Origin of the sequence: Weizmannia sp. WK01 (genome assembly GCF_025905465.1) — a bacterium.
GTDB lineage: Bacteria > Bacillota > Bacilli > Bacillales > Bacillaceae_C > Weizmannia > Weizmannia faecalis.
Window position 1 is genome coordinate 3396536 of sequence record NZ_CP109616.1, and the last position, 57671, is coordinate 3454206.

A 57671-nucleotide genomic window follows, 5' to 3' on the forward strand; every position below is an offset into this window, starting at 1 on the left:
GAAAATAGTTTTGCTTTTTCCTGGACATTAAAAATTTTTCCGAGATTGTCAATATCTTTATATATTGAGTCATAGGTCCCGCCCGGAATGGATGATTCAAGAATATAGGTATGAATCCCCATATCATTCAGAGAATCAACCGTTCCGACACCCCAGTCGGCATTATCGAATAAGCCGCCGCGACTGACAATTAAGTCCGGGTTTGTCCCAAGCGCCGCTTCTTTTCCGACATACGAATTACTGAGTATCTTTAATGAAGCATAGTCTTTTTCAACCGATTTGTCCGGGGCGCCAAAATTCCCGCCTACCCCGACAATCTTATCTTTCAGGCCAAGATGAAGGAGCAGTTCCGCCGCCGTTCTTGTCGTAACCATCACCCGTTTCGGGGCTTCCTTGAATACCTGATCCTTTTTCTTATATGTAGTGCCGCCCTCTGCTTTTGTATAATTATGAATCGTCAGCGGATAATTCGACTTGCTTTTCATATTTTTTTCCGACCCGGTCGTTTCCCTGTTCCCGCAACCCGCAAGGACAAGCAGTGCGATGAGGCAACCGGCAAAGATTCCTTTTTTCATGTCTGTCCATCCTCCTTAAAGTTCGTATGCAAATCCAAGCCGGTTGGTCACAGGATTCACATAAGTTTGACATTTGATTTCATACAATTCCTCAATTAATTCCGAGGTCAGCACTTCTTCCGGTTTTCCATGTGCATATACTTCTCCGCCTTTCACGGCATATAAATAATCGCAATAGGCGACAGCCAGATCCAAATCATGGAGAGCCGCCAGCACACTAATGCCAAACTGCTTGACACAGGAAAGAATTTCGATTTGATGGCGAATATCCAAATGGTTGGTCGGTTCATCGAGAATCATTAAGTCCGGCTGTTGGGCTATGGCACGGGCAAGAATCACCCGTTGCTTTTCCCCGCCTGATAATGACAAATAGCTGCGTGTTTTATATTCAAGCAATTGCGTTTTCCTTAATGCCTCTTCAACAATTTTGTAATCGTCCGGCTGGTCCGATTCCAGTAACTTCTTGTGCGGTGTCCGCCCCAACAGCACCATTTGCTCGACTGTTAAATCAAAATTCATTTCATTGAACTGCCCTACTACGCCTAAATGCCTTGAAACTTTTTTTGCCGAGCTTTTCAGTACATTAAGGTCATCTAAAAAAACGCTCCCATTTTGCGGCACAAGACTTTTATAGATACTTTTGAGCAAAGTTGACTTCCCGCATCCATTCGGGCCTACTAAACCGACAAACTGTTTATCTTTGACAAACACGGACATGTTTTTGATGATCTCTTTCCTGCCTCTTTTTACTTGCAGCTTTTCCGCCGTTAAATCCACTTCCCTCAACCTCCAAATTGATAGCCTTTTTTCACAATCATATAGATAAAGAGTGGGGAGCCGATCACTGATGTAATGATGCCGATGGGCAATTCTACATTTTGGATTAGAATTCGGGACAAAATGTCCGCCCATATTAAAAAGAGCCCCCCTGAAAGGATTGTTGCCGGAAGCAGCTGTTTGTGATCTGCGCCGAAAATACCCCGGCAAATATGCGGAATGATCAGACCAACAAATCCGATTGTGCCGGCATAAGCAACCATCGTACCCGTTATCAATGCTGTGACCACCATGTAGAGCTTGCGGAATAAACTTAAATGAATGCCCAATGTGACGGCAGACTCATCACCGAGTAGCATCGTATTTAACACACGGTGCTGAAAAAGAAAAATCAAAGAGCCGATCAGGACCACAACAGACAAAACCGGCACCTTTTCCCAGCTCGCCGATGCAAGGCTTCCCATTGTCCAGAACGTAACGTCTTTAATCCCTTCTGCATTGTTGGCAAAGTAAATCACAAGGCTGGAAAAAGAACTGCACAATGCTCCGACAACGACGCCTGACAATACCAGTTTTACAGATGTTGCTTTTCCGCCAACACTTGACAAAAGCAATACTGCTACGGATGTTGCCATCGCACCCATAAAAGCGCCAAATGCAATGCTAAATGTGCCAAACAAGGCATTGCTTCCAAACCCGATCAAAATGACAATGGTCGCACCAAGCGTTCCTCCTGAAGAAATCCCGATAATATATGGATCAGCGAGCGGGTTTTGCACAACTGCTTGCATCACAATCCCGCACAAAGAAAGGCCCATCCCAATCAATAAAGCAAAAATAACTCTGGGCATTCTGATTTGATAAATGATATTAAAATAGGAGGAGTTTTCCATCCCTTTAATGTGCCCCATTTTGCCATTTGTCAGGACGTGCAGCAAAACATTCATTGATTTTTCAATTGGTATGTGGACCGTTCCAATTGAAACCGAATAAATGGCGGAAAACGCAATCATACAGATAAGGAGAAAGATAACAGGATAATAAATTTTCCCGATTACACCGTTGCTCGTCCCTTTCAAAAAAACACCTCCTTTTTGCTTCTAATGATAATGAAAATCATTATCATTTATACATCCATTTATCATTATAAATGCTTCCTTGTAAACGTCAAGCAGATTTTTGTGTATTCATAAAACTTTTTAGGTGCCTAAATTGCAACATTAAATGCAATACTTAATGAAATACCCGTAAACCTGAGATATAATAAACTGTGTTATGAAGCAATAAAACTAAATAGGTAGGGGATATAATGAAAAAGCAAATTATTCATGTCACAGTTGCGAGTTCTATTTTGTTTAGTGTGTCTGTTCCTTTTACAACTCATATAAAAGCAGCAGAAGTATCTAATCAGCAAGAAAATGTTCATTTAACAAATACTGAAACTCAAAACTTATTAAAGTTACAAAATGAATTGCAAGCTCATGGAATTGCTGAGACAGACATTGTAAATGGGATTCAATCAAGTTTATCTGGAGAAGACACTGAAAACCATGTTGTTACAACATTTGGCGTGAAATCGAAAGCAGCTAAAGTAGCGGCAAAGTCCATGATAAAAAAACTCAAAAAAATTGGTAGAATCTCATGGGATAGAACTGTAAGGAATTATGTTAATAAACTGCCTATTTCAAAAGGCTCGAAAAGTACCCTGAAAAAATATTTAAGTTACGAATTTGTAATGAAGACCCTTAATATTGTGGTAGACTTTGAGGGCACAATAACGAATGCACTAACAACTCAATTAAAAAATATGGGTGTACCTAGTTGGTTAGCTGGAACAGCTGCAAGAGCATTGGTAACCTTATTACTTTGAGAGAATAAGGATATAGGAGTGGGTATTCTATGGAGTGGTTCTTAAAATCATTGATAATCATAACAGGAGTATATGTTATTGCCAATATCCTTTTTGATTTAAATTTCAATCCTGAAATACATATTGTAACAAAAATCATTCAAGCTTTGTTCTTTCTATTGTTATTAATCTATGTTGTTTTTTTTAAGACCGGATCAAAAAATAAATAATTGGAGCTTGCTGAACGAATCAGATACAAGCCCAGTTTTAAAATATAAAATAGTAAAGTGCAAATATTTCAAAAATAGCCCTGAGGTTTCCCTCCAGATTCATTTTGAGAAACTGAAGGGCTACTACTGTTTCACTGGTCTCCTGAAAGCATGTTCGAATAAGGCTTAACCCGCACCTGTGCTTACCTTCGCAAAAATCTTCCTTCAGCGGCGCTACGTTCAGAGGTATCCTGTCCTGCAACACGTTCTAAGGTTTTTCTTCCGTTTTGTATGGACGCCCCAACTTTGGCCCCCCAAAGAAACAAAAACAGGTGAACCGCACCCTCAGTGGGTTAAAATAGTTTTAGGATTAACATCTCACACTGGGAGGTTCACCTATACATAGCATAATTAAATATAAAGAAAATTTATTTTATTTCGTTGGTTGAAAGTCGCTTTGCATTCTTTCGTACAAAAGCGCATGCTATACAAGCCAAAGCAATAGCAGCCATCGGCAATAATAAACTTTCACGCAATGCTGTTAAATAACCACTTAAATGGCCGCCAAATTTTGTTGAAATATCAAAGACCGATTCAAATTCCGAACCATGATTCATGGCAGAAATTCTATTTTGTAATAAAGCCCCAACAGCCGCACTGCCTCCAACTGTTCCCAATTGGCGGACAGTATTCATCACCCCGGATGCTGCACCTGCAACTTCATCCTTCACTTCTTTCACGGCAACTGCTGCCGTCGGTGAAATTAATAACCCGTTTCCAAACCCAGTAATCACCATCGACAACATAAATTGCACCCAATAGTTATGGCCATTCATGATAAAAATAACCCATATCATCCCGATCAGGGTCAGCGCTAATCCTGCAAGCACAAGGTATTTCCCACCTATTTTATTTGAAAATTTTCCGGCAAATGGAGATACACACATGGAAATAAGTGATGCAGGAACTAACGTAAGTCCCGCCCTAAATGCATCATATCCCAAAATGGACTGAAAATATATCGAGAGAAGCAGCATTAACCCAAGGACGCCAATAGAAAAAAAGACTCCTACCACATTCATTAACGTGTAATTACGATCTTCAAACAAAGCAAATGGAATTAACGGATCCCGCTTATGACGCAATTTTTGTTGAACATAGAATATGATAAAGATAACTACGGAAATAATAAGAATGCCGACAATGTACATGGACCATTTAAAGTGTTGGCCTTCAATTAATCCATAGGTTAAAAATAAACACGATAAAGAAACCAAGAGAACCCCCATCAAGTCAAGCTGTTGTTTTGCTGAATTTCGGATTTCCGGGACAAATAGATAAGTGAATATAAAGATCAATACTCCGATTGGAACATTTATATAAAAAATCCAGCGCCAGCCTAACACACTGACTATGAATCCGCCTAAACTCGGACCTGCAACAGCAGCAACTCCACCTACCATTCCCCATATTCCAAGGGCCGTTCCACGACGCTCGGAAGGAAATAATCGTATAATAAATGTCATTGTCTGCGGTAAAAGCAGAGCTGCACCAAGTCCTTCTATAGCCCTAAATACAATGAGTTCCAAAGGGCTTGTGGAAAGTCCGCATAACAAACTAGAGATGGTAAAAAGGACAATTCCAATTGAAAACAATTGTCGTATACCAAATAGATCGCCAAAACGGCCGGCCGTAATTAAAAAAACGGCAAGCACCAATATGGTATATATTTAGAACCCATAGCGCCTCATTAATGGATGCATGTAATGTTTCCATTAAATTCGGAATCGCAATGTTAACAATTTGTAAATCCAATTGAGTCATAAAAAAACCAAACGAAAGAATCGTCAACACTAACCAGGGATTTCCCTTCCATTTTTGAATATCAAGCATTTTTTCACCTCAAATCTATTAATTGTTCAAGAACTGCAATGGGCAGACCATCCTCTCAGCAGAGTAACAATGGCTAATACAGAACCAGTAGCATTAATTACGTTTACAACCCATCTCGGTGCAATCATCTCTGCACGATGCAGAATTTCAATTACATCCATCTTTTAAAAATTAGAATGGCTAAAGTAACAGCTGTAGCGGCAACTAAAACCATAACTGCCTTTGAACTTTATGATTTAAGAAGTTGACCTTTCAACAATAATTGCATCTGTATCCCTCCCTTCATTTTTATTACTGTATGGCCACCAATCCCCCTAGCAATCTCTATATTATATTTTCATATCCGAAAAATAAATAATATTTAATAAAATGTAAATTAAGATGCTTTAGAAATTATTGTGTAAAAAATATTTGACATTTTGTTTGTAAGGGGATACAATAATGCCAGCACAGATGTAAAAAATTTTTTACACTAATTGGTGATTATATGCAAAATAACATTAAAAAATACAGGAAAAAGAAGCAGATGTCACAGGAAGAGTTGGCAAAAAAATGTAATGTCACACGACAAACCATAAATGCTATTGAGAATAGCAAATATGACCCTTCTCTTCGTTTAGCGGTACTCATCTCACAAATTTTAGAAGTAAGGATAGATGAATTGTTTATTTTTGATTGGATAAATAAAACTATTAAAAGGAAAGATGAAAATGAGAAAAATGGATGAAATGGAAAAGGATCATTCCGGAAAAGCAGCAAGACTAGCATTTAGCTACTATACTTTGGTTTTACTCATATGGTCCCTTGTGGATTGGTTTAAAACCAAAAGCACTGGAATAGAATTTCCAATTCTTATGATTGGTTGTGCCATTTATGCTGGAGTACAAGTATATTTGCTTCGAAAAACAAAATAAATCATTTATTACAAATTTCAGGAAGAATAATGTACCGTTATAAATTTGTTAAGATAAAAATCAATCGGTGGAAAGGACAACCGGAAGTCGACTACAGACAAATTATAAAGGAAAATGCATCGGAAGGTTGGGGGTTGGTTCAAATATTTGCCCCTCCTATTTCCGGGTTTGGGGCAGCAGACCATTTTGAATTAATTTTTGAGAAATATATTGAAAACCCCAACTGAAAAAGTATAGTGAAATAACTGGTGGTGAAATCAAGTTAAAAGAATGCTTTCGCTATTTAATTGAGCTGACATAGAAAAAAAACAGCGATCCCTTAATATTCCTAGGATCGCCGTTTTCCTGTTCCTACTCCCACTCAATCGTAGCGGGCGGTTTGCTTGTAATATCATACACGACGCGGTTGACGTGCGGGACTTCGTTGACGATGCGGGTGGAAATTTTTTCGAGCACTTCCCACGGAATGCGCGCCCAGTCAGAAGTCATGCCGTCGATGGATGTGACAGCACGGATGCCGATGGTGTAATCATACGTGCGCGCATCGCCCATGACACCAACGCTGCGGATGTTCGGCAATACCGTAAAATACTGCCAGATATCGCGGTCGAGGCCGGCTTTTTTGATTTCTTCGCGCAAAATAAAATCAGATTCGCGCACCATCTCGAGTTTTTCTTCCGTAATCTCGCCCAGCACGCGGATGCCGAGACCCGGGCCCGGGAACGGCTGGCGCCAGACAATTTCGTCCGGAATGCCGAGTTCAGTGCCGACTGCGCGCACTTCGTCTTTAAATAATGTATTCAGCGGTTCAATTAACGTAAACTGCATGTCTTCCGGCAGACCGCCGACATTGTGGTGCGACTTGATTGTCTGGGCAGTCGTTGTCCCGCTTTCGATGACATCGGTATACAACGTTCCCTGGGCAAGAAAATCAATCCCTTCGAGTTTTGCCGCTTCATCATCAAAGACATAAATAAATTCATTTCCGATGATTTTCCGCTTTTGTTCCGGGTCGGAAACACCTTTCAATTTTTTCAGGAACCGTTCTTTCGCGTCGACTTTAATGACGTTCATATTAAAGCCTTCTGAGAAAGTTTTCATCACACTCTCTGCTTCGCCTTTACGCAAAAGACCGTGGTCCACAAAAATACACGTGAGCTGGTCGCCGATCGCTTTATGGATCAATACCGCGACAACGGAAGAGTCAACCCCGCCGCTTAAGGCGCACAGCACTTTCTTGTTCCCTACCGTTTGCCGGATTTTTTCAATTTCCATCTCGATGTAGTTTTCCATTGACCAAGTTCCGCTGCATCCGCAAATTTTAAAAGCAAAATTGCGCAAAAGTTCATTGCCGTAAACAGAATGGCGTACTTCCGGATGGAACTGGACGGCATACAAATGTTTGTCCGTGTTGCTCATTGCAGAAATCGGGCAGTGGTCACTGCTTGCATCTACCGTAAATCCGGCCGGTACTTCCGTCACAAGATCCCCGTGGCTCATCCAAACCACCTGATCTTCCGGAAGCCCGTCAAATAACCGGCCCCCGTTTTCGACATGAATCGTTGCTTTTCCGTATTCACGCTGACTGGCGGGTTCAACTTTGCCGCCATATTTTTTTGCCATAAGCTGCATGCCGTAGCATATTCCCAGAATCGGCACGCCAAGATTAAAAATGTCTTCATCAACATGGAATGCGTTTTGGTCATAGACGCTGTTCGGGCCGCCCGAGAAAATAATGCCTTTCGGGTTCATGGCCTTGATCTCTGCCGCTGTCAAAGTGTGCGGATGGAGTTCGCTGAATACGCCAAATTCGCGGATCCGGCGTGTAATCAGCTGGTTATACTGGCTGCCAAAATCCAAAACCACAATTTTTTCTATATCTTTCACATCGAATGTTTTTACCATTGATTTTCCCCCATGTACTTTTATCTAGAAACGAAATCTGATCTTTAAAGCAGGATTCCGGCTCGGCTTTTTTAAAAATGTGAAACTGCCTGCGTCGGTTATCCTCAGTATACAGCATTTATATTTTGGCAGATTTCCGCCGGGTTTGTGCCTTAAAAGCCACACCATGTTCACTTTCCGGCTGATGTTTGCCGGGATTCTTTACTTACAGCTGTAGTACGTTCACTTTTCATCGGAATTTTGGTTCGTTCCTTAACGTAGAAGCGTTCTATGTGAACTTTGCATCGGAATTTTGCGCGCTTCCTTAACATAGAGGCGCTCTAGGTGAATTTATCACCGGATTTTTGCCTCGTTCCTTAACGTAGAAGCACTCTACGTGAACTTTGCATCGGCATTTTGCACGCTTCCTTAACATAGAGGCGCTCTAGGTGCACTTTTCATCGGAGTTTTGCGTGCTTCCTTAATGTAGAAACCTTCTACGCAAACCTAGGGCCTAATTTTAGCTCGTTCTACGCACATAGAGCCAACCGCCCTTGTGAACTTGCGGCCAAAATTTTGCCGGGTTCCTCCGCGCTGGGAGCCCGGCTTTATCATTATTTCCAAAAATCATCAAAAATCGTAATCGGCATATGGCGTTTGTGTTGTCCTTTTAAATACCAGGACTCGATGGTGGCTTTTGCTTTCGGGGAAATTTCTTTGCCTTCCAGGTAATCATCAATGTCATCATAGGTTACCCCTAATGCCACTTCATCGGCAAGCTGCGGACGATCGTCTTCAAGATCAGCTGTCGGCGTTTTTAAATAGAGCCGTTCCGGACAGCCGAGTTCTTTCAAAAGCATTTTGCCTTGACGCTTGTTTAACCTGAAAATCGGAACAAGGTCCGAGCCGCCGTCGCCATATTTTGTATAAAATCCGGTCACATTTTCAGCTGAATGGTCGGTACCGAGCACGACACAATTTTCCATCGCAGCAATGCTATACTGGACTTTCATTCTTTCACGCGCTTTTTCATTTCCTTTCGCATAGTCGGAAAGGACGATGCCCGCTTTTTCCAGGGACGCTTCGCTGGCATCAACGGCCGGCTTGATGTTCACGGTGATGTCCTTGTCCGGCTGGATAAACTGGGCGGCCAGTTCCACATCATCCGCATCTTTCTGTTCGCCGTAAGGAAGGCGTACTGCAATAAACTTGTATTCCTGGTTGCCGGTTTCTTCTTTCATTTCGTTGATGGCGATCTGCGCAAGCTTCCCTGTCAAAGTGGAATCCTGGCCGCCCGATAAACCAAGCACGAATCCTTTCAGGAACGGGTATTTTTTTAAATAACTTTTTAAAAAATCAACACTTTTACGGATTTCTTCTTTCGGGTCAATGACCGGTTTTACTTTCATTTCTTCCACGATTCTTTTTTGCATTGCGTCCATTTTTTTATCCTCCTTATCCGCATCTATATAAAATGAACGTAAGGATTTACATCAAGCCCGGTCGCCATTTGCATAATGGTTACTTTTTACAGCAGGCAACAGAGCCGCGATATTTTGTTCATTTTATATATTGTTCTTTTGACACAAAACAGATGGAAAAAACCACCATCATCATTTAATCTTCTTCAAGCCGAATCACTTTTTGCCGCACTTCTTCTATATTGCGCATTTTGTTGTCCCAGCATTTTTGGCTCAAATCGACCGGGTATTCTTCAGGATTGAGAATGCGTTTATATTCGTCCCACAACAGGTCCAAATTATCTCTCGCATATTGTTTGATCGCATCCAGCGGCGGAAGTTCGTATACGAGCCGCCCCTTTTCATAGATGGTTTCATGGATATTGATGGCTTCAAAGTTTGTGACATATTTGCTGATAAAGGTATGGACAGGATGAAACATCTTCAGCCGCTTTTCCGCTGCCGGATTTTCGTCCTGCATGGAAATATAGTCGCCCTCCAGCTTGTTTGTCCGTTTGTTTAAAATACGGAATACTTTTTTCAGCCCCGGTGTTGTCACTTTTTCGGCATTGCTTGAAATTTTAATCGTATCCTGCATTTCCCCGTTCCCGTCTTCGATGGATACCATTTTATATACCGCACCGAGCGCCGGCTGGTCAAATGCCGTAATCAGTTTCGTCCCAACGCCCCATGCATCAATTTTCGCACCCTGGGCTTTTAAATGGAAAATCGTATATTCATCCAAATCACTGGATGCAAAAATTTTCGCATCCGTAAATCCGGCTTCGTCGAGCATTTCCCGTGCCTTTTTCGATAAAAAAGCCATGTCGCCGCTGTCCAGGCGGATACCAAGAAAATTGATTTTATCGCCAAATTCTTTTGCCACTTTGATGGCGTTCGGCACGCCCGAACCCAGTGTATCATATGTATCGACAAGAAAAATGCAGTTCTTATACGTTTCCGCGTATTTTTTAAAAGCGGTGTAATCATCCCGGTATGCCTGCACCATCGCATGGGCGTGCGTGCCACTCGTCGGCATGCCGAACACTTTCCCGGCCCGGACATTACTTGTTCCGTCAAATCCGCCGATGTAAGCCGCTCGCGTTCCCCACACGGAAGCATCCAGTTCATGGGCGCGCCTTGAACCAAATTCGAACAAGGCAGCATCATCACCGGCGACTGACCGGATTCTCGCAGCCTTTGTCGCAATCAGCGTCTGGTAATTGATGATATTTAAAATGGCGGTTTCGATGATTTGTGCTTCAGCCAAAGACGTTTCCACCTGGATCAGCGGTTCGTTGCCAAAAACGAGTTCCCCTTCGCGGACGGAGCGCAACGTTCCGGTGAAGCGCATTTCTGACAAGTACTGCAAAAAATCCTCGCTGTAATGGCCGGTGCTGCGCAAATAGGCAATATCTTCTTCAGTGAAGTGAAAGTGGTTCAAATAATCCACAATTCGCTCAAGCCCCGCAAAGATGGCGTAGCCATTTCCGAACGGTATTTTTCTGAAAAATGCTTCGAACACCGCTTTCCGGTTGTGGATACCGTCTTTCCAATAGGCCTGCGCCATGTTGATTTGGTATAAGTCTGTGTGAAGCGCTAAACTGTCATCTTTAAAACGCATGCTCTCGAATCACTCCTACCTAATGGGTTTACCGCACTTCCGCTCCGAGCGAACCTTTAAAATGGCTTAATGCCCATTTGTGCCCGTCCGGATTAAAACTTGCCACCGCGTTTTCGTGGACCACCAGCTTGAATCCTTTATTGTAAGCATCCACTGCCGTATGCAGCACGCAAATGTCTGTGCATACCCCGCATAAATGGATTTCTTCTATGCCCCGTTCCCGCAGCCGCAGCTCCAGATCCGTCCCGCAAAAAGCGCTGTAGCGGGTTTTATCGATCACATGAACGTTTTTCTTCCCTTTCCACGCTGTAAAAAGCGGCTGCAGTTTCCCGTACAGGTCGCGCCCGGGTGTGCCTTTGAGATTATGGGGAGGGAACAATTTCGTTTCCGGATGATAAGGATCATCTTGTTCATGGCAGTCGATCGCGAAGACCACGTAATCGCCGTTTTCAAGGAATGACTTCGTAAGCGCCACGATGTTTTCTTCAATCTGCTGCCCCGGTTTGCCGCATGTCAACCGGCCGTCGTCAGCTACGAAGTCATTGGTATAATCAATATTGATTAACGCTTTTCGGGCACCCATATGGATCCTCCGTTCATTTTAAATTATCCTTATTGTACACGAAAGTTGGCTTCCGGCAAAATGTTTCATGCAGGAAGTTTATGGATAACCTACACAGGCTGGACGATGCCGATACCAGGCTGATCAGAGAGCAGGACGTCCTCGCCGTCATAGGTTAAATGATCCGGTTCTTCAGACAACCAGAGTGGCGCGTCCAGATCCATATAGACAACATTCGGATGGGCGGCCGCAAAGTGGGCAGCTGCCGCCACGGAAAGTGATGGCTCCATCATGCTGCCAACCATGCATTTCACACCGTTTGCTTCTGCAATGTCGGCAATTTTCCACGCTTCAGAAATTCCGCCGCATTTCATCAGCTTAATATTGATAAGGTCGGCAAATCGGCCCGCGATCAATTTCAGCGCGTCTTTTGCCGAAAACAGGCTTTCATCTGCCATGACCGGCAGCTTTGTTCTTTCCGTTACAAACTTTAACCCTTCCCAATCATCGGCACGTACCGGCTGTTCGACAAACTCAATCCCGAAATCCTTTTTTTCCAGCTCTTGTAAAATTTGCACCGCTTGCTTCGGTTCCCACGCCTGATTGGCATCAAGGCGCAGTTTGACATCAGGCGAAACAGCGCGCCGGACCGCTTCAATCCGTTCGAGATCGATTTCCGGATATGTGCCGACCTTGATTTTCAACAGATGAAACCCGGCCTCCACGCTTTTTTCCGCATCCCATGCCATTTTTTCGGGCGTATCCACTCCGATTGTCATGGAAGTCCGGAGATTTTTCTGCCCGCCAAGATAGGCATACAGTGGAATGTTTAACCATTTGCTGTATGCATCGTAAAGGGCAATGTCGGCAGCAGCTTTTGCACTTGTGTTGCCCGTACAGCACCGCTGCACTTTTTTCAGGGCTTCCTGGAAATCACGCAAATCATGCCCGGAGAGCGCCTCCTTGATAGGCCCTGCCGCAACAGACATGATGCTTTCGGTTGAATCGCCTGTAATGACAACAGTTGGCGCAGCTGCCCCTGTACCTTTTATGCCATTGTCCAGTGTGATTTCCACTTCAATGCTGTCAATTTCATTGGCTTGCCGCAATGCTGTTTTAAACGGAACGAGCAGCGGAATGTTCCGGTAATGCACTTGCACATCTTTTATGATCATGGCAGCTTCTTCCCTTCATCCTGGCATTTTAAAGCCAATTTATGCTGGTTTTATTATATCATTAATAACGGGCCGGTGATTTAAACCCCGCATCATTTTTGCCTGTATTTTTTTGTGTGAACTTTTCCCTGGTTGCCCGCGTCTATTCAAACGTGCTTATGGAGAGAAGGGACCATACATCCAAAAATAGAAACGGGATGGTGTCAGACCGGAATGAAAATCAGTAATCATGAAAAAAATGCTTTATGGCTGGCCGTATGGATGCTGGCCGTCTACCTTTCGCCAATGTTTATTCTTGGCGGCAATATGCATATCCGGGTCCACGACAACCTGGATTCGAATATCGCCTGGTACCGGGTGCTCGACCGCAGCGGAGAACTGTTTGGCCCTCTGAATGCAACGATTCCGCAAATCATGAACGGGTTGCCGCGAAATGCGTTCGGGACGGAATTCAGCGGAATCCAGTGGCTTTACGCCCTGTTCCCTCCGGTCATCGCTTATACATTTAGCCAGACGATTACAAGAGTCTTTGCTTTTTTAGGAATGTACCTGTTGCTAAAACGGCATTTCGTGCAAGGGCAGGACGGTTACTTTATCAGGGTATGGGTATCTCTTGCTTTTGCGATGACCCCGTTTTGGCCGTCCGGCATGTTAAGCACATTGGGGATGCCGCTTGCGCTTTGGGCTTTTTTAAACATCAGGAACCGGCAGGCCACATGGAAAGAGTGGCTGGCGCTGACCCTTTTGCCTTTTTACTCCAGCTTTGTGCTCGGGTTCTTCTTTTTTCTGGCGGCGATGGGACTTTTGTGGATACGGGATGTGCTTGTGAAACGGGAGCGCAACTGGCCGTTCTTTTTTGCAATCGGCTGGATGCTGGTGCTGTATTTAGGGATTGAATACCGGCTTGTGTATTCCCTTGTCTTTTCCCATGAGCCGACAAGCCGGAATGATTTTGTTAGCTCGAAACTCGGCTTTTGGCACACGCTCCGGCTTGCGCTAAAAAATTATGTGTTCGGGCATACACATGATATGACCGTGCACACGTTTGTCATTCTGCCGTTCTCTTTTATCGCCATGTGGCTGATTTATAAAACAAAAGCATGGAAAAAGGAAAAACGGTATGTGCAGCTTTTTATGCTGAATGCCGTTTTATCGCTCTGGTATGCTTTCTGGTTCAACAAGGCATGGGAACCGTTAAAAGAAAAGATCAGCCTGCTGAATACGTTTAACTTTGCACGGTTTCATTTTTTGCGGCCGCTTATCATTTATACGATGTTTGCAGTGGGGGCATGGTTTCTTTGGAAACGCGGCAGAAAGTGGAAGGCATTCGTAAAATTTTGCCTCATCGCCCAGGTGGTTGTCCTGTTTGCGTTTAATCCTGAAATTTATTATCGTGTTGCCGGGAAACCTTCGTTCAACCAGTTTTACGCGACGGGCCAGTTTCACGAAATCGGCCGCTATATCGGCAAACCGAAAAGCGCTTACCGCGTCGCCAGCATCGGGATCCATCCGGCCATTGCCCAGTACAACGGTTTCTACACCTTAGATTCTTACAATAATTATTATCCGTTGTCTTATAAAAGGAAATTCCGAAAAATCATTGCCGGGGAACTGGAGAAAAGCCCGCAATTAAAAACGTATTTTGACCAGTGGGGGAACCGCTGTTATATTTTTGTCAGCGAACTGGGCAAGCATTATGAATTCCGGAAAAACAGCGGCGTCAAAATCCATCATCTTGCCATCGATACAAAAGCGTTTGAAAAGCTTGGCGGGCGGTATATTTTCTCGGCTGTCCCGATCCAAAACGCAGAAGAAGAGCATTTGCGGTTTTTAAAAACTTTCCGCAATGCCGACTCGGCGTGGACCATTTATTTATACGAAGTAAAGTAAGCATCATGCTGGTAAAGGAGATGCTGTAGAATGAGTCAATATCCGAAATTAACGATTGTTGTTCCTTGTTATAATGAAGAAGCCGTATTGCATGAAACGATGAAGCAGCTGTCAGAGGTGCTCGAATCTCTGATCCAGTCCAAACTGATTGCAAAAGACAGCACGCTCTTGTTTGTCGATGACGGGAGCCGCGACAAAACCTGGCAGATCATTGAATCCGCTTCGGCCCGCCATCCGTTTGTAAAAGGCATTAAACTGTCGCGCAATGCCGGGCACCAGAATGCGCTGCTTGCAGGGCTTACGGTCGCCAGTGAGCATTCCGACTGCGTCATCTCCATTGATGCCGATTTGCAGGACGATATCCGGGCGATTCGGGATTTTATGGAAAAATATTGGCAAGGCTACGATATTGTATACGGCGTCCGCGACAGCCGGGAAACGGACACTTGGTTTAAACGGACAAGTGCGCAAGGGTTCTACTGGCTGATGGGAAAAATGGGGATTCAGCTCGTGCCGAACCATGCTGATTTCCGGCTGATGAGCAAGAGAACATTGGAGGAACTTTTAAAATATAAAGAAGCAAATCTGTTTTTGCGCGGGATTATCCCTTTGCTCGGGTTTCCTTCTACGAAAGTGTATTACGACCGAAAAGAGCGGATGGCCGGGGAATCAAAATATCCGTTAAAGAAAATGCTCGCTTTTGCCCTGGATGGCATTACGTCTTTCAGCATAACCCCGGTCCGCTTTGTGACGGCCCTCGGGTTTGTCACGTTTATTTTAAGTGCGTTTGTCGGCCTTTATGCCCTTATAGAGGAGCTTGCCGGCCATACCGTCTCCGGTTGGGCTTCCCTGATCATCTCTATTTGGCTCCTTGGCGGCCTAGAGTTGATGGCGGTGGGGCTGATCGGGGAATACATCGGCAAAATTTTTAAAGAAGTCAAAAGGCGCCCGCGCTATACCATTGAAACGAATTTATATAAAAACGAGAAATCTTCTTTCGTCTTAAGCCAAAACAGTGATACAATGAAAACTTGAAAACACAACTTACGAAAGGTTTGCTGGACCCATGCTCAAACAATATGCCGCTTTTCTTAAGTTTTGCATTGTCGGCGCCGGAAATACGCTTGTTGATTTTCTCGTATTTTTTCTGCTCACCTCCGTCCATGTGCCTTATCTGGTTGCACAGGCATGTTCTTATACGGCCGGCATGGCAAACAGCTATTTGCTGAACCGGTTTTGGACGTTTCAAGTAAGAAAAAAAGCAACATGGGCTGAAGCTTCACGGTTTATCGCCGTCAATTTAATTGTCTATGCGCTGACTTCCCTTCTGCTTTTCCTCTTTCACGAGCAGTGGGGCTGGCCGCTTTTATACGCGAAGATCATTGCCACACTGGCAGGGATGGCTGTCAATTTTCTTGGCACAAGGCTCTGGGTATTCCGTGAACACGCGGAATAACCGGGCCGGCATCCCTAAAAAAACCGGCTTGCCTTCTTTCTGTCACCTGTTCAGGCCCTTCATTTCGCGCCCACCACGCTTACGTTTGCCGCTTGCCTCACCCGCCATCATTAGCGGCTTATGGGCATAGCCTTCATTCCGCAATCACTTTTCTCAAACACTTCCCTCTATTTTGCAACCATCTTACTTACGGTTTATACGCTTCCCTTCATTTCGCAATCACCCCGTACAGGACTCATGCCGCTTCCCTTCTTTTCGGCTTTTGCCATTTCAACACCCCTGTTCATTTGTAAGCATACACAAAGCGTGTATGAGAAACAGAAAAAAGAGGCTCCCGGTCACTTCCCGGGAGCCTCATTAAAAATGTAACGATCTAAAACATGAACCGAAACATGGAATGGTACAGTTTTGAACGTCTGTAAAAGCCGTTATCCCAGCATTTTCAGGCGCTTATTACATCATGCCGCCCATGCCCATGTCAGGGGCGCCGCCGCCTGCAGGTGCCGGCGGTTCAGGTTTGTCGGCAACAACTGCTTCTGTTGTAAGCAGCATTGCAGCAACAGATGCAGCATTTTGAAGTGCGGAACGGGTTACTTTCGTCGGGTCCACGATACCCGCTTCAATCATGTTGACCCATTCTCCATTGGCGGCATTGTAACCAATGCCGACATCTTCTTTTTTCAGGCGTTCGACAATGACTGAACCTTCAAGGCCGGCATTTTCCGCGATTTGGCGTACAGGTTCTTCTAAAGCGCGTGCAACGATATTGATGCCTGTTTGAACATCGCCTTCTGCTTGAATGGAAGCAACTTTCTTGATGACATTGATCAGCGCCGTGCCACCACCAGCTACAATGCCTTCTTCAACAGCAGCGCGCGTAGAGTTCAAAGCATCTTCAATGCGCAGTTTGCGTTCTTTTAATTCGGTTTCTGTCGCAGCACCGACTTTGATGACCGCTACGCCGCCGGCCAGTTTTGCAAGGCGTTCTTGTAATTTTTCACGGTCAAATTCGGAAGTCGTTTCTTCCAATTGCATGCGGATTTGGTTTACACGTGCGGAAATTGCAGCAGAGTCGCCTGCCCCTTCAACGATTGTCGTTGTTTCTTTTGTAACAACCACTTTTCCGGCACGGCCGAGTTGGTCAATGGTTGCAGATTTCAAATCAAGGCCGAGTTCTTCTGTGATCACTTCGCCGCCTGTCAGGGTTGCAATATCTTCGAGCATCGCTTTGCGGCGGTCACCGAAGCCAGGCGCTTTTACCGCAACGGCATTGAATGTGCCGCGCAGTTTGTTGACAACGAGTGTTGCAAGAGCTTCCCCTTCAACATCTTCCGCAATCAGCAACAACGGTTTGCCTTGTTGGACAACTTGTTCCAGAACAGGCAGGATTTCCTGGATATTGGAAATCTTCTTGTCTGTAATTAAGATGTAAGGGTTATCCAGAACAGCTTCCATTTTGTCGGAATCCGTTACCATGTAAGGCGATGCATAGCCACGGTCGAACTGCATTCCTTCCACAACGTCCAATTCCGTTGAGAAGCCTTTTGATTCTTCAATGGTAATAACGCCATCGTTGCCCACGCGTTCCATTGCTTCAGCGATCAATTCGCCGACTTCTTCGTCAGCAGAGGAAATTGCAGCAACTTGGGCGATGGAAGCTTTGCCTTCGATTGGTTTCGAAATGGCTTTTAATTCTTCGACAGCAGCCGCAACTGCTTTTTCAATCCCTTTGCGGATGCCAACCGGGTTTGCACCTGCTGTTACGTTTTTCAGGCCTTCACGGATCATTGCCTGTGCCAGAACAGTTGCAGTGGTTGTACCGTCACCAGCTACATCGTTCGTTTTGCTGGCCACTTCGGAGACAAGTTTGGCACCCATGTTTTCAAACGCGTCTTCGAGTTCAATTTCTTTTGCGATCGTGACACCGTCATTTGTGATCAGCGGAGAACCGAATTTCTTTTCCAGAACGACGTTACGTCCTTTCGGGCCCAATGTCACTTTTACAGCATCTGCCAGTTTATCCACACCACGAAGCATACCGCGGCGGGCTTCTTCGCCGAATTTAATTTCTTTTGCCATTTATAAAACCTCCTCATGTCATATCGTTATTTCTATGTTTCAACAAGCCAGGCTTATTCCACAACCGCCAGAATATCGCTTTCACGAAGGATTAAGTATTCTTTTCCGTCATATTTCACTTCAGTGCCGGCATATTTCGAGAAGATGATGCGGTCGCCTACTGCTACATCGATGGCAACACGTTCACCGTTATCAAGGGTACGCCCGGAACCGACAGCCACAACTTTGCCTTCCTGTGGCTTTTCTTTTGCCGTGTCAGGCAGGACAATACCGCTTGCTGTTTTTTCTTCCGATTCAACTAATTCAATGACAACGCGATCACCCAGTGGTTTTAACACGTGAAACAACCTCCTTAATTCGTATTATGTAAAATTTTGTCCATTATTAGCACTCGCATAAGTTGAGTGCTAACACATTTATTATAATAAATAATTCCTTGCTTTTTTGCAAGTCTCTCATCCAACTTTTTTTATTTTTTTCGGGCCCTGCATCCTTTAAAGAGCCCCGTCAAAGGATGCCGGTTGCGCGCCTCCATTTCAGCCGCTTGCCCTTTTATAAGTATGCTTGATCACCATCCGGATATGCAACTGAAAAGGCTGGCTCTGCGCACGGCATTTGAACCCCGCCCGGTTCAATAGTACAATGAACATATTGGACGAATTTGCGATCCTTTAAACTTTGAACTGGCAAGAAAGGAAAAGAACGCGTGAAAAAAGAGTATGTGTATATTCTCGTGACGTACATCCTTATGCTGCTGTCCGGCGCCGTCGGGTATCCGTTGCTCTACTATGCCGGGGTGAACGTTTTCCACGAACCGGCAGACAGCATGCGGACATTGACGCCCCCGCTTTGGACCGTCATCAGCTTTATCATCGGGCTGATCATCGTCCTGTACTTTTTAAGAAAAGCCGCAAAGAAAGAAACAGACCGGACTGAACCGCTTCCGGCCGCGCCATCCGCCATATGGGCAATAGGCGGCGTCTTTCTTTGTTTCTTTGCCCAGACTGCAGCCGCGATCATTGAATCATTATTCGGTGCCCCGGCTGCCTCCAACAATACGCAGCAAATCATGGCGCTGATTGAAAGATTTCCGCTCGTCATCCTCATCAGCTCGATCGCAGGGCCGATTCTCGAGGAAATCGTTTTTCGGAAAATCATTTTCGGCACGCTGCGCAGGCGCTTTTCATTCCTTTTATCCGGTATTGTCAGCTCGGTTATTTTCGGACTCGCGCATACCGAACCGAGCCACTTGTTTTTATATTCCCTTTTAGGGCTGACGCTCGCTTATTTATACGAGAAAACAAACCGGATCACCGTTTCCATGTTTGCGCATGTTTCCATGAACACGATTGTGGTCGTGAGGCTGCTTTTGCACCCGTCCGTTCTGCAGACATCCGTACATGAAATTTACAGCTCAATTGGAGGACTTCTATAATGAGACCACTTTTTTCAGGGATTGTAAACTGCCTGCTCGGGGCTTTGTTCACTTATTTTGCCATTCAGCAGGTACAAGTGGGCGGCTGGGGCTTTTTTTCTTATTTACTGCTGTTGATTGCAACATTGGATCTGGGTTCCGGCATCAGGCTGATCTTTCTCCATTTCAAGCTGAAAAACTCAGTGAAAAAATAAAAGCCGTTTTCCGGCTCCGTCCGGAAAACGGCTTTCTTATTCAGAAGCAATCGTCTGTTCATCCATTGGCATTTCTTTTGCCGCTTTTTTGGCATTGCGGTACGCCATTTTCGAAATCAGTGTGCTTGCTTCATACAGCAAAACGAGTGGAACAAAGGTAATCAGCTGCGAAAACACGTCCGGCGGGGTGATGATGCCGGCAGCTGCAATCAAAGCAAGATACGCATATTTTCTTACCTTTTTCAACAGTCTCGGCGTAATGATGCCAAGCCGGGTCAGAAACAGGACCACGACCGGCATTTGGAACACAAAGCCAAACGGAAGCGTGATCTCTAGCAGAAACTGAATATACTCCCGGATCCCGATCACCGCACGAATGCCCATTTCATTTGACAAGCCCATCATAAACTTCACCATCAGCGGACAAAGCACGAAATAGGAAAAAGAAACGCCGGCTATAAAAAGCAAGATGGAAACAGGAATGTAACTTAATGTCAGTTTCTTTTCTTTCTCATACAGCCCCGGGCTTATAAACGCCCAAAGCTGGTACAAAATCACCGGCAGGGTCAATAGGCATGCGATCACAACCGAAACTTCCATAAAAACCTTAATAGGATCGGTTACCCTGAAGGCATTCATCGTGAACATGCCGGCATTTTTGGCATGCTGCAAATAACGTATAACAGGTTTTGCGGTAAAAAAGCCAACAACCAGGGCAAACAGAAAGAAAATGAGAACGGTAATTAACCGCTTTCTCAATTCCTGGATGTGTCCGGTAACCGGCATTTTTTTCGTATTCATCGCCGTTCCCCTTTAAGTGCCGGCGTTGAATCCGCCCTTTTCCCTTTGCACGCCACAGCCAAATCCGGCCATTGCCATTTGCGCCTGCATTCCGTTTTCAATCGGGCCACCCCCTGTACCCACTATGATAACGGAAAAAAAGCTTTTTGGCTATGGCTTCGCAACCGGCTCTTTTGTTTCTTTCAAATTTTCTTCATCATTTGAATAATGTTTTAAAAAGTAGATCAGTGCCTGCAGTTCCACGGCCAGGTCAATATGATGGACGCGGATATCCGGCGGCACGTTCAGCCGGGCAGGTGTAAAGTTTAAAACGCCTTTTACATTTGTACTGGCAAGCTCGTCTGTCACTGCCTGGGCACTGGAAGCGGGGACCGTCAAAATCACAACCGTCACATCTTCCGCGCAAAGCCGTTCTCTTAATTCGTCCATGCTGTAAACAGGCACATTGCCAACATGGCTCCCCACCTTCCCGGGGTCATTGTCAAATGCCATCACAATCCGTGCGCTGTTATTCTTCGAAAAATTGTAATTCAAAAGGGCTGTACCGAGGTTCCCAACGCCAACCAGCGCTACATCTGTGATCTCATCCTGGTTCAGCGTCTTGCCGAAAAAAGACAATAAATATTTTACATTATAACCATAACCTTTTTTTCCAAGTGCCCCGAAGTAGGAAAAATCCCTGCGTATCGTAGCGGAGTCGACTTTCACCGCTTCACTCAGTTCCGCCGAGGATACCCTTTGCTTGCCAAGTGTATATAAATTTCTCAGGTACCGGTAATATAATGGAAGCCGTTTTGCAGTGGCTTGCGGTATTTTTACTGATTCATCCTTCATGTGAAATCCCCCAAGTTGAAAGCTTAAGTTTTTTGTGCTGTTGGTTCCAATCGTGCGTCCATTCCAGAATGGCAGCGCTGCCATTCTTCATTATAATATTACTCCTATCTGAGCAAAGAAAAAATATGTTTTAAAAAAATGCCTGCATGCGTCTTTTTCTCTCTCCAACTATGTTAAATATATCACAAGTAAGCATTTTTTTCATGGGTTTTTACGAATTTATGTGAAAAGTTTTTTGACAAATTCCGATCACGCCGGTTGAGTTGCAGTTCGCCTTCCTGTACACTTACAATGGTATAGAGGTGAACATAAAGATGATGTTGCTGCAAGTTCAACAAGTCACAAAATATTATGGCGCTGAACTTATTTTATCGGATATAAAATTAGAAATTCAAACAAAAGACCGGATTGCCTTGGTCGGGAGAAACGGGGCCGGCAAATCGACCCTCCTGAAAATCATCGCCGGCCAGCTTTCTTATGATGAAGGTTCCATCATTATGCCGAATGGTGTCGAAATCGGTTATCTCGCCCAAAATACCGGACTCGAATCGGATCTGTCCATTTGGGACGAAATGATGTCGGTTTTTAAAAATTTGCTGGATATGGAAAAACAGCTTCGCGAATACGAACAAAAAATGGCCGACCCTAAGATTTATAACCGCCCGGCGGAGTATGAAAAAGTGCTGCATGCTTATGATACTTTGCAGACACGTTTTAAAGATGAAGGCGGATATCAGATCGAAGCGGATATCCGGTCCGTTCTGCATGGCTTCCGTTTTGACCAGTACGACTACAACACCCCGATCCGGACATTAAGCGGCGGGCAAAAAACACGCCTTGCATTGGCGAAATTGCTGCTCACAAAGCCGGACATCCTCATTTTGGATGAGCCGACAAACCATCTCGATATCGAAACGCTCACCTGGCTGGAGCAATATTTACAAGGCTATGAAGGCGCCATTCTGATCGTGTCCCATGACCGTTATTTTCTGGATAAAGTCGTCAACCAGGTCTATGAAATTTCAAGGCATTCCATTAAAAAATACCACGGCAACTACAGCCGGTATCTGGAACAAAAGGCCGCCCAGTACGAGCGAGAGGTCAAACAATATGAAAAGCAGCAGGAAGAAGTTGCGAAATTGCAGGCATTCATCCAAAAAAACATTGCCCGTGCCACCACGACAAAGCGGGCGCAAAGTAGGAGGAAACAACTGGAAAAAATGGAATTGATGGACAAGCCGCTTGGCGATGAAAAATCTGCCCGGTTTTCGTTTGAAATTGCCAAACAAAGCGGGAACGAAGTCCTTCATGTCCGGGATGCTGCCATCGGCTACGACGGGGAGCCGGTTGCCAAAAACATCCATCTTTCAGTCAAAAAACAAGACAGTGTTGCCCTTGTCGGCCCGAACGGCATCGGCAAGTCAACGCTTTTGAAATCGATTATCCGGAGAATCCCGCTGATATCCGGCACGATCGAATATGGCTCCAACGTTATGACCGGCTATTACGATCAAGAACTGGCCGACTTATCTTCCAATAAAACGGTCCTCCGGGAATTATGGGATGCATACCCGCTGAAAACAGAAAAAGAAATCCGCACGGCACTCGGGAATTTTCTTTTTTCCGGCGATGACGTTTTAAAAACCGTCTCATCCTTAAGCGGCGGCGAAAAAGCCCGGCTTGCCCTCGCCAAATTGATGCTGGAAAAGGCGAACTTTCTAATTTTAGATGAACCGACAAACCACCTTGATTTGGACAGTAAAGAAGTACTGGAAAATGCGCTCATCGATTACCCGGGAACGATTTTGTTCATTTCCCACGACCGCTATTTCATTAACCGGATTGCCACAAAAGTGGTGGAGCTCTCGCCGGAGGGAACCCGTGAATTTCTCGGCGACTATGATTATTATGTGCAAAAAAAAGAAGAAATGCTGGAAATTGCACGCCTGGAAAACACGAAACAAGAAAAGGTTAAAGCGGAACAGCCGGCGAAAAACAACTACCGGCAGGATAAAGAAGCAAAAAAACGCGAGCGGCAAAAAAAGCGGAGGATTGAAGAAATTGAAACAAGAATTGAAACGTTGGAAACAGAAATTCATGACCGGGAAGAAAAAATGGCCGACCCGGAAATCTTTCAGGACCATATTAAAATCCGCGAGCTGACAGAAGAACTGGAGCAACGGAAATTGGAGCTGGACGCGCTGATGGAAGAATGGGCAGAACTGGCGGAGTAATGTTTGGACCTGTGTGGAAATTTTCTGCACAGGTTTTTATTTTGGCATCTCGCGCCATGCACAGATTTATGCACAGGCGGTATATTGATTTCTTGCTTTCCAAAACGTTTTTCCACAAAATCCACAATTATCAACAGATTTATCCACAATACCCACAGCCTGTCCGGAAAAAATTTTAAAAGTTTTACACAAGTCCAATCATTTATCAACAACTTTTCCACAGATTGCGCACAATTCCCCTGCATATCTCCAAAAAAAACCGGTGTATGGACGATTCCCATACACCGGTTTTTCACAACCCTGTTTAAAAGTTTTCAATGTCCAGCCCGGGATAAGCATTTAAGTCAAGGGAGCTTCTTTTTCCCTTTTCAAAAAGCACCGTCCCGCATGCGGCAATCATCGCCGCATTGTCTGTGCATAACTGGATCGGCGGGATGCGCAACGCCACTTCAGGGAGATCCCGGAATGCTTCTGAAAGGGCAGCGCGCAATCCTTTGTTCGCGGCAACACCGCCGGCGACCAGCACTTCTTTGACGCCAAACGCTTTTACCGCCTCCACGGTTTTACCGACCAATACATCAATCACACTTTGCTGGAAGCTTGCGGCCATATCTTCAGGCCGGATGCTTTCCCCGCGCTGCGCGGCATTATGGAGGGTGTTAATGACGGCTGATTTGAGCCCGCTGAAACTGAAATCATAAGTCCCTTCCAGCCAGGATCGCGGCAAATCAACATTTGGCTTTCCTTCATGGGCAAGCCGGTCAATCTGCGGACCGCCCGGATAAGGAAGGTTCAACGTTCGTGCTACTTTGTCATAAGCTTCCCCTGCCGCATCATCTCTCGTTTCGCCGATTACTTCAAACTCGGCATGGCCCTTCATCAGCACAAGCTCCGTATGACCTCCTGAAACGACAAGCGCAAGCAGCGGAAACTTCATTTCATGCCCGATCCGGTTCGCATAAATATGGCCGGCAATATGATGGACACCGACAAGTGGAATCTGATGCGCGAAACTGAGCGCCTTTGCGGCATTGACGCCAACAAGCAACGCGCCCACAAGCCCGGGCCCTTCTGTCACGGCGATCGCATCCAGGTCTTTAAAAGCCGCGTCTGCCTGCTGCATCGCTTCCTCAATGACAATGGTAATTTGCTCGACATGGTGGCGGGATGCAAGCTCTGGCACCACCCCGCCGAACCGTTTGTGGCTTTCAATCTGAGAAGCGACCACATTGGAAACAATTTCCGTCCCGTTTTTAATGACAGCTGCAGCCGTTTCATCGCAGCTCGTTTCTATGCCTAATACCAACAAATCTTTTTCCATTTATAAATTCACCCACATCACAATTGCGTCTTCATAATTATCCGTGTAATAGCCTTTCCGGATGCCGCCTTCCCGAAATCCGAGCTTCCTGTATAAGGAGCGCGCAATCATATTGCTGACGCGTACCTCCAGGCTGAGCGTTTTGGCATGGTTCAATGCGGCGTAAGCCATCACATTTTTTAACAGCGTCTCTCCCAGTTTCCGGCCTCGGTACTCCGGGAGCACCGCAAGATTGGTCACATGCGCCTCATCGACAATGACCCACACGCCGCAATAACCGATAACCTTTTCATTCTCGACAAGCACAAGATACATGGCAAAATGATTATGAACCAGTTCGTTGTAAAATGCTTCACGTGTCCACGGCATTGTAAAAGAATGCATCTCCACATTGTAAATTCCGTCCAAATCTGCAAGCGTGGCTTTTCGCAGCGTTATTTTCCCCGTTTTTTCCATTTTTAGTGACTCTCCCGTTTATGCTTTTCAAGCCATTTGGCTTCTGCCTCTACTAACCGTATGTAATTTGGAACGAAAGTGTGTATCTCCGCGTCCGGTTCATCCATCCCAAGCCTGGCCAGTTCGCCCGGCCTCGGATTATGCAGGGTCCAATCTGCTACCGCCATTTTATCTCCCAGCTTCTTCGCAAGAACGGCTTCATGAAGGGCAACATGCTGGCCGATCAATAATACGGGCGCCTCAAGCGCACTTAACCGGGTTCCCCATTCAGCGGATGATACATTGCAATCTTCCACTACTGTTTGCAAAACCCCGTTTTCATAGCGGTACAAACCGGTATAAATCCGCCCTCTGCGCGCATCAAAAAGCGGGGAAATATACCCGTCAAAATAACGGCCGGACGCCGCCAACAACTTCAGGCTGGAAACCCCCACCAATGGAATTTGAAGGCTCCAGGCCATCGTTTTTGCGATCGTGACGCCAATCCGTATGCCGGTGTAAGATCCGGGCCCTTTTGCCACCACAATCTTATCCAGCTCAGCCGGTTTTATCCCGCACGCCTCCATGACTTCCTGCACAGCCGGCATCACGCGGACACTATGATTTTTTTTCAAATTTGTCATATATTCGGCCAGCACAACATGATCATCGGCCAATGAAACGCCCAGCACTTCATTTGAAGTATCGATTGCCAAAACTTTCATCCAAAAATCTCCTCACATAATGATACATAACGGTCCCCAAACGGTTCCGCTTCAATAAGCCTGCGGTCTCCTTCAAGGCGGAGAATGCGGATTTCCAAATAGCTCTCAGGCAACAGATCTTTGATAAAATGTGCCCACTCCACAACCGTCACGCCATCACCTTCAAAATATTCATCAAAACCAAGGTCCTCCTGCGCATCCTCCAAACGGTATACGTCCATATGATACAGCGGCAGGTTCCCCCGGTACTCTTTTATAATGGTAAAAGTCGGGCTGTTCACGGTACGGCGAATGCCCAGCCCGTTCGCAATCCCTTTTGTAAAAGTCGTTTTTCCTGCCCCCAGGTCACCCTCCAGCAAAAGGACATCCCCCGGTTTCAGATGGGCAGCCATTTTTTCTGCAAAAGAAAAAGTCTCTTCAGGGCTGTTGGAAACGAAACGATAACTCCCCATTTGCCGCCTCTCCTCTACAACTTTATCGCAAATTGCCGCCAATCCAAAGTACGGCGCGCCTTATAAAAAAAGCCTTAGGAATGTTCCTAAGGATGCTTCAATCCAATTCTAGTTTAACCGATTTTGGACAAATACGCAAAAACAGGATGAAAAATATAAAGAACAAGCAGTCAAACCACTGCTTGTTCTGATCGATTGCGGGGGCAGGATTTGAACCTGCGACCTTCGGGTTATGAGCCCGACGAGCTACCAGACTGCTCCACCCCGCGATAATAATATATTCAGGCCCGGCAGCGTCCTACTCTCGCAGGGGGAAACCCCCAACTACCATCGGCGCTGGAAAGCTTAACTTCCGTGTTCGGGATGGGAACGGGTGTGACCTTTCCGCCATCGCCACCGGACCTTAATGACAAGAAATATTATAACACAGTTGCTGTTATTTATCAAGAGAAATAATTGTATTCCTTCAAAACAGGATGGGAGAAAAAACTGTAAACGGAGAACGCATTTCTAACTTTGAGAATGGTCTAGCTTCAGCGCCTTTGGTAAGGCACCTCCGCTTTTCTGTTGTCCAGCTCCAGCGCCTATCGGCTAGCGTATTTCTACGCTTTCTCCCTACGATAAGTCAACATCGGCTCGATACCTCGCCGTGTTTCCTTTATCTCAGTCGAAAGCTCCGAAATCCGTACGCCGATGAGCAAGGCGCTTCCGCTTTTCGTGGTTAAGTCCTCGATCGATTAGTATCCGTCAGCTCCACACGTCGCCGCGCTTCCACCCCGGACCTATCAACCTGATCATCTTTCAGGGATCTTACCAGTATAAACTGTGGGAAATCTCATCTTGAGGGGGGCTTCATGCTTAGATGCTTTCAGCACTTATCCCTTCCGCACATAGCTACCCAGCGATGCCTTTGGCAAGACAACTGGTACACCAGCGGTGCGTCCATCCCGGTCCTCTCGTACTAAGGACAGCTCCTCTCAAATTTCCTGCGCCCGCGACGGATAGGGACCGAACTGTCTCACGACGTTCTGAACCCAGCTCGCGTACCGCTTTAATGGGCGAACAGCCCAACCCTTGGGACCGACTACAGCCCCAGGATGCGATGAGCCGACATCGAGGTGCCAAACCTCCCCGTCGATGTGGACTCTTGGGGGAGATCAGCCTGTTATCCCCAGGGTAGCTTTTATCCGTTGAGCGATGGCCCTTCCATGCGGAACCACCGGATCACTAAGCCCGACTTTCGTCCCTGCTCGACTTGTAAGTCTCGCAGTCAAGCTCCCTTATGCCTTTACACTCTGCGAATGATTTCCAACCATTCTGAGGGAACCTTTGGGCGCCTCCGTTACCTTTTAGGAGGCGACCGCCCCAGTCAAACTGCCTGCCTGACACTGTCTCCCACCCCGGTAAGGGGTGCGGGTTAGAATTTCAATACAGCCAGGGTAGTATCCCACCGATGCCTCCGCCGAAGCTGGCGCTCCGGTTTCCAAGGCTCCTACCTATCCTGTACAAGCTGTACCAAAATTCAATATCAGGCTGCAGTAAAGCTCCATGGGGTCTTTCCGTCCTGTCGCGGGTAACCTGCATCTTCACAGGTACTATAATTTCACCGAGTCTCTCGTTGAGACAGTGCCCAGATCGTTACACCTTTCGTGCGGGTCAGAACTTACCTGACAAGGAATTTCGCTACCTTAGGACCGTTATAGTTACGGCCGCCGTTTACTGGGGCTTCAGTTCAGAGCTTCGCCTTACGGCTAACCCCTCTCCTTAACCTTCCAGCACCGGGCAGGTGTCAGCCCCTATACTTCGCCTTGCGGCTTCGCAGAGACCTGTGTTTTTGCTAAACAGTCGCCTGGGCCTATTCACTGCGGCTTCCCGGGGCATACACCCCAAAAAGCACCCCTTCTCCCGAAGTTACGGGGTCATTTTGCCGAGTTCCTTAACGAGAGTTCTCTCGCTCACCTTAGGATTCTCTCCTCGCCTACCTGTGTCGGTTTGCGGTACGGGCGCCTTTCACCTCACTAGAGGCTTTTCTTGGCAGTGTGGAATCAGGAACTTCGGTACTAAAATTTCCCTCACCATCACAGCTCCGCCTTGGCGCGAAGGATTTGCCTCCGCACCGGCCTAACTGCTTGGACGCGATCAACCAGTGTCGCGCTTGCCCTATCCTCCTGCGTCCCCCCATCGTTCAAACGGTGAAGAGGCGGTACAGGAATATCAACCTGTTGTCCATCGCCTACGCCTTTCGGCCTCGGCTTAGGCCCCGACTAACCCTGAGCGGACGAGCCTTCCTCAGGAAACCTTAGGCATTCGGTGGAAGGGATTCTCACCCTTCTTTCGCTACTCATACCGGCATTCTCACTTCTAAGCGCTCCACCGGTCCTTCCGGTCCGGCTTCAACGCCCTTAGAACGCTCTCCTACCACGGACACCAAATGGTGTCCATCCGCAGCTTCGGTGATACGTTTAGCCCCGGTACATTTTCGGCGCAGCGTCACTCGACCAGTGAGCTATTACGCACTCTTTGAATGATGGCTGCTTCTAAGCCAACATCCTGGTTGTCTAAGCAACGCCACATCCTTTTCCACTTAACGTATACTTTGGGACCTTAGCTGGCGGTCTGGGCTGTTTCCCTTTCGACCATGGATCTTATCACTCACAGTCTGACTCCCAAGCATAAGTTTTTGGCATTCGGAGTTTGTCTGAATTCGGTAACCCGATGAGGGCCCCTCGTCCAAACAGTGCTCTACCTCCAAAACTCTTCGCTTGAGGCTAGCCCTAAAGCTATTTCGGAGAGAACCAGCTATCTCCAAGTTCGATTGGAATTTCTCCGCTACCCACACCTCATCCCCGCACTTTTCAACGTGCGTGGGTTCGGGCCTCCAGCAAGTGTTACCTTGCCTTCACCCTGGACATGGGTAGATCACCTGGTTTCGGGTCTGCGGCCTCATACTCTTTCGCCCTGTTCAGACTCGCTTTCGCTGCGGCTCCGCTTCTTCAGCTTAACCTTGCATGAGACCGTAACTCGCCGGTTCATTCTACAAAAGGCACGCCATCACCCGTTAACGGGCTCTGACTACTTGTAGGCACACGGTTTCAGGATCTCTTTCACTCCCCTCCCGGGGTGCTTTTCACCTTTCCCTCACGGTACTGGTTCACTATCGGTCACTAGGGAGTATTTAGCCTTGGGAGATGGTCCTCCCGGATTCCGGCGGGATTCCTCGTGTCCCGCCGTACTCAGGATCCACTCGGGAGAGAACGAAGTGTCAGTTACAGGGCTTTTACCTTCTCCGGCAGGCCTTTCCAAGCCGCTTCACTTACCCCGTTCTTTTGTAACTCCCATATGAGTGTCCTACAACCCCGGAAGGCAAGCCTTCCGGTTTGGGCTGTTTCCTGTTCGCTCGCCGCTACTTGGGAAATCGCAATTGCTTTCTCTTCCTCCGGGTACTGAGATGTTTCAGTTCCCCGGGTGTGCCCTTCCTGCCCTATGGATTCAGGCAGGAATCCTGTCCGATTAAAGACAGGGGGTTTCCCCATTCGGAAATCTCCGGATCAAAGCTTACGTACAGCTCCCCGGAGCATATCGGTGTTTGTACCGTCCTTCATCGGCTCCTAGTGCCAAGGCATCCACCGTGCGCCCTTTCTAACTTAACCATAAAAAGGTTTAAATCCAAAAATAAGCGATTCTCAGTTTACTTGGTTTATTTCTCCTATCCGGTTTTCAAAGAACACATGTTGAAGGATTGAACCTTCAAAACTGGACAAAACGGAAACATCAAACTTAATTTTGGAAAATGAAGTTTTCCTTTTATTCCTTAGAAAGGAGGTGATCCAGCCGCACCTTCCGATACGGCTACCTTGTTACGACTTCACCCCAATCATCTGTCCCACCTTCGGCGGCTGGCTCCATAAAGGTTACCTCACCGACTTCGGGTGTTACAAACTCTCGTGGTGTGACGGGCGGTGTGTACAAGGCCCGGGAACGTATTCACCGCGGCATGCTGATCCGCGATTACTAGCGATTCCGGCTTCATGCAGGCGGGTTGCAGCCTGCAATCCGAACTGGGAATGGTTTTCTGGGATTGGCTTAACCTCGCGGTCTCGCAGCCCTTTGTACCATCCATTGTAGCACGTGTGTAGCCCAGGTCATAAGGGGCATGATGATTTGACGTCATCCCCACCTTCCTCCGGTTTGTCACCGGCAGTCACCTTAGAGTGCCCAACTGAATGCTGGCAACTAAGGTCAAGGGTTGCGCTCGTTGCGGGACTTAACCCAACATCTCACGACACGAGCTGACGACAACCATGCACCACCTGTCACTCTGTCCCCCGAAGGGGAAGGCCCTGTCTCCAGGGAGGTCAGAGGATGTCAAGACCTGGTAAGGTTCTTCGCGTTGCTTCGAATTAAACCACATGCTCCACCGCTTGTGCGGGCCCCCGTCAATTCCTTTGAGTTTCAGCCTTGCGGCCGTACTCCCCAGGCGGAGTGCTTAATGCGTTAGCTGCAGCACTAAAGGGCGGAAACCCTCTAACACTTAGCACTCATCGTTTACGGCGTGGACTACCAGGGTATCTAATCCTGTTTGCTCCCCACGCTTTCGCGCCTCAGCGTCAGTTACAGACCAGAGAGCCGCCTTCGCCACTGGTGTTCCTCCACATCTCTACGCATTTCACCGCTACACGTGGAATTCCACTCTCCTCTTCTGCACTCAAGCCTCCCAGTTTCCAATGACCGCTTGCGGTTGAGCCGCAAGATTTCACATCAGACTTAAGAAGCCGCCTGCGCGCGCTTTACGCCCAATAATTCCGGACAACGCTTGCCACCTACGTATTACCGCGGCTGCTGGCACGTAGTTAGCCGTGGCTTTCTGGCCGGGTACCGTCAAGGCGCCGCCCTGTTCGAACGGCACTTGTTCTTCCCCGGCAACAGAGTTTTACGACCCGAAGGCCTTCTTCACTCACGCGGCGTTGCTCCGTCAGACTTTCGTCCATTGCGGAAGATTCCCTACTGCTGCCTCCCGTAGGAGTTTGGGCCGTGTCTCAGTCCCAATGTGGCCGATCACCCTCTCAGGTCGGCTACGCATCGTTGCCTTGGTGAGCCGTTACCCCACCAACAAGCTAATGCGCCGCGGGCCCATCTGTAAGTGACAGCAAAAGCCGTCTTTCCTTTTTCCTCCATGCGGAGGAAAAAACTATCCGGTATTAGCCCCGGTTTCCCGGTGTTATCCCGATCTTACAGGCAGGTTGCCCACGTGTTACTCACCCGTCCGCCGCTAACCTTTTAAAAGCAAGCTTTTAAAAGGTCCGCACGACTTGCATGTATTAGGCACGCCGCCAGCGTTCGTCCTGAGCCAGGATCAAACTCTCAGTAAAGATGTTTGATAAAAGCTCAAAAAGAATTTGACGTTTCGTTTTGTCCAGTTTTCAAGGAACAATCTCAATTAGCAACTTATTTAGTATAACATTACAACAAGTCACTGTCAACATAAAATTTGGAGCGGGTGATGGGAATCGAACCCACGACAACAGCTTGGAAGGCTGTGGTTTTACCACTAAACTACACCCGCATGCAAATCGGGAAAACAGGATTCGAACCTGCGACCCCATGGTCCCAAACCATGTGCTCTACCAAGCTGAGCTATTTCCCGCATTTCCCTGGTCTAAAAACTATCAAACCAACTTATAATAAGAAAAGGCCTGTTTTTTATAAAGTTTTCAACTGCCCGGTAAGCTCTGGAGCCTTTTACGCAGCTGTTAACAGATCTTTTTTGCATGAAAAAATAGCGCGCCCAAGAGGAGTCGAACCCCTAACCTTTTGATCCGTAGTCAAACGCTCTATCCAATTGAGCTATGGGCGCGTAAATGCGGCCGAGAGGACTTGAACCTCCACGGGATTTAACTCCCACTAGGCCCTCAACCTAGCGCGTCTGCCATTCCGCCACGACCGCGTTATTAACTTGACACCTTTATATTATATCAAAACCTTTTATGGATGTCAACTACTTTTTATGGAGCGGAAGACGGGATTCGAACCCGCGACCCCCACCTTGGCAAGGTGATGTTCTACCACTGAACTACTTCCGCGATTTATCAAATCAATGCCGGTGAAGGGAGTCGAACCCCCACGCCGTGCGGTGCCAGATCCTAAGTCTGGTGCGTCTGCCAATTCCGCCACACCCGCGGATAAATGGTGAGCCATGCAGGATTCGAACCTGCGACCCTCTGATTAAAAGTCAGATGCTCTACCAACTGAGCTAATGGCTCAAAAATGGCTGGGCCAGCTGGATTCGAACCAGCGCATGACGGAGTCAAAGTCCGTTGCCTTACCGCTTGGCTATGGCCCAATGGCGGTTCCGACGGGAATCGAACCCGCGATCTCCTGCGTGACAGGCAGGCGTGATAACCGCTACACTACGGAACCACTCATGATATGATAAATTTCAAATGACCCGTACGGGATTCGAACCCGTGTTACCGCCGTGAAAGGGCGGTGTCTTAACCGCTTGACCAACGGGCCGCGATGACTGCTTTGTATGTATGGCGGAGAAGGAGGGATTTGAACCCTCGCGCCGCTTACGCGACCTACGCCCTTAGCAGGGGCGCCTCTTCAGCCACTTGAGTACTTCCCCAAAATGGCTCCGCAGGTAGGATTCGAACCTACGACCGATCGGTTAACAGCCGATTGCTCTACCACTGAGCTACTGCGGAATAACAAGCAACATCTTGTCGACTCTTAACATTATAATGACGGGACACGAAGGTGTCAACCCTGTTTTAAAATTTATTTTTAAAGCTTGTTTCGAAGATGCTGCATGCCCATTATTTCCGGCCCGGTTCAGCATACGTTTTGTGCAGCACCAGTTTTCCACCGCATCTCCCGCAAACGTACCGGTTGGTGTTGACCTTTCTTTGCCTTTTATACAGGATGCCACACTCCGTACAGACATATTCGTAACGCGGGGACGGGCGGCTGATCATGCGGGAAGCTGCTTTACTCGGCAGCACGGCACAATAGCGGGGCGCGTCCGTTTCCTTTAACAATTGTTTGAAGTCCGCATCCCGGTGCCTGTACCCTTTCCCTTCCAGATGAAGATGGTAATGGCAAAGTTCGTGTTTGATAATGCCGATCAGCTCTTTTTCTCCGAGTTCTTCTAAATATTTTTTATTGATTTCGATATTGTGGCTTTTTAACAAATATCTTCCCCCGGTGGTCCGCAGCCGGGGATTAAATGAGGCTGCATGCCGGAAAGGTTTGTGAAAATACTCCATTGATATTTTTTCCACAAGGCCTTGCAATTCCTTGTTATCCATGGCCGTATGCCTCCTTACTCATAATGAAAAATGGATGCCGCGGGCACCTGCGCTTTTCTTTTCACATGACAAGTTATTATAGCATATACTTTAGTAAAAGTGCGGGGGGATTGGTTTTGTTTCAGCATTCAGGAACAAGGGGGCGTTTGTGTGCCGGTATGGTTTCAAAACCAAATACGGAGAGCTTTTTGCGAGAAAAGGCGCAGTGAAATTAAACTGCTGAATGAATGCTGGTTTTTTTACAATGAAAAGAAGATGCGCGTGTAACTGGCGCATCTTCTTTTCATTTTTAATCATTTGGAAGCATGGTGAGCGATAATCTTCCTTTTTGGACGTCCACTTTCTCCACCCATACGGTGACAATATCGCCGACTGAGACGATATCAAGCGGATGTTTAACAAAACCTTTACTTAATTTTGAAATATGGACAAGCCCGTCTTCTTTCACGCCGACATCGACAAACGCCCCGAAATCGACGACATTCCGGACGGTTCCTTGCATCTCCATCCCCGGTTTCAGATCTTCCAGTTTCATAATATCCTTTTTCAAAAGCGGTTTTGGCAGTTCATCACGCGGGTCGCGGCCCGGTTTTTTCAAGGCTTCGAAAATATCTTGCAGGGTCAGTTCGCCGATGCCGAGTGTCTTTGCCATTTCCGGGACAGACAGTGTTTCGAGCGATTGGATCAGCTTTTCTGTACCGATATCCGCTGTCGTCATGCCCAGTTCATTCAGCAAAGATCTGGCCGCATCGTAGCTTTCCGGGTGGATCGGTGTTTTATCAAGTGGTTCTTCCCCATCCGGTATGCGGAGAAAGCCGATACTTTGTTCGTATGTTTTTGCGCCGAGGCGGGGAATCTTTTTCAATTCGGCCCGGTTTTTAAATTTGCCGTTCTCATCGCGGAATTTTACAATATTGCCCGCTACAGTGCTGCTGAGCCCGGACACATATTGCAAAAGAGACGGGGATGCGGTATTGACATCGACACCGACCTGGTTGACGGCTGTTTCAACGACGAAAGTGAGCGATTCATTCAGTTTCTTTTGCGAAACGTCATGCTGGTACTGCCCGACACCGACCGATTTCGGATCGATTTTCACAAGCTCTGCCAGCGGGTCCTGGAGCCTGCGGGCGATGGAGACGGCGCTCCGTTCTTCAACATGCAAATCCGGAAATTCTTTGCGGGCAAGGTCGGATGCAGAGTAGACGCTTGCCCCCGCTTCATTGACAATCATATAGAAAACATCTTCTTCTATTTCTTTTAAAATACCGGCAATCCATTGCTCGGTTTCCTGTGAGGCTGTGCCGTTTCCGATCGCAATGACCTCCACCTTAAAATCCCGGATGATGCTTTTTACAATCGCTTTGGCTTCTTCTGTTTTCGGTTTTGGCGGATGCGGGTAAATCACGCCGATTTTCAGCACTTTGCCCGTTTCATCCACGACTGCGAGTTTGCAGCCGGTTCGGTACGCCGGGTCAACCCCGAGCACCGTTTTTCCTTTTAAAGGCGGCTGAAGAAGCAGGTTCCTTAAATTTTCGGCAAAAATATGGATCGCCCGGTCTTCCGCTTTTTCGGACAGTTCGTTGCGGATTTCCCTTTCAATGGCGGGCTCAATTAGCCGTTTATAGCCATCTTCCACCGCTTCCTTGACGATGCCTGATGTAATGGAGGCTTCACTTCGGATCACTTGCCGGTTCAAATACGCCAAAATCCGCTCGGTGTCGGCCTCAATGGATACGCGCAAAATGTTTTCTTTTTCGCCGCGGTTAAGGGCAAGCACGCGGTGGGGAACGATTTTGCGGACCGGTTCTTCGTAGGCGTAATACATTTCGTATACTTTCTTCTCATCTTTTTCCTCGTCTTTGACGGTGCTTGCCATCACGCCTGTTTTAAACGTTTGGCCGCGGATCCAGCCGCGGTATTTCGGCTCATCCGAAACCATTTCGGCAATTATATCTTTTGCACCCTGCAATGCTTCTTCGGCAGATGCCACCTGCTTTTCCGCTGATACGTACGCTGCCAGTTCAGCATCCAGGTCGCCTTCAGCCGGAAACGAAAGCATCCAGCGGGCCAGCGGTTCCAGCCCTTTTTCCTTTGCAATCGTGGCCCTTGTCCGGCGTTTTTGTTTATACGGGCGGTAGAGGTCTTCTACCAGCTGAAGCTTTTCTGCCTGTAAAATTTTCCCTTTCAGCTCTTCTGTTAATTTTCCTTGCTCATCGATCAGGCGGATGACTTCCTCTTTTCGCTGCTCAAGATTTTGCAAATAGTTCCACCGCTCCATAATGTCACGGATCTGCACTTCATCGAGCGCACCGGTCATTTCTTTCCGGTAACGGGCAATAAAAGGAACGGTATTGCCGTCTTCCAGCAAACCGATGACATTCCGGATGCTCTTTTCCGGGAACTGCAATTCTTTTCCCAGCTGGCTGATAAGCCTTGCCTGTTTTTCTTCCAAATTAAACACCACACTTCTGATTACTCTTCTGTTATTTTATCATGCTTTACGGGCTGAAAAAAATTGCAAAATAAAAAAGCTTGCCTTTACTGCAAGCTCCCAATAATAAATGTAGCGTCGTCATCCATGGTCTGTTGTTCTTTTAACTGGTCGGCAATCCGTTCGATAGACTCACATTTCTTCAAAAAAGATTGGACATTCCGCTCTTTCACGCCGTCTGAATGGATGACGAACCTGGAACCCGGTTCATAGTCAAAAATCTCGGTTTTGAATTGCTGCGGCTTGCCGGACAAGTACCCGGTAATCGGGATCGGATAAGTCAGTTTGCCGCCCGGTGCCACCATAAAAAAGCGGATGTTGCCGACACAGCTGTAAACAAATTGGCGTGATTTAAAACAGGCTTTGAAAATGGCAACCGCTGCGCCCCGCTTCCGGTACAAAGCACGATTGCATGCGTCCATCAGCGTGTCAACATCGTCATCCGATTGTTCTTTCACGACTTTCGCAACAGCCTGGGAAGAGTAGTAGGCAAATTCCCCGCTCCCCAGCCCGTCTGCCAGCACACAGAGGAAATAGTCATCCGTTGCCTTCATAAAATAGGCGTCTCCGCACAGGTCCCGGCCGGCCTTTGTTGTCTGAAATCCATATACTTCTACTTGCTTTGAACTAAGATAATTCATAATGGCTAATTCTCCACATGTTGCAGTTCACCTTCTATGGCGTCCCGCAGTTTTTTGATCGCACGGCGTTGCAGGCGCGAGACGTGCATTTGCGAAATCCCCAATTTCTCACCTGTGTCCTTCTGGCTTAAATTTTCAATATACGTGTAGTGGATGACCTGGCGTTCCCTCTCGCTCAGTACGTGCAACACTTTTTCAAGCACAAGCCGCTGGTTGACTTTTTCATATCCGTCATCTTCACTGCCGACCATATCCAGCAGGGTCACGGTACTGCCGTCTGAATCCGACTCAATCGAATGGTCAACGGAAAGTGCGTGGTAGCTTTTGCTCATTTCCATTGCTTCCAGCACTTCTTCTTCTGAGATTTCAAGATGTGCAGCAATTTCAGCGATTTTTGGCGAGCGTTGCAGTTCGTTCGTCAGTTTTTCAACAGTGGATTTAATCCGCGGGCCGAGTTCTTTAATCCTTCGGGGGACGTGGACACTCCATGTTTTGTCTCTCAAAAACCGCTTAATTTCTCCGATGATGGTCGGAATCGCAAAGGATTCAAAGCTTTTTCCAATATTCGGGTCAAAGCGCTGAATGGCGCCGAGCAGGCCGATAATCCCCACCTGGAAAATGTCCTCCTGGTAGGCTCTTCCTTTCGAATATTTGCGGGCAAGCGACTCCACAAGTTTCTGGTAGTGCGCGACAAGTATTTCCTGCGCCTCTTTGTCGCCGTTTTGCTGAAAAGATTGTATCAATTGATTGACATCAATCTGATCAGGTTGAGGCAGTTTTGACATTCGTCTCCACCTGCTCCCCTTGAAGGTACTTGGTCATCATGACTGTAATCCCGCCATCATAATGTATGCGGACTTCATCCATTAAACTTTCAATGAGATAAAGGCCCAATCCTCCTTCTCTCATAAATTCGATCTGCACATCTTCCGTGTAAGGCCCAGCAAGTTCCCTTACTTTTTCCAGATCAAAACTGTCTCCGTTATCGGAAACCATGACTTCAAGGCGGTCCGGATAGAGGCTGAAATCGATGCTGACTTCCCCGTCCTCCTTGTCCTTATAGGCATGCTGGACAGCATTGGTAATAGCTTCGCTCGCGGCGATCTTCAAATCCTCGATGAGTTCGTAATCAAATCCCATGCGGCTTGCAATACCGGAAATGGTGAGGCGGATGACTCCGACATATTCCGCTTTGGCAGGGATTTTCATACTGATATGATCAAACTCCTCCATGTCTCACACTCCACCTTCTATTTCGGTATTAATCTTCATGATGTCGGAAAGGCCTGTAATATCAAACAGCCGTTTCAAACGGTCGGAAAGCCCCGTCAACGTGAGCATCCCGCCGTTTGCCCGCAAGCTTTTAAACAAACCGACCAGAACACCCAGCCCGGTGCTGTCCATATATGAAACATTGGTTAAATCTATTAAAACTTCCAAACCTGCTTTTCCTTCATATGGTTCAAATGCTTCTCTTAATTTTGGAGCTGTAAATGCGTCAATTTCCCCCGAAATGGTTACGTTTAAGGTATTTTGACTTTCCTTTTCCTTTACATCTACTGCAAAGTCCATTTCTTTCACCTCTTTAACATTCATCACTAAGTGGTTCATACCCTTTCCGGGCTGATGGCAAACCTGCTTTTAGGCAGTTCTTTTTAAAATCAGCAAGGTAAAATCATCACACAATTCAAATTCCTGCCATCTTTCCAGCTCCCTGTACACATTTTCCACGATTTCCTGTGCGCTCTTGCGAATATTTTTCCGGATCAGGCCGGTAATCGTTTCCCGGCTGACAAATCCTTCCTTTGTCCGGCATTCCGTTACACCGTCTGACAACAGCACAATCATATCGCCGAGCTGTACATCTTTTATATATTCATGATACTTCGATTTTTTTTCAATGCCCAAAAGCAGCCCTTTTGCGATTAAATCCTCAAATTCATCCGTTTCCGCATGATAGTAAAAACCGGGCTCGTGCCCGGCGGATGCGTAGGAGAACTTATGTACTACCGGGTCATACATACCGTAAAACATCGTGATAAACATACTCGGGTCGACATTCTGTTCAACGACGCGGTTCAGATTTTCCAAAATGATATGGGGTTGGTGGCTGTATTCCGGCAAACTGTCCATCGCGTATTTGATCATGGACATGCAGAGCGCCGCCGGGATCCCTTTCCCGATCACATCCGCGATTGCAATGCCGATACGGCGGTTCTCATCTTCAATAAAATGATAATAATCGCCGCTCATTTGTTTGGCCGGCATGCTGATCACGCCAATATCAATGCCATCCTGCTCCGGGACATTCGCCTTGAGCAGGGTTTGCTGCATGCCCGCAGCAATCTCAATTTCGCTCTTCAGTTCTTTTTGTTTTGTCCGGAGGCTTTGCTGTTCCCTGTAAACGAGCCCGTAGGCAAGCATAACTTCCAGCAGGACATCAAAGGACTGCTGCACCGTTTTGGAAAGCCCGGGTTCGATTTGCTGCAAAACAGAGCGGTGGCACATAATCATGTCTTCAGGAGAGATCCGGTTTTCAATCAGTTTGCGGCTGAACTTCTCGCACTGGTACAGCGCCTGTTCATCCGGATGCTGTAAAAAATGGCTGAGAATCTCTTTATATTCCTGCTCCATTGCATCGCGGAAATCCATCTTTTTCCTCCTATCATCGTATCCACTTGATTGCGGTAACGGTTGTTCCCTCATTCGGCGCCGAAACGATATCAAATTCGTCCATCAGGCGTCTTACTCCCGGCAGGCCTGCCCCAAGCCCTCCGGATGTGGAATAGCCGTCTTCCATTACTTTCCGGATATTTTCAATCCCCGGCCCTTTATCTGTAGCGATCACTTTCAGCCCTTTTTTCCCGTCTTGCAGAACTTTCTCAATCCGGATTTCCCCTTGTCCTGCGTATATAAAAATATTGCGGGCGAGTTCGCTGATGGCCGTTGTGATTCTTGCCTGGTCGACAGCACCGAAATGGAGCTCCCTTGCAATGTTTCTCCCAAGCTGGCGGGCGGCCACAATATCCCACTCATTCAAAATTTTTACACAGGAATGGTTATCCATACAGCTAGTCCCCCAATTCCTGTTTTAATTTCTCCAGGCCGCTTTCCAAATCCAGTGCCGTCATGACGCCCTCCATCGTAATTCCCAACTCGATCAGGGTAATGGCGACTGCAGGCTGGATTCCGGTGATGACCACTTTTGCGCCCAGCATTTTGGACATATTGACCACATCGCCCAGCACTTTTGCGATGAATGAGTCAATAAAATCGATAGAGGTGATGTCGATGACAACACCGCTTGCATTCGTTTCGTATATTTTTTTAAGCAAATCTTCCTGAAACTCCAAAGCTGTCTGGTCATCAAGCTCCCATTGGATCGAGACCAGCAGGCAGTTTCCCAGCTTTAAAATGGGTATGCGCATCAATCAACCCTCCCATTCTACGATTTTCCTCCCTGTCATTTCAAGAGCCTGTTCAATTCCTCTTTGCAGTGTACTCGTTGTTGTAATATGATTTAATTTGATTCCCAAATTTGTTAACGTATGTGCAATTTCAGCACGGATGCCGACAAGCATGCAGCGGGAGCCGACAAGCCGGACAGCATTTGCCGCCTGAATGAGATGATGGGCAACAACCGTATCAACAACTGGCACGCCCGTAATGTCGATCAGTACCACCTCCGACTTGTTTTTCACAATGCCGTACAGCAGGTTTTCCATAATCTGTCTTGCCCTTTCCGAGTCAATGGTGCCGACTAATGGAAGGACGGCAATTTTGTCAAACACCGGAATCAAGGGGGCGGACAATTCCTTTAACGCACTTTGCTGAAGCGAAATGGTTTTTTCCCAGATGGTGGTGTAGGCATTGACAAATTCATTTTGAACGGCATTGGTCCATTCCCGGAAGATTTCCCAGAATTCCTGGTGCTTTTCAAACACGACATCCGGGTTGTTATTCATCATCAGGTTGTAAACAATATCCCCGAGAATTTGAATGCCAGTCGTTGCAAAAGTGAGCGGCCAGCCCAGTGTCACGATTCTTTCGGAAAACTCGCCGAGCTGTTTCTCGTATTCGTGATTGCCTTTCGTCAACCGCGCAAGAATCACTTCGACAAAATCCCGGCTTGTTTTTTCAAACACCACCCCTTCATCAAAATGAAACGGGGCACCGCCTTTTGCTTTCATGCTTTTCATCCATTCATCCAGTATTTCATCTTTATGTTCTGGTATAAATTTCGCTAAATATGATTGCATGATCAACCCTCTTTCCTCCGAACAGTTTGAAGCGCCCTTCTTTGACAGCCTGCTTTAGACATGCCGGGCTTTTCCGGAAGGCTTGCACAAAAACAAATGAACTGCTGCCTTTCGCCCCGGCGGATGGCTTTTTTCTGAACCGGTTTGTTGAAAAAACACAGAAAAATCCATTTGATTTATAAGTTATTATATCTGTTTTTGCCGGCAACCGGAAAATATTTTTTATGTAAATGGCACAGGAATCGGGCAAAAGCAGCATTTTTCGGAAATTTTCTTTGGTTTATCTTATAGCGTTATCATATACCCGTTTTCAGATAGGGTTAAACCACATTCGTTGTATTTTTTTTGAAGGTGGGTTGCGCATGTTTGACCGCAGCACGTGAAAAAATATGCTAAAACGGGCGACGGGATGATCTCTCTTTTGTTCCAGCTTATTTTAAGAATGGCAAAGCCTGCCGAATGAAAAAACGCCCTTTAAAAAGAGCGTTCCTAAAATTCGACCAGTCCCAGGCTGATTTGCAGGGCGTCGTCAATTTTTTCCATGACTTCTTCATCAAGATGCGTAATCTTATCCGTTAAGCGTTGTTTATCGATTGTGCGTATTTGTTCAAGCAATATCACAGAATCCCTTTCCAAACCGTAACGCTTTGCATCAATTTCCACATGCGTGGGCAATTTTGCTTTCTGGATTTGCGCTGTTATCGCGGCAACAATGACAGTGGGGCTAAAACGGTTTCCAATGTCGTTTTGTAAAATGAGGACAGGACGTACGCCTCCCTGCTCGGAGCCGACCACCGGAGATAGATCGGCGAAGTACACGTCTCCACGCTTAACAATCAAAGGATTACCCCCCGCTTACTAGGCTTTCAACTGTATGTTCTGCTTCGTATTCAGCCTGGATCGCTTCGGAGGCAATCGCCAAATTAATTTTTGCCATTTCCATGTAACCACGCCTCATCGTTTCGCGGATTTGGCGTTTTTTCCGTTCTTTTAAATACATTTTTGTGGCACGGTAAATTAATTCATTGCGATTCATATTTTCAGTTTCAGCAAATCCGTCCAATTCCGTCAACAGCTGCTGCGGCAAGCGGACTAAAATTTCTGTTGAAATAGGTTCAGACACCTGCTACACCTCCACGCACTAGACACCGTTTCTACTTTCCATTCCCTTTTCATCATACCATCAAATACACTATATGCAAAGGCCAAATCACCATTCCTGTCTATTATCGGCAAAAAAATCATGTCATTATTCAAAATTCGCCAAAACATTTTTCAACCTTCAAGGACCGGATTCGACACGTCCGCGACATCGTTCCCGTTTTTCAGGAAAATGCGCGGCACCCGGCTTGAAATGGAACAGGTAACCTCGTAGTTGATGGTTTCGAGCTTTTCGGCAATTTCGTCAACAGGAATGGACAAATCTCCCTGCTTTCCAATCAAGGTTGCTTTTGTCCCGACAGCAACCGGACGGGCAAGCTTGACCATGCATTGATCCATGCAAATCCTGCCGACAATAGGCGCTCTTTCCCCGTCAATGATCACTTCCTGACCTGAAAGCCTGCGGATCCAGCCATCTGCATATCCAATCGGCAGCGTGGCGATCCATTCATCGCCGGAAGCCTGATAAGTGGCACCATAACTCACCGTGTCCCCGGCATGGATTTGTTTCACATGCGTCACCTTCGTATGAAGGGAGAACGCCTCTTTTAACGGAAACGGCAAAACCGGCTTGATGGCGGGCGAAGGGGAGAGCCCGTACATTGCAATGCCGAAACGGACAGCATTAAACGGAGACTGGTCAAATCTCAAAGCGGCGGCGCTGTTTGCGCAGTGCACATACGGCGGGCGGTGTTCGAGGTTTAAAACCATATCCTGAAACTGGCTATATTGCTTTTCATACAAAGTCGTATCGATTTCATCCGCTGTCGCAAAGTGGGTAAAGATCCCTTCAAAATAGAAACAGGATTGTTGGTTCACGATTTTTTCCACTTCTTTTAATTCCTGTAGGGTTCTTACGCCAATCCGGCCCATTCCGGTATCACATTTAAGATGGACGGATAGTTTCCGCCCGGTTAAATACCGGCCTGCTTCCTCAAGCCAGTCTTTTTGAAAAACAGTCAGGGAGATGTTTTCTTCAGCCGCGACTCCGGCATCTTCCGGACGGGCTGCCCCCAAAACAAGTATCGGAGCGGTAATCCCTTTTTTTCGTAACGCGAGCGCCTCGTCCAAAAATGCAACCGCAAGCGCTGAAGCTCCGGATGCAAGCGCGGTTTTCGCCACATATTCCGCGCCGTGCCCGTAGGCGTTCGCTTTTACAACCGCAATGATTTGCGTATGCTCGGGCAAAAGCTGGCGCATATTTCCGACATTTTCCGAAATGGCATCCAAATCGACTTCCACCCATGTATCCCGGTAAAAAGCCATGATTACACTTCCTTTATGATTCCATATCCTGATTATCGAACGCGTAGCCAGCGTTGTCAATGGTTTTTAAAAGGAAGTCTTATCAAACCGGTTTGGGACGGATTGCCGAAAGCAACATGCTGTAACCGCATCAAGAAAAAAACCCGCAGAGAATGGCTGCGGGCTTGTGCTTTTAGTGCTTACGAACGGGTTATCCGCATTTTATTTTTCCGGTTCTCCTCCGACAGACTGGGCGACTTCCATCATTTCCGCAGCCGTGAGCGATTTGGAGGCAAGCGTATATTCGACACCGTTCACCGTCCAGGACAGGGAGTCGCCTGTCTTGATCCCGAACGCAAACCCGAGATCCGCCATTTCCCCGTTTGCAGGAATCGGTTCTGTGGAAGCAGCAGGGAGTACATCTGCCTTTTCCTCAATCAGCGTATACGTTTTATCGCCCGTATAGGTCAAAATAACGCGCTTGCCGTTTGCAACGGCAACTTCCTGTTCATCGAGCAGCGTCGTCCCCCCGATTTTTGCCGTCGGATATTTTACCGAAAACTCTTTGTTGCCGACCTTTCCGTCCACCGGCACTTCGAGTTTCGCCCCTGTCATATTTTTTTTCGTGTCAAACGCGTTGCTGTCGAATTTTGCATTAAAATCCACTTTCGTAAAAAGCACACTGACAAGCGTATTGCGGTCCGTGTCCATCACTTTCACACTGACTGGTGCAAGCGTCCTTTTGTCAAAAGTAATTTGCTGGTACGGCAGCATCTTATGGTTTTGATAGCGTGTCTTCGTCTCAAACACATATCGGTTCTTTTTCACCGTCATCTTTGCCTCTTTATCTTTCAATATGTCTTTCACAAGTGATTCATAAAGGTACGCCTGGCTTGTGTTGTTCGGCCAGTCGCTTTGAAATTTGTAGCTTTTGTTGAGGGCGGGCGTGACCACAAACACGCCTTCTTTATTGCGCAAAATCATCTGGCTCTGCCCCTCGCCCGCATTTTTCAGGTTGACACGGTAATATCCCGGCCGGTTGTGCCAAACTTCAATATTGTATGTCCGCGGTTCATTGCCCGTTTTCAGCGTCATTTTCGCATTCAGCTTGTAGCCGTCCATCTTCTCCACTTTTTCATTTAATTTTCCGGCCACATCCTGCGGTTTTTTCGCTCCGCAGGCGGAAAGCAGAAAAATGGCAAACAGCGCCGCAAACAAAACCCAGTACTTTCTCTTCATCCTTTCAACCCCTTTATTGTCTCAAATCTTATGAAGAGAAAGGCTTCATCAAAAGCCCGTGCCTTGTCTCTCCTCTCTTACTCTGAATATATGAGACAACCCGGGCCTGTATGATGGGGAATTGAAAAAACGTTATAGCTTCAGTCTTCCAGAATCACTTGGGCGAATGCATATTCACGGCTGTGCGTGATCGACAAATGGGCATGGGGCTCTGCCGGCTTTGAAAAATACGGGCGGCCATTTTCATCTTTTGCGATTTCAATTTCCTGAAAAGACAACGCGCCCCCGATCCCCGTGCCAAAAGCTTTGGAATAAGCTTCTTTCGCCGCAAACCTGCCGGCCAGGAATTCAATTTTCCTTTTTTCTGTCAACTTGCAGAACTTTTGCTGCTCCGCTTTTGTTAAAATCCGCCCCGGAAACCGCGGCTGCCGTTCATACAGCTTTTTTATCCTTTCAAGCTCGACAATATCAATGCCAATTCCTTTGATCATGTGCTCACCTTCTGTTTTTCCAGAGTATAAACCACAAAATTTCCGATACCCGATTTTCACGCTGCTGCGGTGCCTCTGCCTTCCGTGAAAATATGCGCCGGTAAATCGTTCTGCTGGTATCCATGATGGCGGTTCGGCCCTTTTTGAAAATACGCGCCGGATTTGGGCTATCCCTTTTTCCATCCTGCTGGCGGTTGCGGTTAGAAGCAGGCCGGACGTCTAATTCGTCATTTCCGGCATATGTATAAATAGAGCTTTTCCATTGAAAGGAGTATTTGCAATGCTGATCCGCCCGATCCGCTTTTCTGCTTTTATTGGTTCCTATCCCGTCGTATCTGCCATTTTCCTGGCCCAGTGCCTCTTGTTTGCGGCCATGCGGCTTCCGGTTTTACCAACACAAACCCTTTATGAAACACTGTCCGGTGTGAACCTTTATATTGCCCAAGGGGAAATATGGCGGCTTGTCTCCCCTGTTTTTGTCCATATTGATTTCAGCCACCTGCTGTTGAATTCCTTCTCCCTTTTGCTGCTCGGCCCCTGTCTCGAACGGCTGGCCGGAAAATGGAAGTTTACCCTATTATATTTTGGCTGCGGATGCTGCGCCAATCTCGCTTCTTTTTTTCTGCTTCCGCTTACCTATTCCCATGCCGGTGCGAGCGGTGCCCTGTTCGGCCTGATCGGCGCATATGTCGCCCTTGTCTGGGTCGGGGAAGATGTGCCAAAAACAAGCCGGCAAACCATTTTATCGATTGCGGTCATTTCCGTTGTAACGGCTATGATGCAGCCTGGTGCCAACCACACAGCCCATCTTTCCGGACTCGTTGCCGGCATGCTGCTCGGAGGCATGCTTTTGCAAAGAAAAGCGGCTTCTCCTGCTTAGAAAAAGTCAATTCTCCGGACTCATTGCCGGCGTGCTGCTCGGGGGAATGACTTTTACGAAAAAAACGGATTCTTCCGCTTTAAAAAAAGCCAATTCTTTTCAGCCGCATTACCGGCGTGCTGCTCGGGGGAAAGGCTTTTACGAAAAAAAGCGGATTCTTCCGCTTTAAAAAAAGCAACGGGAGCTGCCGTTGCTTTTTTAATGGGGCGCCGGCAACTTTTGCCATACCGGCATTTTTACTTGTAAAGAGTCGCAGCCGGATACAAACCGACCCGCTCGTAAAGCTGATGATGCTCTATTTTTTTGGCCCCGCCTTCGTTTGGTTAAAATGGTTTGCGGTTTGTTGTTGTTCTTCTCGGCTTTCTTCCCTTATTGTAAGACCCTTTGTAGGACCCTGCAGGCTTGCCCCGTCTGCTATGGTCTTTTTTATGCGGAAGCGGCCGTTCTTCTGAAATATGAACCGGTGTTTTATCCGGCTCTTTCGTCATCAGTTTCAAAGCAGCTGCCGTGACCTCAGCCGGGTCATATTCTGCAAGCAGCTCCTTCGCTACCGACATATATTCATCAATATTGCCTTCTTTGATGGTTTCCCCGATCCGTTCCATGGTGACGCGCTGCTGCCCTTCAAACGCTTCATCCCAGGTCGGCGGGCGCATCGGGAGCATTCTCTTTTTCGTTGTCTGTTCAACCGTTTTGAGATAGCCCATTTCCCGCGGCGTGACAAAGGTCATTGCCATGCCTTCCCGTCCGGCACGGCCCGTTCTTCCGATCCGGTGCACATAGGATTCCGGATCCTGCGGAATATCGTAATTGTAAACATGGGTTACACCCGAGATATCCAGCCCGCGTGCGGCAACATCGGTGGCAACAAGCACATCAATTTTCCCGTCTTTAAACTTCCGGAGTACCGATAAGCGTTTCGCCTGGCTCAAATCACCGTGGATACCTTCTGCAAGATAGCCGCGCAAGTTCAGGGCATTCGCCAGTTCATCAACTCTCCGCTTCGTGCGCCCAAACACAATCGCAAGGTCCGGAGACTGTACATCCAAAAGCCTTGACAATACATCGAATTTTTCGCGTTCCTGGACTTTGACGTAGTATTGTTCAATAGACGGAACGGTCATTTCTTTTGCTTTCACACGGACAAGTTCCGGGTTGTTCATGAAGCGTTCGGCAATTTTCCGGATCGGATCCGGCATGGTTGCCGAGAACAGCATCGTTTGGCGGTCTTTCGGCACGGTAGAAAGAATGGCTTCAATGTCATCAATAAAGCCCATATTCAACATTTCATCCGCTTCGTCAAGCACAAGCGTATGCACATGGTCGAGTTTCAAGGTTCCCCGGTGTATATGGTCAAGAATCCGTCCCGGTGTTCCGACAATAATTTGCGGATGGTTCTTCAGCGCACGGATCTGACGCGAAATATCCTGGCCGCCATAAACAGCCAGCACATGAACGCGCGAATCCTGGCCGATCCGGTACAATTCTTCAGATACCTGAATGGCAAGCTCGCGGGTTGGCGCGATAATGATTCCTTGAATATTACGGCTTCTATGATCAATCTTTTCAATTAACGGTATGCCAAATGCTGCAGTTTTTCCCGTACCTGTCTGCGCCTGGCCGATAATATCCTTCCCTTGCATGGTGAGCGGAATGGTGGCTGCCTGAATCGGCGATGCCTCTTCAAATCCCATTCTTTTCACAGCTTTTAAAATCGCCGGGCTTAAATTTAATTCTGAAAACTTCGTCAATCTTCTCAATCTCCTTCTAAACGTTCAACAGGGCCGCATGTCTTCCTTAGGGTTTTACCCTTTTCGGCAAAAAAATATACTCTTTTGAGCATTGTCAGCTAAAAGCGTAAACGATGTACGGTAATCGTAACATGAATACGGCAAGATTTCAACGAATATGGAGCCGTGGTTTTTTCACAATCATTTTGGGACTTTCAATTTTTCGGTACAATGGTCGCCGCTATACAATTTTTCTAAAAGATATCTAATCTCTGGCACAAAAAAGTGATAAAATCGCCATCATTTATATCTCCGGGTATTTCATTATCCAGTTCTAGAATAAATTTGCCAACCAACACTTTCTCTTTATGCACTAATTTCCCTGTAAATCTATAGGAAAAATATTCATCCAGTTTTTCAATTGTGTACTTTGGCTTTTCCGCCTTCATCAAATCAGAAACATTCAAACAGTAAATCGGGTTCTTTAATACATAGCCTTCTGTGTAATTTAACGGTTGGGCAAAGCATCTGATTTCGGTTTCTCCATCCGTCACGATTACTTCAGCTTCTAAAGCTTCTTTGGAAATCCACTCTATATTTTTTATTTTCAATTTAGCACATCCTTTCTATTTATTCTAAACCATATGCTTTGTACTTTCTTTGCTCGTTCTTTGTATCGGTAATATTTTACTCGAAGGAGCAAATGAGCGGAAAAATAAAGGGACATAGGCTTCAAATTTTTAAACCGCTGAAACAAAAAAATGATCATTTTCAATTCCCGTGCCTGCTTTTCCATCCATCATTCGATCAAACCCTTTTAGAAGCCATGGACAGAAAAGCAATCCATGGAAGAATAATGGCGCACTTTTAACCCATCGACTCTGTTTATGCACTTTCATCGTTTGGGTTCATTTTTTCATTTATGGCATCCATTTTGCTTTTATTAGTTGTACAGGCTATGGTTTCTGAATACAAATATATCAATCGCATGATGGAAAGGCTGAGGAAAATGATGGAAAGCATGATTAGTTATATTTTTCTTGGGCTGTCGCTTGCTGCGCCGATCGGGCCGGTGAATGCCGCTCAAATTGACAAGGGGATTAAAAATGGCTTTCTCCACTCATGGCTGCTCGGAATCGGTGCCATGGCAGCGGACGGTTTGTATATGCTGCTCGTTTATCTCGGTGTCGTCCATTTGCTCAGCATCGGATTTGTAAAATCATTCCTTTGGTTTTTCGGATGCTTTGTCCTTACATACACCGGCATTGAAAGCATGATTGCAGCCAATCAGCCGATTTCCGGTTTGATGAGAAACAAAGAAAAATTGTCCAAATCATTCCTGACCGGTTTTCTGATGTCTCTGACCAATCCGCTCACCATTTTATTCTGGCTCGGCGTTTACGGTTCCGTGCTTGCAAAAACAGCTGAATCTGTAGGCCCGCAGCAGTTTCTCCTCTACAGCCTGGCCATCTTTATCGGAGTGGCGCTGTGGGATTTTTCGATGGCTGCCGTCTCAAGCAGCTTCGGAAAACTGCTAACCAACCGTTTGATTCTTTTCATTTCGAGGCTGTCCGGCCTGTCTCTTGTCGGTTTCGGCATTTATTTCGGCATTCAGGCGGTCAAGAGTCTGTAGCATAAGCAAACAAAAGTCCCGCCGAACTCTTGTACCTTTTCGCTGGTTTTCCGGAAAAAATCAGCACGTTCTTGCTTTCCGCCCGCTTTTTTACCGTCCGGCCCTTTTTGCCGATTCAGTCACCTTTTTTTCAAATAAAGGGATGATTTCTGAAGTGGGCATGGAATCCTTTCATTTATACCGCGTTTTTCGAAATGCGCCGGATTTTTCCGGCTTTTCGCCAGTTCTTTCGCTTTTTCTGAATCTTTTTCGCCTTTTCTGCTGGTTTCGACAAGCAACTTATATAGTTCCATAGTTTTCAAGAGAAATTTCCCGTATACTAATCATAACAGCAATCAAACTTTATAAGTTGGAGGAGAATTGTCAATGGCAGCTTCACATATTCAAGCCGTTCTCTTTGATTTAGACGGGGTCATCACAGATACTGCGGAATACCACTACTTAGCATGGAAAAAGCTGGCTGATGAGCTGCAGGTTCCTTTTGACCGCCATTTTAATGAAGCGCTTAAAGGGCTCAGCCGCATGGACTCTTTAAAGAAAATATTGGAGAACGCCCGGCCGGAGCCTTCCTTTTCTAAAGAAAAGCTGAGCGAGCTCGCGGACAGGAAAAATGAATATTACAAAGAACTGATCCGCCAAATTTCCCCTGCCGATTTGCTTCCGGGCATCCACAACCTGCTCGAAGATATAAAGGAAAGGGGAATCAAAACAGCGCTGGCTTCCGCGAGCAAAAACGCCATGTTTGTCATCGACAGACTGGGGGTGGCTTCCTTTTTTGATGAAATCGTGGACGCTGCCCGCATTCAGCACGGCAAGCCGGATCCGGAAATCTTTTTAACCGGCGCCCGCAAGCTGGACGCGGATCCGGCATTTTGCATCGGCATTGAAGACGCGGAAGCCGGCATCCAGGCCATTAAAGCGGCCGGCATGTTTGCAGTCGGGGTCGGCACGCCGGAAAACATGAAGCAGGCGGATTTCCTTGTTGAAGGGACGCAGGATCTTGACTTTGAAAAAATCGAAAGCGCATTTCTTCTGAAAAATAAAGGATGAGGCGTGATGGTTACCATTTCCGATGTCGCAAAACAGGCGAATGTTTCAAAGATGACGGTTTCACGGGTCCTTAACCACCCCGAACAGGTTAGAGATGATTTAAAAAAACTGGTATATGAGGCGATGGAGCAGTTGAACTATGTACCCAATTATGCGGCACGTGCCCTCGTCTCCCACCGTACCCAGGTCATCAAGTTCCTGATATTGGAGGAAATGGACACAACAGAGCCGTATTATATGAACTTGCTGGCCGGCATTGCCAAGGAGCTCGACCAAAACCACTACTCGCTTCAGCTGGTCACACGGAAATCGAAGGACATCGGCCAGTGCGACGGTGTGATTGCGACGGGTGTCCGCAGCCAGGATTACGATACCATTTTAAAAGAATTTTCCAAACCGGTGATTTTATTCGGGCAAAATGACAGAGGGTTTGATTTTATTGATGTGGACAATGAAAAAGGCGTACGGCTGTTAACAGAGCATGTCATTCGCCGCGGGTTTAAAAAAATTTATTTTTTCGGCATTGACCTGCAAGAGCCCTTTATGTTTGCGAGACAAAAAGGTTATCTGGATGCAACCGAAGCAAACGGGTTGCCGCCGTTTCTTTGCAGGGTCAAAAACAGTTCAAGCGCCGCCCAGCAAGAAGCGGAAAAAATTTTATCCAGCCGGAAAGAAAGATGCGCGTTTGTATGCGCAAGCGACCGGATTGCCCTCGGTGTGATCAGAGCCGCCCAATCGCTACGGCTATCCATACCAAGTGAGGTTGCGGTCACCGGTTTTGACGGGGTGTTTCTTGACCGGATTTCCGCTCCCCATATTACAACCGTGCGCCAGCCCGTTGTAAAAATGGGAGAAGCATGTGCACGCATGCTGTTGAAAAAAATTCAGGAAAACGGGAAATCCCAAGGGCACCAGTTTTTTGAACCGGAAGTGGTCATCCGCCCCTCCACCGTCTGTGAATAAGCAGCCTTACACCGGTTGCTTATTTTTTTCAGGATGGGCTTGGGCCAATCAAACCCGTAAAAAGCATTTTGTTAACGGTAACATCGCTGAAAAATTTGTTCCGGATAAAGGGGTGATGATACGTTGAAAGGGTATAGAAGAAACGTGGAGGTGAACCGCTTTGCAAGATGCGTGGTGGAAAGAAGCTGTCATCTATCAGGTATATCCGCGCAGTTTCAAAGATGCAAACGGGGACGGCGTGGGCGATATCCCGGGCATCATTGAAAAGCTGGATTATATCCGTGATCTCGGGGCAACGGCCATCTGGCTCAATCCGATTTTCGCATCGCCGCATGTGGACAATGGCTATGATGTCAGCAACTACGAAAAAATCGACCCGGTTTTCGGCACGATGGAAGATGTGGAACACCTGATCAAGGAAGCGAAAAAACGCGGGCTTAAAATCATTCTGGACCTTGTGCTGAACCATACGTCAGACCGCCACCCGTGGTTCCAAGAAGCGCGGAAAAGCAAAGAAAATCCGTACAGGGATTACTACATTTGGCATGACCCTGTCAAAGGGCGTGAACCGACGAACTGGGCGAGCTTTTTCGGCGGCAGCACATGGACATTGGATCAACAAACCGGGCAATATTATTTTCATCTGTTCAGCGACAAAATGCCCGATCTGAACTGGGAGAACAAAAAAGTGCGCGAAGAAATGGCAAAAATCGCCCTATTCTGGCTGGATAAAGGTGTGGACGGATTCCGGCTGGATGCGGTCATTCACCTGGCAAAGGACACCCGTTTTCTTCCCGTTAAAACAAAATCGGAAGAAGCCTTTGTGCTTGCAGAACAGTATTATGCCAACCTGCCGCGTGTCCATGATTATATCCGTGAATTTAACCGTACGATTAAAGCGAAGCATCCAGAAGCTTTTTTAATCGGGGAAACAGCTTCCGCCGACACGAAGCTTGCCCGGCTTTATTCAAGGCCGGACCGCGAAGAATGCGACTGCATCATTACCTTTAACTACTTAGGGTTTGACACAGAAGCAAAAAAACCTGGCATTCCGCAAAACTGGCAACAGGGAAAATGGGACTTGCTTGCTTTTAAAAAAGCGATGTCCCAGTGGCAACATGACTTGTACGGGGAAGGCTTCAATTCGCTCTACTGGAATAATCATGATATGCCGCGGGCCTTGTCGCGTTTCGGGGACGAAGGTAAATACCGGGAAAAAAGCGCAAAGATGCTTGCTACTTTGATGTATTTGCAATGGGGGCTGCCGATTTTGCTGCAGGGCGAAGAAATCGGCATGGTGAACTTGAAGCTCCCGCGGCTCCAAGACTATGAGGACCCAAGTATCAAAGGGCTTGCCACAATTGCGAAAAAGAAAGGCTATGCGGAGGAAGAAATTTTAAAAATGGTGCAACAGCGCTCTAAAGATACGTCAAGAGGCGCCATGCAGTGGAACAATGATCGATACGGCGGCTTTTCTACATATGCTCCGTGGCTCGGCATCAATGAAGATACGCGGACCGTGAACGTAGCGGCGCAGGAAAAAGATCCCGGCTCCGTGCTGCATTATTACCGGAAGCTGATCGAACTGAAAAAATCAATGCCTGTCTTTACGGCCGGCAGCTGGGAAATGCTGGCTGATGAGGACCCGGACATCTACGCGTATATACGGAAGCATGAAGGCAGCTGTGCCATGATTGTCTGCAATACATCGAAAAAGCTGCAGACCTTTACCTGCCCGGAGCTTACCCGCCACAGATGGGCATGCCTGCTCAATAACAACGGCTATCATAGCAAAGCGGTGCCAAGCAAACTGGTGCTATCGCCTTTTGAATGCTTTGTTTTATTACAGGAGTAGCATAAGAGGAGGAGAAAAGATGGAACACGCAGGAATTTTTCATCAGCCGTTCAGCGCGGATGCATATGTATATGACAAAAAAACGATGCACCTGAAGCTGCGCACGAAAAAAGGGGATATTCAGAAAGCCGTCCTCATTTGGGGAGACCCGTATTTATTTAAAAAAAAGCAAGACGGGGAATATCACTGGGAATCTGAACGCCTCGAAATGGAAAAAAAGGCTGAAACAGAGGCGCACGATGTCTGGTTTGCCGAAGTCCGTCCGCCGCACCGCCGCCTGCAGTACGCCTTTATCCTTACCGGCACGGATGGCAGCAACATTTTTTATGGCGGGCGCGGCTTTTACCCGGCAAATGAAGATACACTGCGGGTGCCTGACTATTATTTTAAATTTCCGTTTATGCACGAAATCGATATGTTCAAGGCGCCTGACTGGGTGAAGTCCACCATTTGGTACCAGATTTTCCCTGAACGGTTTGCAAACGGCAATCCCGCCATTTCTCCGGAAAATGCCCTGCCGTGGGGAAGCAAAGACCCGGGCGTGGACGACTTTTTCGGCGGCGACCTCGAGGGGATCATCGGCCATCTCGATTATCTCACCGATCTAGGCATTAACGGGATTTACTTGACGCCGATTTTCGAAGCCCCTTCCAATCATAAATACGATACATTCGACTATTTTACGATTGACCCGCATTTCGGCGATAAAGAAATATTCCGCAAACTGGTGAAAGAAGCCCACAAGCGCGGGATCCGGATTATGCTCGATGCGGTGTTCAACCATATTGGGAAAAATTCAAAACAGTGGCAGGATGTGCTGAAAAACGGGGAGAAATCGCGCTACAAAGACTGGTTCCATATCCACTCTTTCCCGGTCCGCGAAGGCGAAAACGGGAACATTGACGGGCATGATACGCTCTCATTTGACACGTTTGCTTTTACGACAAGCATGCCGAAGTTGAATACGGCCAATCCCGAAGTGCAACAGCATCTGCTCGATATTGCAACCTACTGGATCCGTGAATTTGACATTGACGGCTGGCGCCTTGATGTCGCCAACGAAGTCGACCATGCTTTTTGGAAAAAGTTCCACCAGGCCGTTGTAGGCGAGAAACCGGATGTTTTTATTCTCGGCGAAATTTGGCATGATGCATGGCCTTGGCTTTTAGGCGATGAGTTTCATTCGGTCATGAATTATCCATTTACGCAGACGATAATTGAATACTTTGTGGATGAAAACATTTCCGCTGAAAAACTGATGCACAGCCTCAACCAGCAGTTTATGCATTATATGCAGTCCAACAACGAGGTTTTGTTTAATATGCTTGACAGCCATGACACCCCGCGGATTTTGACAAAGGCAGGCGGCGACAAGCAAAAGGTGAAGCTTGCCCTTGCCTTTACGTTCGCGCATACCGGTTCGCCGTGCATTTATTACGGCACGGAGGTCGGAATAGACGGCGCAGGTGACCCGCTTTGCCGGAAATGCATGGTCTGGGATGAAGACAAGCAGGACCGCGACATGCTCGCATTTATGAAAAAGCTGATCCGCTTCCGGAAAGACCATCAACAAACCTTGACATACGGCGATCTCGTCTGGCTGAAAACCGATAACGAAAAACAAGTGGTCAGCTTCCTGCGCAAAGGGGAAAAATGCACCTTGCTGTTTGCCTTTAACCGGTCGGACCAAGAACAGGCCATCCCGTGGAGCGAGCTGGATGTAAAACCGGACACCGTAAAAGACGCTTGGGAAAACAAACCGGTTTCAAGCAAAACCCTTGTCCTCCCGCCAATGGACTTTGCGATTCTGGAAATCACAAACTGACCCTGACCGTAGCGTTCTTGAAACCCATTCGTCGCTTCCCATTGCGATTTTAAAAATCACAAACTACCCCTCCCCCCTGCCGGATAATTGGCAGGGGGCTTTTCATTTTGTTACCGTTAACAGAAAATTTTACATTGTAACCGTTTTCCACTCTCTTCTATAATAAAGTTGTACCAAAAAAGGGAGGTTCATGAAATGAAAGTATTCAAGAAGCTGTTCGTGCTTACGCTTGTCTTGGGCGTCATCATGGCGCTCGCCGCGTGCGGGGGATCGAAAAAAACAAACAGCGGATCTTCTCAAGACAGCGGTGACAAAAAGACGCTCACGGTTTCCGTGGAAGAATCTTATGCCGATTATGTCAACAGTATTAAGGGCGATTTTGAAAAGAAAAACAATTGTACTGTAAAAGTGGTCAAAAAGCCGATGTTTGACCAGCTGGAAGCACTGCCTTTGGACGGCCCGGCAGGAAAAGCCCCAGATGTGATGCTCGCTTCTTATGACCGGATCGGCGGACTCGGCCAGCAGGGGCATCTGCTTAAACTGTCCAAAAAAGATGTTAGCGCCTATGATGCAAAAGACCAGCGCCAAGTCATGATCGACAACAAAGTTTACGGCGTCCCGTTCGTCATTGAAACGCTCGTCCTTTATTACAACAAAGATTTGTTGAAAAGCCCGCCAAAAACATTTGCCGATCTTGAAAAATTGGCGAAAGACAGCAAATATAATTTTTCATCCGAATCCGGAAAGAATACAGGATTCCTTGTTAAATGGACGGACTTCTACTATTCTTACGGCTTGCTCGCGGGTGACGGTGGCTATGTGTTCGGCGATAACGGCACAAACACAAAAGATATCGGGTTGAACAATGCCGGTTCCGTAAAAGCCATTACGTACGCCACACACTGGTTTAAAGATATTTGGCCAAAAGGAATGAAAGATACAAAAAGCTCCGGCGACTTTGTAACAGAAGAATTCTCAAAAGGCAAAGCGGCTGCCGTCATTGACGGTCCTTGGTCGGCGGACACCTACGCGAAAGCAAAAGTAAATTACGGCGTAGCCCCGATCCCGACGCTTCCAAACGGCCACAAGTACGAAGCATTCGGCGGCGGAAAAGGATGGGTTGCTTCCAACTATACGAAAGAACCGAAACTTGCGGAAAAATGGATTCAATACGTCACCAACTCCGCAAACAGCTACAAATTCTATGAAAAATACAAAGAAATCCCTGCCAACCCGACTGCGCGCGAAAAAGCGGCTGCGACAAATGATGAACTGACAAAAGCGGTTGTTGAACAGTACAAATCCGACCAGCCGATGCCGAACGTTCCGGAAATGGCAGAAGTCTGGACCGGTATGGAATCGACGATGTTTGACGCAGCGAGCGGCAAGAAAACACCAAAGCAGGCAGCCGATGCAGCGGTGAAGACGATCAAAGACAATATTTCCCAAAAGTATTCCAATAAATAATCCGCTTTATCCATTTCCAGGTGGGGATACGCTCCACCTGGTTTTCAAAATATGGTGCTAGGCCGTTAGCAGGTTGAAAGCCGTGTAAACTTCCAGGTTTGGCGTCCATGTTGCAAAAAGCACCAGTAACATAAGTCAACTGCGCGTATTTTCAAGATTGGCATCCGGACCACAAAAATCTGCTGCCAACAAAAAATGAAATATTTTCAAAAAGGTGTCCCTGCCGCAAAACTGCAGCGCTGTATCACATGGACGTAAGACCAAGTCATCCATTTGCAAAAGGCACAAAGTAGCCATGTTTCGCTCATTTTCTATAGCTGCAGCATGAAAATCTGCCAGCGGGATTTTTTGGAAAGACCAATATAGAAACGAGGTAATCAAAATGGAAACCGAACCGAATAAACTGAAGGATGTCCGAAAAGCCGGCTTCTTCTCCCTGATCCCGGGGCTCGGCCAGTTTTATAACAAGCAGCCTTTTAAAGGCGTCCTTTTTCTGGCTATTTTTATCCTTTTTGCCATCCAAATGATCGTAGCAGGCATCCCGGCAATAAACGATTTTATCACGCTGGGTTCTGTCCCGCGGGTTGACCATTCGCTGTTTCTGCTGATCAAGGGTTCCCTGCAAATCATTTTGATCGCAATTTTTCTAGCTT

Annotated in this window: 52 protein-coding genes, 13 tRNA genes, 3 rRNA genes and 2 pseudogenes (2 of these 70 running past the window's edge); 19 read left to right on the forward strand and 51 right to left on the reverse strand. The window is 46.9% G+C overall.

The features are described 5' to 3' along the window. The 3 genes in view from OF158_RS16100 to OF158_RS16110 are tightly spaced (at most 15 nt apart) and all read right to left on the reverse strand, a layout consistent with a single transcriptional unit that may run on beyond the window. On the reverse strand, positions 1-575 hold the 5' portion of the coding sequence (locus tag OF158_RS16100) for an ABC transporter substrate-binding protein (protein WP_014096845.1). It extends 433 nt beyond the left edge of the window; only the first 575 of its 1008 coding nucleotides appear in the window; it begins with the start codon at positions 573-575; the stop codon falls past the left edge of the window. 15 nt (positions 576-590) lie between these two features. Further along, positions 591-1352, reverse strand: coding sequence for an ABC transporter ATP-binding protein (locus tag OF158_RS16105; protein ID WP_014096844.1), 762 nt, complete (start codon positions 1350-1352; stop codon positions 591-593). A 5-nt stretch (positions 1353-1357) separates the two neighbouring features. After that, a complete protein-coding gene (locus tag OF158_RS16110) occupies positions 1358-2431 on the reverse strand; it encodes a FecCD family ABC transporter permease (RefSeq protein WP_014096843.1) in 1074 nt (357 codons plus the stop codon). A 230-nt stretch (positions 2432-2661) separates the two neighbouring features. Between OF158_RS16110 and OF158_RS16115 the strand changes: the two genes are divergently transcribed. Beyond that, the gene (locus OF158_RS16115) at positions 2662-3222 is read left to right on the forward strand and encodes a hypothetical protein (protein WP_013860643.1); all 561 of its coding nucleotides are present in this window, start codon (positions 2662-2664) and stop codon (positions 3220-3222) included. A 246-nt stretch (positions 3223-3468) separates the two neighbouring features. Here OF158_RS16115 and OF158_RS16120 read toward each other — a convergent pair. Together OF158_RS16120 and OF158_RS16125 are read right to left on the reverse strand one after the other, a co-directional pair. Further along, a pseudogene (locus tag OF158_RS16120) lies at positions 3469-3723 on the reverse strand (transposase); the annotation flags it as partial. Between the two features lie 115 nt (positions 3724-3838). Further along, entirely contained in the window at positions 3839-5125 is a 1287-nt protein-coding gene (locus tag OF158_RS16125; protein WP_071646872.1) for a DHA2 family efflux MFS transporter permease subunit, read from the reverse strand. 665 nt (positions 5126-5790) lie between these two features. Here OF158_RS16125 and OF158_RS16130 point away from each other — a divergent pair. From OF158_RS16130 to OF158_RS16140, 3 genes are read left to right on the forward strand one after another with little or no spacing between them, the layout of a single operon-like run. Beyond that, positions 5791-6030 carry a helix-turn-helix transcriptional regulator gene (locus OF158_RS16130; RefSeq protein ID WP_017550688.1) on the forward strand — a complete coding sequence of 80 codons (240 nt, stop codon included), beginning with the start codon at positions 5791-5793 and terminating at the stop codon, positions 6028-6030. After that, positions 6014-6217, forward strand: coding sequence for a hypothetical protein (locus tag OF158_RS16135; RefSeq protein ID WP_014096839.1), 204 nt, complete (start codon positions 6014-6016; stop codon positions 6215-6217). Before OF158_RS16130 ends, OF158_RS16135 begins: the two co-directional genes overlap by 17 nt. A gap of 29 nt (positions 6218-6246) precedes the next feature. Beyond that, the gene (locus OF158_RS16140) at positions 6247-6444 is read left to right on the forward strand and encodes a DUF4177 domain-containing protein (RefSeq protein ID WP_014096838.1); all 198 of its coding nucleotides are present in this window, start codon (positions 6247-6249) and stop codon (positions 6442-6444) included. Positions 6445-6568: 124 nt separating this feature from the next. Here the strand turns inward: OF158_RS16140 and guaA are convergent, their stop codons facing one another. The 5 genes from guaA to OF158_RS16165 all read right to left on the reverse strand — a co-directional run bounded on the left by guaA (position 6569) and on the right by OF158_RS16165 (position 12922). Continuing rightward, positions 6569-8122, reverse strand: a complete 1554-nt coding sequence (guaA, locus tag OF158_RS16145) for a glutamine-hydrolyzing GMP synthase (RefSeq protein WP_014096837.1) — start codon at positions 8120-8122, stop codon at positions 6569-6571. 593 nt (positions 8123-8715) lie between these two features. After that, the gene (nadE, locus tag OF158_RS16150) at positions 8716-9543 is read right to left on the reverse strand and encodes an NAD(+) synthase (RefSeq protein ID WP_014096836.1); all 828 of its coding nucleotides are present in this window, start codon (positions 9541-9543) and stop codon (positions 8716-8718) included. Positions 9544-9718: 175 nt separating this feature from the next. After that, positions 9719-11185: a nicotinate phosphoribosyltransferase gene (locus OF158_RS16155; protein WP_014096835.1), complete on the reverse strand. Its 1467-nt coding sequence runs from the start codon at positions 11183-11185 to the stop codon at positions 9719-9721. Positions 11186-11213: 28 nt separating this feature from the next. Beyond that, positions 11214-11768, reverse strand: coding sequence for a cysteine hydrolase family protein (locus OF158_RS16160; RefSeq protein WP_014096834.1), 555 nt, complete (start codon positions 11766-11768; stop codon positions 11214-11216). 89 nt (positions 11769-11857) lie between these two features. Beyond that, entirely contained in the window at positions 11858-12922 is a 1065-nt protein-coding gene (locus tag OF158_RS16165; protein WP_014096833.1) for a dipeptide epimerase, read from the reverse strand. 213 nt (positions 12923-13135) lie between these two features. On the opposite strand from OF158_RS16165, the gene OF158_RS16170 reads away from it, so the two are divergent. The 3 genes from OF158_RS16170 to OF158_RS16180 are packed head-to-tail and all read left to right on the forward strand — an operon-like array spanning position 13136 to position 16268. Next, positions 13136-14812 carry a DUF6044 family protein gene (locus tag OF158_RS16170; RefSeq protein ID WP_014096832.1) on the forward strand — a complete coding sequence of 559 codons (1677 nt, stop codon included), beginning with the start codon at positions 13136-13138 and terminating at the stop codon, positions 14810-14812. A gap of 30 nt (positions 14813-14842) precedes the next feature. Beyond that, the gene (locus tag OF158_RS16175; protein ID WP_014096831.1) at positions 14843-15847 is read left to right on the forward strand and encodes a glycosyltransferase family 2 protein; all 1005 of its coding nucleotides are present in this window, start codon (positions 14843-14845) and stop codon (positions 15845-15847) included. 31 nt (positions 15848-15878) lie between these two features. Continuing rightward, positions 15879-16268, forward strand: a complete 390-nt coding sequence (locus OF158_RS16180; RefSeq protein WP_014096830.1) for a GtrA family protein — start codon at positions 15879-15881, stop codon at positions 16266-16268. A 453-nt stretch (positions 16269-16721) separates the two neighbouring features. Here OF158_RS16180 and groL read toward each other — a convergent pair whose 3' ends face one another. Beyond that, positions 16722-18347, reverse strand: coding sequence for a chaperonin GroEL (gene groL / locus OF158_RS16185; protein WP_014096829.1), 1626 nt, complete (start codon positions 18345-18347; stop codon positions 16722-16724). A gap of 53 nt (positions 18348-18400) precedes the next feature. Further along, complete coding sequence (gene groES, locus OF158_RS16190; protein WP_014096828.1) at positions 18401-18685, reverse strand: co-chaperone GroES; 285 nt, start codon at positions 18683-18685, stop codon at positions 18401-18403. A gap of 368 nt (positions 18686-19053) precedes the next feature. Here groES and OF158_RS16195 point away from each other — a divergent pair, with 368 nt between their 5' ends. Beyond that, entirely contained in the window at positions 19054-19782 is a 729-nt protein-coding gene (locus OF158_RS16195; RefSeq protein ID WP_014096827.1) for a CPBP family intramembrane glutamic endopeptidase, read from the forward strand. After that, on the forward strand, positions 19782-19976 hold the full coding sequence (locus OF158_RS16200) for a YdiK family protein (RefSeq protein WP_017550687.1): 195 nt from the start codon (positions 19782-19784) through the stop codon (positions 19974-19976). Before OF158_RS16195 ends, OF158_RS16200 begins: the two co-directional genes overlap by 1 nt. A gap of 36 nt (positions 19977-20012) precedes the next feature. Here the strand turns inward: OF158_RS16200 and tatC are convergent, their stop codons facing one another. Both tatC and OF158_RS16210 read right to left on the reverse strand, forming a co-directional pair. After that, complete coding sequence (gene tatC, locus OF158_RS16205; protein WP_014096826.1) at positions 20013-20777, reverse strand: twin-arginine translocase subunit TatC; 765 nt, start codon at positions 20775-20777, stop codon at positions 20013-20015. Positions 20778-20927: 150 nt separating this feature from the next. After that, positions 20928-21611, reverse strand: coding sequence for a redox-sensing transcriptional repressor Rex (locus tag OF158_RS16210; protein WP_014096825.1), 684 nt, complete (start codon positions 21609-21611; stop codon positions 20928-20930). A gap of 314 nt (positions 21612-21925) precedes the next feature. On the opposite strand from OF158_RS16210, the gene OF158_RS16215 reads away from it, so the two are divergent. Continuing rightward, positions 21926-23845: an ABC-F family ATP-binding cassette domain-containing protein gene (locus OF158_RS16215; RefSeq protein WP_014096823.1), complete on the forward strand. Its 1920-nt coding sequence runs from the start codon at positions 21926-21928 to the stop codon at positions 23843-23845. 304 nt (positions 23846-24149) lie between these two features. Here OF158_RS16215 and tsaD read toward each other — a convergent pair whose 3' ends face one another. From tsaD to OF158_RS16320, 21 genes are all read right to left on the reverse strand, one after another. Further along, positions 24150-25166, reverse strand: coding sequence for a tRNA (adenosine(37)-N6)-threonylcarbamoyltransferase complex transferase subunit TsaD (gene tsaD, locus OF158_RS16220; RefSeq protein WP_017550684.1), 1017 nt, complete (start codon positions 25164-25166; stop codon positions 24150-24152). Beyond that, entirely contained in the window at positions 25167-25622 is a 456-nt protein-coding gene (rimI, locus tag OF158_RS16225; protein WP_014096821.1) for a ribosomal protein S18-alanine N-acetyltransferase, read from the reverse strand. It abuts the gene before it with no gap. 2 nt (positions 25623-25624) lie between these two features. Next, positions 25625-26326 (reverse strand): tRNA (adenosine(37)-N6)-threonylcarbamoyltransferase complex dimerization subunit type 1 TsaB, encoded by a 702-nt coding sequence (tsaB, locus tag OF158_RS16230; protein ID WP_014096820.1) that lies wholly within the window; start codon positions 26324-26326, stop codon positions 25625-25627. Then, complete coding sequence (gene tsaE / locus OF158_RS16235; protein ID WP_014096819.1) at positions 26323-26778, reverse strand: tRNA (adenosine(37)-N6)-threonylcarbamoyltransferase complex ATPase subunit type 1 TsaE; 456 nt, start codon at positions 26776-26778, stop codon at positions 26323-26325. The genes tsaB and tsaE overlap by 4 nt, the downstream gene beginning before the upstream one ends. Positions 26779-26973: 195 nt before the next feature. Then, positions 26974-27047: transfer RNA gene (locus OF158_RS16240), tRNA-Met, on the reverse strand. Between the two features lie 16 nt (positions 27048-27063). Then, positions 27064-27179: ribosomal RNA gene (gene rrf, locus OF158_RS16245) — 5S ribosomal RNA — on the reverse strand. Positions 27180-27495: 316 nt separating this feature from the next. Further along, positions 27496-30428, reverse strand: a 23S ribosomal RNA gene (locus OF158_RS16250). Between the two features lie 165 nt (positions 30429-30593). Next, positions 30594-32147: ribosomal RNA gene (locus OF158_RS16255) — 16S ribosomal RNA — on the reverse strand. Together the 16S, 23S and 5S rRNA genes with 13 tRNA genes alongside form the textbook arrangement of a ribosomal RNA operon. Before the next feature lie 120 nt (positions 32148-32267). Beyond that, a tRNA-Gly gene (locus OF158_RS16260) sits at positions 32268-32341 on the reverse strand. Positions 32342-32348: 7 nt separating this feature from the next. After that, a tRNA-Pro gene (locus tag OF158_RS16265) sits at positions 32349-32422 on the reverse strand. 136 nt (positions 32423-32558) lie between these two features. Further along, positions 32559-32632: transfer RNA gene (locus OF158_RS16270), tRNA-Arg, on the reverse strand. A 5-nt stretch (positions 32633-32637) separates the two neighbouring features. Further along, positions 32638-32722, reverse strand: a tRNA-Leu gene (locus tag OF158_RS16275). A gap of 61 nt (positions 32723-32783) precedes the next feature. Beyond that, positions 32784-32858 (reverse strand) — tRNA-Gly (locus OF158_RS16280). 15 nt (positions 32859-32873) lie between these two features. Further along, a tRNA-Leu gene (locus OF158_RS16285) sits at positions 32874-32955 on the reverse strand. A 7-nt stretch (positions 32956-32962) separates the two neighbouring features. Further along, positions 32963-33038 (reverse strand) — tRNA-Lys (locus OF158_RS16290). Between the two features lie 5 nt (positions 33039-33043). Beyond that, positions 33044-33118, reverse strand: a tRNA-Gln gene (locus tag OF158_RS16295). Between the two features lies 1 nt (position 33119). Further along, positions 33120-33195, reverse strand: a tRNA-Asp gene (locus OF158_RS16300). A 24-nt stretch (positions 33196-33219) separates the two neighbouring features. Further along, positions 33220-33291 (reverse strand) — tRNA-Glu (locus OF158_RS16305). A 21-nt stretch (positions 33292-33312) separates the two neighbouring features. After that, positions 33313-33403: transfer RNA gene (locus OF158_RS16310), tRNA-Ser, on the reverse strand. Positions 33404-33407: 4 nt separating this feature from the next. Next, a tRNA-Asn gene (locus OF158_RS16315) sits at positions 33408-33482 on the reverse strand. 111 nt (positions 33483-33593) lie between these two features. Continuing rightward, on the reverse strand, positions 33594-34085 hold the full coding sequence (locus OF158_RS16320; protein ID WP_014096818.1) for a SprT family protein: 492 nt from the start codon (positions 34083-34085) through the stop codon (positions 33594-33596). 150 nt (positions 34086-34235) lie between these two features. Between OF158_RS16320 and cmpA the strand changes: the two genes are divergently transcribed. Next, entirely contained in the window at positions 34236-34352 is a 117-nt protein-coding gene (cmpA, locus tag OF158_RS16325) for a cortex morphogenetic protein CmpA (protein WP_088775937.1), read from the forward strand. Positions 34353-34374: 22 nt separating this feature from the next. On the opposite strand, the gene OF158_RS16330 is transcribed toward cmpA, so the two are convergent. From OF158_RS16330 to acpS, 14 genes are all read right to left on the reverse strand, one after another. Then, positions 34375-36552: a Tex family protein gene (locus tag OF158_RS16330; protein WP_017551128.1), complete on the reverse strand. Its 2178-nt coding sequence runs from the start codon at positions 36550-36552 to the stop codon at positions 34375-34377. Positions 36553-36626: 74 nt separating this feature from the next. Beyond that, a complete protein-coding gene (locus OF158_RS16335; RefSeq protein ID WP_017551129.1) occupies positions 36627-37220 on the reverse strand; it encodes a PP2C family serine/threonine-protein phosphatase in 594 nt (197 codons plus the stop codon). 5 nt (positions 37221-37225) lie between these two features. Further along, complete coding sequence (sigB, locus tag OF158_RS16340) at positions 37226-38005, reverse strand: RNA polymerase sigma factor SigB (RefSeq protein WP_014096815.1); 780 nt, start codon at positions 38003-38005, stop codon at positions 37226-37228. Further along, positions 37983-38453, reverse strand: coding sequence for an anti-sigma B factor RsbW (gene rsbW / locus OF158_RS16345; RefSeq protein WP_014096814.1), 471 nt, complete (start codon positions 38451-38453; stop codon positions 37983-37985). Before rsbW ends, sigB begins: the two co-directional genes overlap by 23 nt. Positions 38454-38456: 3 nt before the next feature. Further along, a complete protein-coding gene (locus OF158_RS16350; RefSeq protein WP_026104587.1) occupies positions 38457-38792 on the reverse strand; it encodes an anti-sigma factor antagonist in 336 nt (111 codons plus the stop codon). A gap of 69 nt (positions 38793-38861) precedes the next feature. Then, complete coding sequence (locus tag OF158_RS16355) at positions 38862-39872, reverse strand: PP2C family protein-serine/threonine phosphatase (RefSeq protein WP_017551130.1); 1011 nt, start codon at positions 39870-39872, stop codon at positions 38862-38864. A gap of 13 nt (positions 39873-39885) precedes the next feature. Further along, positions 39886-40287: an anti-sigma regulatory factor gene (locus OF158_RS16360; protein ID WP_014096811.1), complete on the reverse strand. Its 402-nt coding sequence runs from the start codon at positions 40285-40287 to the stop codon at positions 39886-39888. A 4-nt stretch (positions 40288-40291) separates the two neighbouring features. After that, positions 40292-40648: an STAS domain-containing protein gene (locus OF158_RS16365; protein WP_014096810.1), complete on the reverse strand. Its 357-nt coding sequence runs from the start codon at positions 40646-40648 to the stop codon at positions 40292-40294. Between the two features lie 3 nt (positions 40649-40651). Continuing rightward, positions 40652-41479, reverse strand: coding sequence for an RsbT co-antagonist protein RsbRA (locus OF158_RS16370; protein WP_014096809.1), 828 nt, complete (start codon positions 41477-41479; stop codon positions 40652-40654). A 489-nt stretch (positions 41480-41968) separates the two neighbouring features. Then, positions 41969-42319 carry a type II toxin-antitoxin system PemK/MazF family toxin gene (locus OF158_RS16375; RefSeq protein WP_013860680.1) on the reverse strand — a complete coding sequence of 117 codons (351 nt, stop codon included), beginning with the start codon at positions 42317-42319 and terminating at the stop codon, positions 41969-41971. A gap of 4 nt (positions 42320-42323) precedes the next feature. After that, positions 42324-42602 (reverse strand): CopG family ribbon-helix-helix protein, encoded by a 279-nt coding sequence (locus OF158_RS16380; protein WP_014096808.1) that lies wholly within the window; start codon positions 42600-42602, stop codon positions 42324-42326. A 152-nt stretch (positions 42603-42754) separates the two neighbouring features. Next, positions 42755-43906, reverse strand: a complete 1152-nt coding sequence (alr, locus tag OF158_RS16385) for an alanine racemase (protein WP_014096807.1) — start codon at positions 43904-43906, stop codon at positions 42755-42757. Positions 43907-44107: 201 nt separating this feature from the next. Continuing rightward, positions 44108-45124, reverse strand: coding sequence for a LolA family protein (locus OF158_RS16390; protein ID WP_035183268.1), 1017 nt, complete (start codon positions 45122-45124; stop codon positions 44108-44110). 140 nt (positions 45125-45264) lie between these two features. Next, positions 45265-45615: a holo-ACP synthase gene (gene acpS / locus OF158_RS16395; protein WP_014096805.1), complete on the reverse strand. Its 351-nt coding sequence runs from the start codon at positions 45613-45615 to the stop codon at positions 45265-45267. Between the two features lie 280 nt (positions 45616-45895). On the opposite strand from acpS, the gene OF158_RS16400 reads away from it, so the two are divergent. After that, positions 45896-46495 (forward strand): rhomboid family intramembrane serine protease, encoded by a 600-nt coding sequence (locus OF158_RS16400; protein WP_014096804.1) that lies wholly within the window; start codon positions 45896-45898, stop codon positions 46493-46495. 323 nt (positions 46496-46818) lie between these two features. On the opposite strand, the gene OF158_RS16405 is transcribed toward OF158_RS16400, so the two are convergent. Beyond that, positions 46819-48246: a degradosome RNA helicase CshA gene (locus tag OF158_RS16405; protein ID WP_014096803.1), complete on the reverse strand. Its 1428-nt coding sequence runs from the start codon at positions 48244-48246 to the stop codon at positions 46819-46821. Positions 48247-48479: 233 nt separating this feature from the next. Next, positions 48480-48836: a hypothetical protein gene (locus OF158_RS16410; RefSeq protein ID WP_017551134.1), complete on the reverse strand. Its 357-nt coding sequence runs from the start codon at positions 48834-48836 to the stop codon at positions 48480-48482. A 401-nt stretch (positions 48837-49237) separates the two neighbouring features. On the opposite strand from OF158_RS16410, the gene OF158_RS16415 reads away from it, so the two are divergent. The 7 genes and pseudogenes from OF158_RS16415 to OF158_RS16445 all read left to right on the forward strand — a co-directional run. Further along, complete coding sequence (locus OF158_RS16415; RefSeq protein ID WP_014096801.1) at positions 49238-49858, forward strand: LysE family transporter; 621 nt, start codon at positions 49238-49240, stop codon at positions 49856-49858. 366 nt (positions 49859-50224) lie between these two features. Next, positions 50225-50908: a beta-phosphoglucomutase gene (pgmB, locus tag OF158_RS16420; RefSeq protein ID WP_014096800.1), complete on the forward strand. Its 684-nt coding sequence runs from the start codon at positions 50225-50227 to the stop codon at positions 50906-50908. Between the two features lie 6 nt (positions 50909-50914). Beyond that, on the forward strand, positions 50915-51871 hold the full coding sequence (locus OF158_RS16425; RefSeq protein WP_014096799.1) for a LacI family DNA-binding transcriptional regulator: 957 nt from the start codon (positions 50915-50917) through the stop codon (positions 51869-51871). A 160-nt stretch (positions 51872-52031) separates the two neighbouring features. Then, positions 52032-53726: a glycoside hydrolase family 13 protein gene (locus tag OF158_RS16430; protein ID WP_014096798.1), complete on the forward strand. Its 1695-nt coding sequence runs from the start codon at positions 52032-52034 to the stop codon at positions 53724-53726. Positions 53727-53745: 19 nt separating this feature from the next. After that, positions 53746-55551: an alpha-glycosidase gene (locus OF158_RS16435; protein WP_035183266.1), complete on the forward strand. Its 1806-nt coding sequence runs from the start codon at positions 53746-53748 to the stop codon at positions 55549-55551. A gap of 195 nt (positions 55552-55746) precedes the next feature. After that, positions 55747-57018, forward strand: coding sequence for an extracellular solute-binding protein (locus tag OF158_RS16440; protein WP_017551141.1), 1272 nt, complete (start codon positions 55747-55749; stop codon positions 57016-57018). A 382-nt stretch (positions 57019-57400) separates the two neighbouring features. Then, positions 57401-57671: pseudogene (locus OF158_RS16445) on the forward strand (carbohydrate ABC transporter permease); its annotated part runs 812 nt beyond the window's last position; the annotation flags it as partial.

Excerpts from the sequence above, each read along its gene's own strand:
- OF158_RS16390 (WP_035183268.1), bottom strand. The coding sequence starts at position 45,124 with ATGAAGAGAAAGTACTGGGTTTTGTTTGCGGCGCTGTTTGCCATTTTT.
- alr (WP_014096807.1), bottom strand. The coding sequence starts at position 43,906 with ATGGCTTTTTACCGGGATACATGGGTGGAAGTCGATTTGGATGCCATT.
- OF158_RS16210 (WP_014096825.1), bottom strand. The coding sequence starts at position 21,611 with ATGAAGGATGAATCAGTAAAAATACCGCAAGCCACTGCAAAACGGCTT.
- OF158_RS16355 (WP_017551130.1), bottom strand. The coding sequence starts at position 39,872 with ATGGATTTCCGCGATGCAATGGAGCAGGAATATAAAGAGATTCTCAGC.
- OF158_RS16350 (WP_026104587.1), bottom strand. The coding sequence starts at position 38,792 with ATGGACTTTGCAGTAGATGTAAAGGAAAAGGAAAGTCAAAATACCTTA.
- OF158_RS16365 (WP_014096810.1), bottom strand. The coding sequence starts at position 40,648 with ATGCGCATACCCATTTTAAAGCTGGGAAACTGCCTGCTGGTCTCGATC.
- OF158_RS16435 (WP_035183266.1), top strand. The coding sequence starts at position 53,746 with ATGGAACACGCAGGAATTTTTCATCAGCCGTTCAGCGCGGATGCATAT.
- tsaE (WP_014096819.1), bottom strand. The coding sequence starts at position 26,778 with ATGGGGAGTTATCGTTTCGTTTCCAACAGCCCTGAAGAGACTTTTTCT.
- tsaD (WP_017550684.1), bottom strand. The coding sequence starts at position 25,166 with ATGGAAAAAGATTTGTTGGTATTAGGCATAGAAACGAGCTGCGATGAA.
- OF158_RS16360 (WP_014096811.1), bottom strand. The coding sequence starts at position 40,287 with ATGGATAACCATTCCTGTGTAAAAATTTTGAATGAGTGGGATATTGTG.
- pgmB (WP_014096800.1), top strand. The coding sequence starts at position 50,225 with ATGGCAGCTTCACATATTCAAGCCGTTCTCTTTGATTTAGACGGGGTC.
- sigB (WP_014096815.1), bottom strand. The coding sequence starts at position 38,005 with ATGTCAAAACTGCCTCAACCTGATCAGATTGATGTCAATCAATTGATA.
- OF158_RS16175 (WP_014096831.1), top strand. The coding sequence starts at position 14,843 with ATGAGTCAATATCCGAAATTAACGATTGTTGTTCCTTGTTATAATGAA.
- tsaB (WP_014096820.1), bottom strand. The coding sequence starts at position 26,326 with ATGAAAGTTTTGGCAATCGATACTTCAAATGAAGTGCTGGGCGTTTCA.
- OF158_RS16130 (WP_017550688.1), top strand. The coding sequence starts at position 5,791 with ATGCAAAATAACATTAAAAAATACAGGAAAAAGAAGCAGATGTCACAG.
- OF158_RS16135 (WP_014096839.1), top strand. The coding sequence starts at position 6,014 with ATGAGAAAAATGGATGAAATGGAAAAGGATCATTCCGGAAAAGCAGCA.
- OF158_RS16320 (WP_014096818.1), bottom strand. The coding sequence starts at position 34,085 with ATGGATAACAAGGAATTGCAAGGCCTTGTGGAAAAAATATCAATGGAG.
- OF158_RS16200 (WP_017550687.1), top strand. The coding sequence starts at position 19,782 with ATGAGACCACTTTTTTCAGGGATTGTAAACTGCCTGCTCGGGGCTTTG.
- acpS (WP_014096805.1), bottom strand. The coding sequence starts at position 45,615 with ATGATCAAAGGAATTGGCATTGATATTGTCGAGCTTGAAAGGATAAAA.
- OF158_RS16415 (WP_014096801.1), top strand. The coding sequence starts at position 49,238 with ATGGAAAGCATGATTAGTTATATTTTTCTTGGGCTGTCGCTTGCTGCG.
- OF158_RS16165 (WP_014096833.1), bottom strand. The coding sequence starts at position 12,922 with ATGATCATAAAAGATGTGCAAGTGCATTACCGGAACATTCCGCTGCTC.
- OF158_RS16440 (WP_017551141.1), top strand. The coding sequence starts at position 55,747 with ATGAAAGTATTCAAGAAGCTGTTCGTGCTTACGCTTGTCTTGGGCGTC.
- OF158_RS16215 (WP_014096823.1), top strand. The coding sequence starts at position 21,926 with ATGATGTTGCTGCAAGTTCAACAAGTCACAAAATATTATGGCGCTGAA.
- OF158_RS16180 (WP_014096830.1), top strand. The coding sequence starts at position 15,879 with ATGCTCAAACAATATGCCGCTTTTCTTAAGTTTTGCATTGTCGGCGCC.
- OF158_RS16170 (WP_014096832.1), top strand. The coding sequence starts at position 13,136 with ATGAAAATCAGTAATCATGAAAAAAATGCTTTATGGCTGGCCGTATGG.
- groL (WP_014096829.1), bottom strand. The coding sequence starts at position 18,347 with ATGGCAAAAGAAATTAAATTCGGCGAAGAAGCCCGCCGCGGTATGCTT.
- OF158_RS16400 (WP_014096804.1), top strand. The coding sequence starts at position 45,896 with ATGCTGATCCGCCCGATCCGCTTTTCTGCTTTTATTGGTTCCTATCCC.
- rimI (WP_014096821.1), bottom strand. The coding sequence starts at position 25,622 with ATGGAAAAAACGGGGAAAATAACGCTGCGAAAAGCCACGCTTGCAGAT.
- OF158_RS16115 (WP_013860643.1), top strand. The coding sequence starts at position 2,662 with ATGAAAAAGCAAATTATTCATGTCACAGTTGCGAGTTCTATTTTGTTT.
- OF158_RS16370 (WP_014096809.1), bottom strand. The coding sequence starts at position 41,479 with ATGCAATCATATTTAGCGAAATTTATACCAGAACATAAAGATGAAATA.
- OF158_RS16335 (WP_017551129.1), bottom strand. The coding sequence starts at position 37,220 with ATGAATTATCTTAGTTCAAAGCAAGTAGAAGTATATGGATTTCAGACA.
- tatC (WP_014096826.1), bottom strand. The coding sequence starts at position 20,777 with ATGAATACGAAAAAAATGCCGGTTACCGGACACATCCAGGAATTGAGA.
- OF158_RS16425 (WP_014096799.1), top strand. The coding sequence starts at position 50,915 with ATGGTTACCATTTCCGATGTCGCAAAACAGGCGAATGTTTCAAAGATG.
- OF158_RS16155 (WP_014096835.1), bottom strand. The coding sequence starts at position 11,185 with ATGCGTTTTAAAGATGACAGTTTAGCGCTTCACACAGACTTATACCAA.
- rsbW (WP_014096814.1), bottom strand. The coding sequence starts at position 38,453 with ATGGAGGAGTTTGATCATATCAGTATGAAAATCCCTGCCAAAGCGGAA.
- OF158_RS16160 (WP_014096834.1), bottom strand. The coding sequence starts at position 11,768 with ATGGGTGCCCGAAAAGCGTTAATCAATATTGATTATACCAATGACTTC.
- guaA (WP_014096837.1), bottom strand. The coding sequence starts at position 8,122 with ATGGTAAAAACATTCGATGTGAAAGATATAGAAAAAATTGTGGTTTTG.
- OF158_RS16140 (WP_014096838.1), top strand. The coding sequence starts at position 6,247 with ATGTACCGTTATAAATTTGTTAAGATAAAAATCAATCGGTGGAAAGGA.
- nadE (WP_014096836.1), bottom strand. The coding sequence starts at position 9,543 with ATGGACGCAATGCAAAAAAGAATCGTGGAAGAAATGAAAGTAAAACCG.